This window comes from Kocuria sp. CNJ-770 (assembly GCF_001942375.1).
Lineage (GTDB): Bacteria > Actinomycetota > Actinomycetes > Actinomycetales > Micrococcaceae > Kocuria > Kocuria oceani.
In genome coordinates this window covers 144,229-190,746 of the sequence record NZ_MKJW01000089.1, presented here as the reverse complement: position 1 = coordinate 190,746, position 46,518 = coordinate 144,229, and the positions used below count along the sequence as shown (strand labels likewise).

At 72.4% G+C, this 46,518-nt stretch carries 47 protein-coding genes and 4 pseudogenes; 35 read left to right on the top strand and 16 right to left on the bottom strand.

The genetic code is table 11. The features are described 5' to 3' along the window. Positions 1–129 precede the first annotated feature (129 nt). Together BJF77_RS08750 and BJF77_RS08745 are read right to left on the bottom strand one after the other, a co-directional pair. The gene (locus tag BJF77_RS08750; protein WP_047805071.1) at positions 130–519 is read right to left on the bottom strand and encodes a universal stress protein; all 390 of its coding nucleotides are present in this window, start codon (positions 517–519) and stop codon (positions 130–132) included. Positions 520–560: 41 nt separating this feature from the next. Beyond that, the gene (locus BJF77_RS08745; RefSeq protein ID WP_075871891.1) at positions 561–2,024 is read right to left on the bottom strand and encodes an APC family permease; all 1,464 of its coding nucleotides are present in this window, start codon (positions 2,022–2,024) and stop codon (positions 561–563) included. A 127-nt stretch (positions 2,025–2,151) separates the two neighbouring features. On the opposite strand from BJF77_RS08745, the gene BJF77_RS08740 reads away from it, so the two are divergent. Beyond that, positions 2,152–3,219 (top strand): nitronate monooxygenase, encoded by a 1,068-nt coding sequence (locus tag BJF77_RS08740; protein WP_075871890.1) that lies wholly within the window; start codon positions 2,152–2,154, stop codon positions 3,217–3,219. Positions 3,220–3,323: 104 nt separating this feature from the next. On the opposite strand, the gene BJF77_RS08735 is transcribed toward BJF77_RS08740, so the two are convergent. After that, positions 3,324–4,850: a peptide MFS transporter gene (locus BJF77_RS08735; RefSeq protein WP_075871904.1), complete on the bottom strand. Its 1,527-nt coding sequence runs from the start codon at positions 4,848–4,850 to the stop codon at positions 3,324–3,326. Between the two features lie 159 nt (positions 4,851–5,009). Between BJF77_RS08735 and BJF77_RS08730 the strand changes: the two genes are divergently transcribed. Next, complete coding sequence (locus tag BJF77_RS08730; protein WP_222844983.1) at positions 5,010–5,621, top strand: dihydrofolate reductase family protein; 612 nt, start codon at positions 5,010–5,012, stop codon at positions 5,619–5,621. Positions 5,622–5,675: 54 nt separating this feature from the next. Here the strand turns inward: BJF77_RS08730 and BJF77_RS08725 are convergent. Together BJF77_RS08725 and BJF77_RS08720 are read right to left on the bottom strand one after the other, a co-directional pair. Further along, a pseudogene (locus tag BJF77_RS08725) lies at positions 5,676–6,502 on the bottom strand (aldo/keto reductase). A gap of 279 nt (positions 6,503–6,781) precedes the next feature. After that, positions 6,782–7,555 carry an NAD-dependent deacylase gene (locus BJF77_RS08720; protein WP_075871889.1) on the bottom strand — a complete coding sequence of 258 codons (774 nt, stop codon included), beginning with the start codon at positions 7,553–7,555 and terminating at the stop codon, positions 6,782–6,784. Positions 7,556–7,687: 132 nt separating this feature from the next. Between BJF77_RS08720 and BJF77_RS08715 the strand changes: the two genes are divergently transcribed. The 10 genes from BJF77_RS08715 to BJF77_RS08675 all read left to right on the top strand — a co-directional run bounded on the left by BJF77_RS08715 (position 7,688) and on the right by BJF77_RS08675 (position 15,029). Continuing rightward, positions 7,688–8,098 carry a hypothetical protein gene (locus tag BJF77_RS08715; protein ID WP_075871888.1) on the top strand — a complete coding sequence of 137 codons (411 nt, stop codon included), beginning with the start codon at positions 7,688–7,690 and terminating at the stop codon, positions 8,096–8,098. A 37-nt stretch (positions 8,099–8,135) separates the two neighbouring features. Next, on the top strand, positions 8,136–8,288 hold the full coding sequence (locus tag BJF77_RS20515) for a hypothetical protein (protein WP_158041214.1): 153 nt from the start codon (positions 8,136–8,138) through the stop codon (positions 8,286–8,288). Positions 8,289–8,379: 91 nt separating this feature from the next. Further along, complete coding sequence (locus BJF77_RS08710; RefSeq protein ID WP_075871887.1) at positions 8,380–10,305, top strand: proton-conducting transporter membrane subunit; 1,926 nt, start codon at positions 8,380–8,382, stop codon at positions 10,303–10,305. Further along, a complete protein-coding gene (gene mbhE / locus BJF77_RS21585) occupies positions 10,260–11,342 on the top strand; it encodes a hydrogen gas-evolving membrane-bound hydrogenase subunit E (protein ID WP_075871886.1) in 1,083 nt (360 codons plus the stop codon). Before BJF77_RS08710 ends, mbhE begins: the two co-directional genes overlap by 46 nt. Further along, positions 11,342–11,788: a sodium:proton antiporter gene (locus BJF77_RS08700; RefSeq protein ID WP_075871885.1), complete on the top strand. Its 447-nt coding sequence runs from the start codon at positions 11,342–11,344 to the stop codon at positions 11,786–11,788. The genes mbhE and BJF77_RS08700 overlap by 1 nt, the downstream gene beginning before the upstream one ends. Beyond that, positions 11,785–13,290 (top strand): monovalent cation/H+ antiporter subunit D family protein, encoded by a 1,506-nt coding sequence (locus tag BJF77_RS08695; RefSeq protein WP_075871884.1) that lies wholly within the window; start codon positions 11,785–11,787, stop codon positions 13,288–13,290. Before BJF77_RS08700 ends, BJF77_RS08695 begins: the two co-directional genes overlap by 4 nt. Continuing rightward, positions 13,287–13,688: a Na+/H+ antiporter subunit E gene (locus tag BJF77_RS08690; protein ID WP_075871883.1), complete on the top strand. Its 402-nt coding sequence runs from the start codon at positions 13,287–13,289 to the stop codon at positions 13,686–13,688. Before BJF77_RS08695 ends, BJF77_RS08690 begins: the two co-directional genes overlap by 4 nt. Then, positions 13,685–13,942: a monovalent cation/H+ antiporter complex subunit F gene (locus BJF77_RS08685; protein WP_047805062.1), complete on the top strand. Its 258-nt coding sequence runs from the start codon at positions 13,685–13,687 to the stop codon at positions 13,940–13,942. The genes BJF77_RS08690 and BJF77_RS08685 overlap by 4 nt, the downstream gene beginning before the upstream one ends. Further along, positions 13,939–14,340 (top strand): monovalent cation/H(+) antiporter subunit G, encoded by a 402-nt coding sequence (locus BJF77_RS08680; RefSeq protein ID WP_053005195.1) that lies wholly within the window; start codon positions 13,939–13,941, stop codon positions 14,338–14,340. The genes BJF77_RS08685 and BJF77_RS08680 overlap by 4 nt, the downstream gene beginning before the upstream one ends. Next, positions 14,337–15,029 (top strand): MOSC domain-containing protein, encoded by a 693-nt coding sequence (locus BJF77_RS08675; RefSeq protein ID WP_075871882.1) that lies wholly within the window; start codon positions 14,337–14,339, stop codon positions 15,027–15,029. Before BJF77_RS08680 ends, BJF77_RS08675 begins: the two co-directional genes overlap by 4 nt. On the opposite strand, the gene BJF77_RS08670 is transcribed toward BJF77_RS08675, so the two are convergent. Next, on the bottom strand, positions 15,022–15,678 hold the full coding sequence (locus tag BJF77_RS08670; RefSeq protein ID WP_083665038.1) for a hypothetical protein: 657 nt from the start codon (positions 15,676–15,678) through the stop codon (positions 15,022–15,024). The genes BJF77_RS08675 and BJF77_RS08670 overlap by 8 nt on opposite strands. 67 nt (positions 15,679–15,745) lie before the next feature. Between BJF77_RS08670 and BJF77_RS08665 the strand changes: the two genes are divergently transcribed. The 4 genes from BJF77_RS08665 to BJF77_RS08650 all read left to right on the top strand — a co-directional run bounded on the left by BJF77_RS08665 (position 15,746) and on the right by BJF77_RS08650 (position 19,472). Beyond that, a complete protein-coding gene (locus BJF77_RS08665) occupies positions 15,746–16,234 on the top strand; it encodes a MarR family winged helix-turn-helix transcriptional regulator (protein ID WP_047805059.1) in 489 nt (162 codons plus the stop codon). Positions 16,235–16,294: 60 nt separating this feature from the next. After that, on the top strand, positions 16,295–16,783 hold the full coding sequence (locus tag BJF77_RS08660) for a DoxX family protein (protein WP_083665037.1): 489 nt from the start codon (positions 16,295–16,297) through the stop codon (positions 16,781–16,783). A 217-nt stretch (positions 16,784–17,000) separates the two neighbouring features. Further along, positions 17,001–18,872: an ABC transporter ATP-binding protein gene (locus BJF77_RS08655; RefSeq protein WP_075871880.1), complete on the top strand. Its 1,872-nt coding sequence runs from the start codon at positions 17,001–17,003 to the stop codon at positions 18,870–18,872. Positions 18,873–18,875: 3 nt separating this feature from the next. Next, the gene (locus BJF77_RS08650) at positions 18,876–19,472 is read left to right on the top strand and encodes a DUF421 domain-containing protein (protein ID WP_047805057.1); all 597 of its coding nucleotides are present in this window, start codon (positions 18,876–18,878) and stop codon (positions 19,470–19,472) included. Here BJF77_RS08650 and BJF77_RS08645 read toward each other — a convergent pair. Together BJF77_RS08645 and BJF77_RS08640 are read right to left on the bottom strand one after the other, a co-directional pair. Then, the gene (locus BJF77_RS08645) at positions 19,429–20,001 is read right to left on the bottom strand and encodes a DUF664 domain-containing protein (RefSeq protein ID WP_047805056.1); all 573 of its coding nucleotides are present in this window, start codon (positions 19,999–20,001) and stop codon (positions 19,429–19,431) included. The genes BJF77_RS08650 and BJF77_RS08645 overlap by 44 nt on opposite strands. A 29-nt stretch (positions 20,002–20,030) precedes the next feature. Then, complete coding sequence (locus tag BJF77_RS08640; RefSeq protein ID WP_047805055.1) at positions 20,031–20,594, bottom strand: DinB family protein; 564 nt, start codon at positions 20,592–20,594, stop codon at positions 20,031–20,033. A 105-nt stretch (positions 20,595–20,699) separates the two neighbouring features. Between BJF77_RS08640 and BJF77_RS08635 the strand changes: the two genes are divergently transcribed. Continuing rightward, a complete protein-coding gene (locus tag BJF77_RS08635; protein ID WP_047805054.1) occupies positions 20,700–21,656 on the top strand; it encodes a YafY family protein in 957 nt (318 codons plus the stop codon). A gap of 12 nt (positions 21,657–21,668) precedes the next feature. Here the strand turns inward: BJF77_RS08635 and BJF77_RS08630 are convergent, their stop codons facing one another. Together BJF77_RS08630 and BJF77_RS08625 are read right to left on the bottom strand one after the other, a co-directional pair. After that, a complete protein-coding gene (locus BJF77_RS08630; protein ID WP_047805053.1) occupies positions 21,669–21,905 on the bottom strand; it encodes a hypothetical protein in 237 nt (78 codons plus the stop codon). A 98-nt stretch (positions 21,906–22,003) separates the two neighbouring features. After that, entirely contained in the window at positions 22,004–22,531 is a 528-nt protein-coding gene (locus tag BJF77_RS08625) for a 2'-5' RNA ligase family protein (RefSeq protein WP_047805052.1), read from the bottom strand. A 105-nt stretch (positions 22,532–22,636) separates the two neighbouring features. Here BJF77_RS08625 and BJF77_RS08620 point away from each other — a divergent pair, with 105 nt between their 5' ends. The 11 genes and pseudogenes from BJF77_RS08620 (at position 22,637) to BJF77_RS08570 (ending at position 33,161) form a co-directional block, all read left to right on the top strand. Then, positions 22,637–23,746, top strand: a complete 1,110-nt coding sequence (locus BJF77_RS08620; RefSeq protein ID WP_075871879.1) for an ABC transporter ATP-binding protein — start codon at positions 22,637–22,639, stop codon at positions 23,744–23,746. Next, positions 23,743–24,423 (top strand): ABC transporter permease, encoded by a 681-nt coding sequence (locus BJF77_RS08615; RefSeq protein WP_047805050.1) that lies wholly within the window; start codon positions 23,743–23,745, stop codon positions 24,421–24,423. Before BJF77_RS08620 ends, BJF77_RS08615 begins: the two co-directional genes overlap by 4 nt. Continuing rightward, the gene (locus tag BJF77_RS08610) at positions 24,420–25,091 is read left to right on the top strand and encodes an ABC transporter permease (protein ID WP_047805049.1); all 672 of its coding nucleotides are present in this window, start codon (positions 24,420–24,422) and stop codon (positions 25,089–25,091) included. The genes BJF77_RS08615 and BJF77_RS08610 overlap by 4 nt, the downstream gene beginning before the upstream one ends. A 282-nt stretch (positions 25,092–25,373) precedes the next feature. Then, on the top strand, positions 25,374–26,132 hold the full coding sequence (locus BJF77_RS08605; protein ID WP_369821380.1) for an ABC transporter substrate-binding protein: 759 nt from the start codon (positions 25,374–25,376) through the stop codon (positions 26,130–26,132). Positions 26,133–26,689: 557 nt separating this feature from the next. Beyond that, positions 26,690–28,560 (top strand): annotated as a pseudogene (locus BJF77_RS08600) (amylosucrase). A gap of 3 nt (positions 28,561–28,563) precedes the next feature. Beyond that, positions 28,564–28,881 carry a multidrug efflux SMR transporter gene (locus BJF77_RS08595; protein ID WP_047802355.1) on the top strand — a complete coding sequence of 106 codons (318 nt, stop codon included), beginning with the start codon at positions 28,564–28,566 and terminating at the stop codon, positions 28,879–28,881. Between the two features lie 97 nt (positions 28,882–28,978). Further along, on the top strand, positions 28,979–29,305 hold the full coding sequence (locus tag BJF77_RS08590; protein ID WP_047802379.1) for a multidrug efflux SMR transporter: 327 nt from the start codon (positions 28,979–28,981) through the stop codon (positions 29,303–29,305). Continuing rightward, positions 29,302–30,576, top strand: coding sequence for an MFS transporter (locus tag BJF77_RS08585; RefSeq protein WP_075871878.1), 1,275 nt, complete (start codon positions 29,302–29,304; stop codon positions 30,574–30,576). The genes BJF77_RS08590 and BJF77_RS08585 overlap by 4 nt, the downstream gene beginning before the upstream one ends. Positions 30,577–31,159: 583 nt before the next feature. Further along, positions 31,160–31,564, top strand: a complete 405-nt coding sequence (locus tag BJF77_RS08580; protein WP_075871877.1) for an SRPBCC family protein — start codon at positions 31,160–31,162, stop codon at positions 31,562–31,564. Between the two features lie 114 nt (positions 31,565–31,678). Beyond that, a complete protein-coding gene (locus BJF77_RS08575; protein ID WP_047802353.1) occupies positions 31,679–32,299 on the top strand; it encodes a superoxide dismutase in 621 nt (206 codons plus the stop codon). Positions 32,300–32,615: 316 nt separating this feature from the next. Next, a complete protein-coding gene (locus BJF77_RS08570; protein WP_075871857.1) occupies positions 32,616–33,161 on the top strand; it encodes a hypothetical protein in 546 nt (181 codons plus the stop codon). Here the strand turns inward: BJF77_RS08570 and BJF77_RS08565 are convergent. The 5 genes and pseudogenes from BJF77_RS08565 to BJF77_RS08545 form a co-directional block, all read right to left on the bottom strand. Beyond that, positions 33,147–34,316, bottom strand: a complete 1,170-nt coding sequence (locus BJF77_RS08565; protein ID WP_075871856.1) for a cysteine desulfurase family protein — start codon at positions 34,314–34,316, stop codon at positions 33,147–33,149. The two genes, BJF77_RS08570 and BJF77_RS08565, sit on opposite strands and share 15 nt — an antisense overlap. A 2-nt stretch (positions 34,317–34,318) precedes the next feature. Beyond that, positions 34,319–35,229, bottom strand: a pseudogene (nadC, locus tag BJF77_RS08560) (carboxylating nicotinate-nucleotide diphosphorylase). After that, positions 35,223–37,034: an L-aspartate oxidase gene (locus BJF77_RS08555; RefSeq protein WP_075871855.1), complete on the bottom strand. Its 1,812-nt coding sequence runs from the start codon at positions 37,032–37,034 to the stop codon at positions 35,223–35,225. Before BJF77_RS08555 ends, nadC begins: the two are co-directional and overlap by 7 nt. Continuing rightward, positions 37,031–38,326, bottom strand: a complete 1,296-nt coding sequence (gene nadA, locus BJF77_RS08550; RefSeq protein WP_075871854.1) for a quinolinate synthase NadA — start codon at positions 38,324–38,326, stop codon at positions 37,031–37,033. The genes BJF77_RS08555 and nadA overlap by 4 nt, the downstream gene beginning before the upstream one ends. Further along, the gene (locus BJF77_RS08545; RefSeq protein ID WP_158041212.1) at positions 38,323–39,030 is read right to left on the bottom strand and encodes an NUDIX domain-containing protein; all 708 of its coding nucleotides are present in this window, start codon (positions 39,028–39,030) and stop codon (positions 38,323–38,325) included. The genes nadA and BJF77_RS08545 overlap by 4 nt, the downstream gene beginning before the upstream one ends. A gap of 266 nt (positions 39,031–39,296) precedes the next feature. Here BJF77_RS08545 and BJF77_RS19990 point away from each other — a divergent pair, with 266 nt between their 5' ends. Together BJF77_RS19990 and BJF77_RS19425 are read left to right on the top strand one after the other, a co-directional pair. Beyond that, positions 39,297–39,941, top strand: coding sequence for a DUF6318 family protein (locus BJF77_RS19990; protein WP_139318487.1), 645 nt, complete (start codon positions 39,297–39,299; stop codon positions 39,939–39,941). Between the two features lie 187 nt (positions 39,942–40,128). After that, positions 40,129–41,025: a PKD domain-containing protein gene (locus BJF77_RS19425; protein WP_255396187.1), complete on the top strand. Its 897-nt coding sequence runs from the start codon at positions 40,129–40,131 to the stop codon at positions 41,023–41,025. A gap of 63 nt (positions 41,026–41,088) precedes the next feature. Here BJF77_RS19425 and BJF77_RS08535 read toward each other — a convergent pair whose 3' ends face one another. Continuing rightward, complete coding sequence (locus tag BJF77_RS08535; protein WP_075871853.1) at positions 41,089–41,844, bottom strand: FadR/GntR family transcriptional regulator; 756 nt, start codon at positions 41,842–41,844, stop codon at positions 41,089–41,091. 107 nt (positions 41,845–41,951) lie between these two features. On the opposite strand from BJF77_RS08535, the gene BJF77_RS08530 reads away from it, so the two are divergent. The 5 genes and pseudogenes from BJF77_RS08530 to BJF77_RS08515 all read left to right on the top strand — a co-directional run. Beyond that, positions 41,952–42,863, top strand: coding sequence for a proline iminopeptidase-family hydrolase (locus BJF77_RS08530; RefSeq protein WP_075871852.1), 912 nt, complete (start codon positions 41,952–41,954; stop codon positions 42,861–42,863). 81 nt (positions 42,864–42,944) lie between these two features. Continuing rightward, entirely contained in the window at positions 42,945–44,357 is a 1,413-nt protein-coding gene (locus BJF77_RS08525) for an APC family permease (protein ID WP_082157237.1), read from the top strand. A 41-nt stretch (positions 44,358–44,398) separates the two neighbouring features. Beyond that, complete coding sequence (locus tag BJF77_RS08520; RefSeq protein WP_075871851.1) at positions 44,399–45,319, top strand: acetamidase/formamidase family protein; 921 nt, start codon at positions 44,399–44,401, stop codon at positions 45,317–45,319. 237 nt (positions 45,320–45,556) lie between these two features. Then, a complete protein-coding gene (locus BJF77_RS20510) occupies positions 45,557–45,937 on the top strand; it encodes a hypothetical protein (protein ID WP_075871850.1) in 381 nt (126 codons plus the stop codon). Between the two features lie 26 nt (positions 45,938–45,963). Beyond that, positions 45,964–46,518 (top strand): annotated as a pseudogene (locus BJF77_RS08515) (peptidase M4 family protein); the annotation flags it as partial.

Sequence of the window (46,518 nt, the reverse complement as noted above, 5' to 3'; positions counted from 1 at the left end):
GGGTCCGGCACCAGCCTAATATTTCGAAAACAGAAATAACACGTGGTGCTCAGGGGCCCGGTCCGGCGGCCGCCGGACCCGGGTCCGGCACCAGCCTAATATTTCGAAAACAGAAATAACACGTGGTGCTCAGTCGTAGACGGCCTTCACGCTCAGCACCGGGCAGGGGCTCTCGAGCAGGACGCGCTGGGCGGTGCTGGCCATGATGATCTTGCCCACGGGGGAGCGGCGGCGGATGCCGAGCACGATCAGCTCGGCCTCCCGCTCCCGGGCGGTGTCGAGGATGACGTCCGCGGGGTCGCTGTCGTGCTCGGGCTCCCGCAGCTCGTAGCGCAGCCCCGAGCGGGTGAGCTTCTCCCGCTCCACGTCGATGTCGGCTCCCACCTCCGGGGTCTGGTGGCGCTTCGGCCGCGGCTGGACCACCACGAGGTCGGTGCCCCGGCGCTCGGCCTCACGGATCGCGGCGTCCAGCGCCGCGTGTCCGGGGGCGGTGGGCATGTATCCGACGACGACGGTCACGGTCTCTCCTCGCGTAGGGCCGCCAGGAACGGCGGACCGGGTCACAGGGTGCGGTGCGGGTCCCCGCCCTCGGGCTCGTCCTCCAGCCGGGCGAGGTCCTCGGGGTTCTCGAACCGTACCTTGCGGCCGAGGAACAGGCGGTCGTAGAGGAAGTTGACGATCCACAGGCCCAGGCCGATCAGCAGCAGGACCACCGCGATCTGGTACTCGATGAGATCCTGCGCCCACGGCCCCACCAGGTAGGCGCAGGTGATCGCGCCCAGGTACGGCAGGACCCGCGGGGCGTGGAAGTAGTCGTGGGTGGGTCCGTGGTCCTTGCGCAGGATGATCGCCGCGATGTTCACGATGGTGAACACCCCGAGGAGCAGGAGCGCGGTGGTGCCGCCGAGGGCGCTCGCCGTCCCGCTGCCGAGGAGGTTGTTGATCACCACGATCAGGCCCATGGCGAGCAGCGTGGTGAACACGATCGCGGACCACGGGGTCCGGCGGCCGTGCAGCACGTGTCCCAGGAAGTCCGGCAGCACCCCCTGCCGCGCCATGCCGTAGAGCAGGCGGGAGGCCATGAGCATGTTGATCAGCGCGGTGTTGGCCACGGCGAAGATCGTCAGGAACGGGTAGATGGTGTCGATCGGGATGTTCGGGGCCCCGATCCGGACCATGTCCAGCAGCGGCGTGGTCGACTCCCCGAGCACGCCGATGGGCACGACCGCCACGGTGAAGATCGAGACCAGGATGTAGACCACGCCCGTGAGGCCCAGGCCGAAGAGCATCACGCGCGGGAAGTCGCGGCTGGGGTGCTTGGTCTCCTCGACCATGTTGACGGAGTCCTCGAAGCCCACGAAGGAGAAGAACGCCAGCGAGGTCACGGCGGTCAGCGCCAGGAAGATGCCCTTGTCCTCGGAGGTCTCGAAGACCACGGTCTGGCTGAAGTCGGCGTTGCCCTGGAACGCCGCCCAGAACCCGACGAGGATCACGATGAGCAGTCCGGTGAGCTCGATCGAGGTGAGGACCACGTTGAAGGCCAGCCCCTCGGTCACGCCGCGGATGTTGATCGCGGCCAGGATCGCGATGAAGCTCACGGCGATCACCGTGATCCCGGTGGTGCCCACGTCCAGGCCGAAGCCCCGGGCGAAGTTCGAGGCCACGGCGGAGGCCGCGGTGGACGCGGAGGTCAGCCCCGAGCTCAGCACGGCGAAGGTCACCAGGAACGTGACGAAGTGGATGCCGAACGCCTTGTGCGTGTACAGGGCCGCGCCCGAGGCCCCGGGGTACTTGGTCACCAGTTCCAGGTAGGAGAACGCGGTGATGGTCGCCACGACGAAGGCCACGAGGATCGGGGCCCAGGCGGCGCCGCCGATCTCCCCGGCGATGCTGCCGGTCAGGGCGTACACGCCGGTGCCGAGGATGTCCCCCACGATGAAGAGCAGGAGCAGCCCCGGGCCCATCACGCGTTTGAGCTCCGGCTGCGGGCGGGACCGGGTCTTGGAGTCTGCTGACTGAGCCATCGGATGCCTCGAATCGGTCGTGCCCGGCCCACGCCCGGGCGGACGGTGATCTGGGCACAGCCTATGCCACGGCCGGGGCGCGGTGCAGGGGATGACGCGGACCGTGCGTGTTCCTAGCCTGGGTGTCATGACCAGCATCGCGCCCCGCTTCCGGCTGTCCGATCTCTCCGTGCCGTTCGTGGGCGCCCCGATGGCGGGAGGACCGTCGACGCCCGCGCTGGCGGCGGCGGTCAGCGCCGCCGGCGGCCTGGGGTTCCTCGCCGCCGGGAACCGCCGGGCCGAGGGGGTCCGCGCGGACGTCGAGGAGGTCCGGGCGCTGACGGGCGGTCCGTTCGGGGTGAACGTGTTCGTGCCGCAGGCTGCGAACACCGCCGCGCCGGGCCCCGCCGTGGACCCGGCCGTGCACTTGTCGCTCGCCGCCTACCGGGAGGCGCTGCAGGAGACCGCGCGGGACCACGGGGTCGAGCTGCCCGCCACGGACCCGGCCGACGACGACGGCTGGGCGGCCAAGCTCGAGCTCCTCGAACGGCTGCGGGTGCCGGTGGTCTCGTTCACCTTCGGCCTGCCGGCGGCGTCCGTCCTGGAGCGGCTGGCGGCGGTGGGCAGCACGACGTCCGTCACGGTGACCTCGGTCCCGGAGGCGGAGGCGGCGGCCCGGGCCGGTGCCGGCCTGCTGACCGTGCAGGGCCCGGCCGCCGGCGGCCACCGGGGCACGCACCGCACCGAGGACGTGGCGGGCGAGGAGCCCCTGGCCGAGCTCGTCGCCGCGGTCCGCGCCGCGGTCGACCTCCCGCTCGTGGCGGCCGGGGGCATCGCCTCGCGCGCGGACGCGGAGGCCGCCCGGGCCGCCGGGGCGGACGCGGTCCAGGTCGGCACGCTGCTGCTGCGCACCCACGAGGCCGGGACCTCCGCCGCGTACCGGGAGGCCCTCGGCTCGGGCCGCTACCGGGAGACGGTCGTGACCCGGGCGTTCTCCGGCCGCCTGGCCCGCGGCCTGCGGAACGGGTTCGTCGACCGCTACTCGAATATTGCTCCAGCGGCATATCCGGAGGTCAACCAGTTGACGAAGCCGCTGCGGGCGGCAGCGGCGGCCGCCGGGGACCCCGAGACCATCTCGCTGTGGGCGGGTCCGGCCTTCGCCGCGGCACGGGAGTGCCCCGCGGCGGACGTGGTGGCGCAGATCGTCGGCACCTGAGCGGCAGCCCGTCCTCCGGCGCCGGAGCGCCGGAGGACGGGAGCGGGCGACCGCCCGCAGTGACGCGGGGCCCGGCCGGCGCCGCCCCGCGGATCCAGCTCCGGTCAGCGCACCCCGCGCATCCGGCGGCGGATCCAGGGGGAGAGCACCAGCAGGCCCGCGCCGATGACGATCGTCACCGCGCCGAGGACGCCGAAGTAGGCGGCCTCCGACTGCTCGCTGTAGTACCCGGCCAGGGACCCGGACAGGGCCGTGCCCAGGGCCACGGAGAGGTAGAACAGGGAGACCATCAGCACCGGGTAGGCCCGGGGGGCCAGCCGGGTGGACAGGGACAGCCCGACCGGGGAGACCAGCAGCTCGCCGAGGGTGGCCACGAGCAGGATCAGCGCCGCCCACAGCACCGGCACGGAGGACACCCCGACCATGGGCAGGAAGATCAGGAACGCCGACCCCATCAGGACGATGCCGAGACCGAACTTGGCGGGAGTCGACGGCTGCCGCTCGCCCAGCCGCGTCCACAGCACCGCGAACACCGGGGCGAGCAGGATGATGAAGAAGGGGTTGAAGGACTGCACCCAGGAGATCGGCATGGTCCAGTCGCCCAGGGTCCGGTCCAGCCGGGTGTCGGAGTAGATGGTGATCACGGTGAACTGCTGCTGGAAGAGCGCCCAGAACGCGGCCGAGCCGATGAACATCGGGATGAACGACCGCACGCGGGAGCGCTCGTCGTCGTCGACCTTCGCGCTGGTGAGCAGGAGCACGAACAGGGCCACGGCCGCCAGCACGGTCACGACCACCACGACGTCCGCCAGGTTGGCCGCGTTGAGCACGCCCGTGAGCACCGCGGCGGCGACCACGGCGAGCGCGGCGAGCGCGACGCCGATCCACCGGCCGTACGCGCTGCGGGGCAGGGGGTTGGGCACGTGGTGGACCTCGCCGGGCAGCCGGCGCCGGCCCAGTGCGTACTGGGTGAGCCCGAACGCCATGCCGATCGCGGCGAGGCCGAAGCCGAGGTGGAAGCCCCAGGTCTGCTGGGCGAGGCCGGTCAGCAGCGGGCCGGTCAGGCCGCCGATGTTGACGCCCATGTAGAAGATCGAGAACCCGGCGTCCCGGCGCGGGTCGCGGCGCTCGTAGAGGGAGCCCACGAGGTTGGTGATCGTGGCCTTGAGCCCGCCCGAGCCGACGGCGATGAGGATCAGCCCGATCGCCAGGCCGGCGACCGCGGGGAGGAGGGCCAAGGAGATGTGCCCGGCCATGATGAGCACGCCGCTGACGAACATGGTGCGCTCGGAGCCCAGCAGCCGGTCGGCCACCCACCCGCCGAGGATGGCGAACAGGTAGACGGCGCCGCCGTAGGCGCCCACGATGCCGGCGGCGGTCGACTGTTCGATGCCCAGCCCGCCCTCGGTCGTGGCGAAGTACATGTAGAGCAGGACGATGCCCTGCATGCCGTAGAAGGAGAAGCGCTCCCACAGCTCCACGCTGAACAGGTTCGCCAGCATGCGGGGCTGTCCGAAGAAGGTCTTCCCTTCGGGGCGGGGCAGGTCCGCGCCCGGGACGTTGTCGGGGTTGCCGTGCGGGGCGGCGGCGCTGGTGGTGCCGTCGCCCGCCCGGGAAGTGTTGTGTTTCATGACCACCATGGTTCACCCGTCGGCCGGTCCCGCACCAATCGGCGAGCGGGACGGGCGGGCCCCGCCCTGCAACGGTTCTGTCACGGGGCGTTCCGCGGCTCCGCCCCCGGGCTGGCGTGGGGAGCGGTCGGACGAGGGGCCGGAACGAGGAGGCGGGACGTGGGGACGGAGCGCGACGAGGACACCGGACGGGGCAGGTCCGGCTGGGCCGGGCACGTGTACATCGGGATGAGCGTGGACGGGTACATCGCCCGCCCGGACGGGGACCTGGCCTGGCTCGAGAGCCGCGGGGCCGCCGCCGCGGAGGCGGGGGCCGGGGACCTGGGCTACGAGGCGTTCCTGGCCGGGATCGACGCCGTGGTCCTCGGCCGCGTCACCTACGAGCAGGTCCTGGGCTTCGGCGACTGGCCCTACGGCGAGCGTCCCGTGGTGGTGCTGGGCTCCGGAGGCCCGGGCCCGGGAACGGCTCCTCCGGTGCAGTGGGCGCCGTCCGTGCCCCGGGCGGTCGAGCTGCTCGACGCCGTGGGTGCCCGCCACGTCTACGTGGACGGCGGCGCCACGATCCGCTCCTTCCTCGACGCCGGCCGGATCGACGATCTCGTGCTGACGCGCGTGCCGGTGCTGCTGCGGGAGGGCATCTCCCCGTTCGCCGGGGCGGGCACGGACGTCCCGCTGGAGCTGGTGGACGTGCGGTCCTTCCCGGGCGGGCTGGTCCAGGAGGCCTACCGCGTGGCCGATCCGCACCGCGCAGGAGACCGCCCGCACCGGTGAGCACCGGTGCGGGCGGTCGTCAGGGGCGGGGGACCGTCCCCGGACGCCGAGGACTCAGTTGAAGTCCTTCGGGTCCGAGCCGATGCGCCCGCCGTTGTCGAGGCCGCTGATCGCCTCGACGTCCTCGGCGTCGAGCTGCACGTCGAGGGCCGCGAAGTTCTCGCGGATCCGCTCGGGGGTGACGGTCTTGGGGAAGACCACGTTCCCGATCGCCAGGTGCCAAGCGATGATGACCTGGCCGGGGGTCGCGCCGTGCTTGCGGGCGATCGAGGCGATGGCCGGGTCCTTCAGCAGGTCGCCGCCCTGGCCCAGGGGGGACCACGCCTCGGTGAGGATGCCGTGGGAGGCGTTGAAGTCCCGCAGCGCGGCCTGGTTGAAGTAGGGGTGCAGCTCCACCTGGTTGACCACCGGGACCACGCCGGTCTCGTCGATGATCTCCTGCAGCTCCTCCTGCGGGAAGTTGGAGACGCCGATCGAGCGGGCCTTGCCGCTGTCGCGGATCTCCCGGAAGGCCTTCCAGGTGTCCAGGTACTTCCCGCGCTTCGGCGTGGGCCAGTGGATGAGGTACAGGTCCACGTACTCCAGGCCGAGGCGCTCCAGGGAGGCGTCGATCGCCTCGAGGGCGGAGTCGTAGCCTGGTCCTCGTTCCACAGCTTGGTGGTCACGAAGATCTCGTCGCGCGGGATGCCGCTGTTGGCGATGGCCCGGCCGACGCCCTCCTCGTTGCCGTAGATCATGGCGGTGTCGATGTGCCGGTACCCGGCCGCCAGGGCCTGGCCCACCACGTCCTCGGCGATGTCGGCGTCGACCTGCCAGACACCGTAGCCGAGCTGCGGGATGGTCCTGCCGTCGTGCAGGGGCAGGGTGGGGGACTGCGTCATGGACTGGGTCATGGACCGTGCCTTTCGTGGGGAACCAGCCGGTGGCTGGAAGGGGTGGGCTCCGGAACGGGGCCCCGGAGCTGGTGTCCGTCGTTCAGTCTGTGGCCGCCGGGGGCCCGTGACAAGAAGGACAGGCTGCTTTCTGCTCTCAGCTATCGGCGTCCGACGGCCGGCGCCCGGCCCCCGGTGCTCCGCCGGGGGCGCTCACCGGGACGGCGCGGGACGGTTCCCGTCGGGCCCGAGTCCGGGCCGGAGTCCGGGCCGGAGTCCGGGCTGACGTCAGGGCAGGAGGCGGGGCAGCGCCTCGGCGGAGCGGGCCCGCACGGCCCAGTCCGCGTGCGGGGTGAGGGCCGTGTCCTCGGGATTGACCTCCACGACCGGGATCCCGCGGCCGGCGGCGATGAGCGGGAGGGAGGCCGCGGGCTGCACCAGCCCCGAGGTGCCCACCACGAGCACGAGGTCGGCCTCCGCCACGGCGTCGGCGCCGCGCTCCAGGGCACCCTCGGGCAGCAGCTCCCCGAACCAGACGACGGAGGGGCGGACGGCCCCGCCGCACACCGGGCACATCGGCGGTCGCTCGCGGGTCGGCTCCTCCGGGTCCACCGGCTCCTCCGGGTCCACCGGGGACAGGCCGGGGACGAGCGCCCCGGGGAAGGGCGCGCCGCAGGCCGAGCAGCGGAAGGCGAACAGGCTGCCGTGCAGATGGGCGAGGACCTCCGACCCGGCCCGCTCGTGCAGGTCGTCCACGTTCTGGGTCACCACCTGCACCCGGGCCCGCCCGGCCCACCGGGCGAGCGCCCGGTGCCCGGCGTTGGGGCGCAGCCGGCGCAGCTGCCGCGCCCGCCACAGGTACCAGGACCACACGAGCTCCGGATCGGCTTCCCAGGCCTCGGGCGTGGCCAGTTCCTCCGGGGACCACCGGGCCCACAGTCCGGTCCCGGCGTCGCGGAACGTGGGCACCCCGCTCTCCGCCGACATCCCGGCGCCGGTGAGCACGGTGACCGTGCGGGCGGACCGGGCGAGGGCGAGCAGCTCGGGATCCAGGTCGTCCATGCCGCCCACGGTATACGCGGAGGGCCGCCGGGGCCACGCTTCGCCGCGCGGCCGGGCGCGAGCCTGGGTGCGGGCCGGGAATCGCGCGGGTGCGTTGGTCGATCCACGCGCGCGCGTGGTGGAATGGAACCCATGAAGTTCAACGTCCAGCGCGTTCTCACTCCGGCCTACCTGACCTCCATCGCTCTCATCGTGATCGGAGTGCTCCTCGGCCTGGCGTGGTACCCCGTCGCGGCGTGGGTGTTCGTGCTCCTCGGTCTCGCGCTCAACGCGATGGCCGTGTCCGTCACCGAGATCCACGACGCCCCGCGCGCGGGCGGTCGGCGCCCCACCCTGCCCGCACGGGTGTCCCGCACCCGGCGCCCCGCCGACGAGCGCGGGGACGGCCCGGAGGCCGACCCGGACACCGATCCGCTCGGAGGGATCTCCGCGGAGCCGTCCCGGGAGGGGCTGCGCCGGGCGACCGTCGAGCCGGAGGCCGAGACGGCCGCGACCCCCACGGTGCCCCACACCGGTTCCCGGGCCCACGGGCCGCGGCGCTGAGCGCTGACACCCGGTCGCCCGTGCTAGATTCGGGCTGATGAGTCCAGCCGTACGGGTCCCCGCGCACCGAGGCCACGATGTGCCCTCGACCTGCGTGCTGCTCCCGGGCGGGCGGAACCTGCCCGTCGGCACCAACGGCTACACCACGTCCTGGGGTCCGTCGCTCTCCGGATACCCCTCCGAACTCTGACACCTCCTGACCGGCCCCGGCTCTCGCAGAGGGATCGGTCCGTCGGCACCCCACCGGACCCTCCTCACCACGACCGGACGGTAATTCAGGCGTGTCCCTCCTTCTCATTCTGGTTCTCACCAACCTCCTGGCCCCGCTGGCCGGGCTGCTCGGCCGCCGTGCGGGCCGGGACGCGGGCTGGCCGATCGCCGCGGTCCTGCTGGCGCTCGCCGCGGGCCTCGTCTCGGCCTGGAACGGCCGCACCGACCCGGCAGGGGTGAGCGAGGCGGTCCCGTGGATGCCCACGCTCGGGATCTCCTTCCACCTCCGGCTCGACGGCCTGGGTCTGTTCTTCGGCCTGCTGGTGCTGGTCATCGGCGCGGTGGTCATCGCCTACTCCGCCCGCTACCTCGGCCGGGGCCGCCACGCGGCGTTCTACAGCCTGATGACGTTCTTCGCGGCCGCGATGCTCGGGCTCGTCCTGGCCGACGACGTGGTCCTCCTGTTCGTCATGTGGGAGTTCACCACGCTGTGCTCCTTCCTGCTCATCGCCCGCTCGGGACCGCACGCCCGGGACCCGGCCATCCGGACGTTCCTGGTCACCTTCGCCGGCGGGCTGTGCCTGCTCGCCGCGGCGGTCGCGATGTGGGTGGCGACCGGGACGACGCGCCTCAGCGAGATCCTCGTCGACGACGTGTGGTCCACGTCCCCGGGCCTCGCGGCGTTCGTGGCGGTGCTGATCGCACTGGCGGCCTTCACCAAGTCCGCGCAGTTCCCCTTCCACGCGTGGCTGCCCGATGCCATGGTCGCCATCACTCCCGTGAGCGCCTACCTGCACGCCGCCGCCATGGTGAAGGCGGGCATCTACCTGATGCTGCGCTTCTCCACCGCCCTCAGCGAGGTGCCGGTGTGGAACGTCCTGCTCGTCTCGGTGGGCCTGTTCACCGCCCTGATGGGCGCGGTGTTCGCCCTGCAGCGCCATGACCTCAAGGAGCTGCTCGCCTACTCCACGGTGAGCCAGCTGGGGTTCCTGACCGCGACCATCGGCATCGGCACCTCCTACGCCGTGGTGGGGGCCGTGGTGCACGTGGCCGCCCACGCGCTGTTCAAGTCCGCGCTGTTCATGTCCCTGGGCGTGATCGACCACCAGGCCGGCAGCCGGGACATCCGCAGGCTCTCCGGACTGGCCCGGACGATGCCCGTCACCGCCGTCGTGATGACCCTCGCCGCGGTCTCCATGGCGGGGCTCCCCCCGCTGTTCGGCTTCGTTTCCAAGGAGGCCATGTTCAAGGCCATGGCGGAGAACCCTGGGCCACCGGCCGCCGTGTGGCTCGTGGGCGCCGTGGCGGTCCTGGCCGCATCCTTCACGTTCGCCTACTCGGCCCGGATGGTCGTCACGATCTTCCCCGGACGCCCGGCCGAGGACCCGCCGAAGGAGGCCTCCGCCGCTTTCCTGGCCCCGGTGGCGCTGGTCTCCGTGGCCGGTCTGGCACTGGGGCTGGCCGGCGTGCTGGCGGAGCCGCTGCTCGGGGCCGCCTCCGCCGCCGTCGCCGGGCCCGACGCCGAGCCCCACCTGGGCCTGTGGCACGGCTTCGCCCCCGAGCTGTACATGTCCCTGGCGGTGTTCGCCCTCGGCGGCGCACTCGTGCTGGCGCGGAGGAGGATGGACCTCCTCCTGGACCGGGAGCTGTCGCCCGTCACCGGGGTGGGCGCGGTCGAGGCGTTCCGGAACGGCTCCGTCGCCCTGGGCGAGCGGGTCGGGGACCTCACCCGCACCGACGCCCCCTATCGGCACCTGGTCCCGCCCGTGGTCGTGCTGGTGCTGCTGACCGTCGTGGGAGTGGCCACGGTCGACGTCCCGCCGCTGCACGGCGACGTGACGGAGCCGCTGGACTGGATCCTGCTCGGCGTGGTCCTGGTGGGGGTGCTGCTGGCGCTGGGCGTGCGCAGCCGGATCGCCCTCGTGACCATCATCGGGGTGGTGGCTTCGCCGTGGCGCTGTGGTTCTTCGAGCTCGGCGCGGCCGACGTGGCGCTGACCCAGCTGCTCGTCGAGATCCTGACCGTGGTGGTGATCGTGCTGCTGCTCAACCGCCTGCCGTCCACCTTCCACCGCACGGGCAGACGGCGGACGACCCTCGCGGCCGTCGTCGCGGTCCTCGCGGGCGCCGCCGCCGCCGTGGCCGTGTGGTCGCTCACCGGCCGCCGCGGGCTCTCCGACGCGGGGCAGTACTTCCTCACGGAGGGCGAGGCGGAGACCGGCGGCACGAACGTGGTGAACACGATCCTCGTCGACTTCCGCGCCCTGGACACCCTGGGCGAGCTCACCGTGCTGGGCGTGGCCGGCATCGCGATCGTCGTGGCCCTGGAGTCGCGGGGCCTGCTGCCCAAGCTGCACAGCCCCGTCACGGAGCCGGCGGGCTCCCCGATCAGCGACGCCGAGGACAACACCATGATCCTGCGGGTCGCGGACCGTCTGCTGGGACCGGTGATCGTCGTCCTGTCCCTCTACTTCCTGCTCCGCGGGCACACCCAGCCCGGCGGCGGGTTCATCGCCGCGCTCATCGGCGCGGCCGGCATCGCCCTCGTCTACCTCGCCGCCCAGGACGACCGCGTCAGCCGCCTCGAGCTGCCCTACCTGAAGCTCATCGGCGCGGGGGTCGTCGTCGCGGTGGGCGTGGGCCTCCTCGGCCTGGCCGAGGGCTCGTTCCTCCGCCCGCTGCACTTCTACGTGCTCGACGTCCACATCACCACGGCGCTGATCTTCGACGTCGGCGTGTACCTGGCGGTGGTCGGCGTGATCCTCGCGGCGATCAGCCGCCTGGGGGTGGAGGAGAAGGAGCCGCCGCCCCTCCGGCGGGTGGGCTCCACCGCGGTGCCGGTGCCGGGTCCCCGCCCGACCAGCACCACGGCCGAGCCGCACCACCCCAGCACGGCGCCTCTGGACCGCAGCAGGGTCCGGGTCCTCGAGCGGCAGTCCGGACGCGCGACGGAAACCGCCACAGGGACCGCCGCGGGGACGCCCTCCGGGACCTCCGCCGAGGGCACCGACCGACACCGAGGAGACGATTCCTGATGGCACTCGCACTGACGGTGGGCGTGCTCATCGGGGGCGGCGTGTTCATGATGCTGCGGCGCGGCATGGTCCGGCTGATCATCGGGTTCGCCCTGCTCAGCCACGGCGTGAACCTGCTGATCATGGCGGCCGGCGGCGTGGACCGGCGGGGCGAGCCCCTGGGGGCCTCCCCGGACCCGGCGACCACGGCGGACCCGCTGCCCCAGGCGTTCGTGCTGACGGCGATCGTCATCGCCTTCGCGATCACCATGTACATGCTCGTGCTCGCCGTGACCGGCGACGACGACGACGACACCGACCTCGAGCTCACCGGCCGGGAGATGGAGACCCCTGACCTGATGGACGACCCCGCTGACAGCACCGGGACGCACCGCGACGCACCCGCGGGAACGGGCCCGCTGGGCGTCCGCCGCGAGCGGGGACCGGGGCGGAGTGGTCGCGCATGACCGCGGACCTGATCCCGTTCTTCGTCATCGTCCCCCTGCTGGCCGCCGGCGTGCTGGTGCTGGCCGGGAACTCCCAGCGGATCGGCAAGGCGGGGCTGCTGGCCGTCCTGGGCGCCGACGTCGTGTGGGCGGTGTGGCTGCTGACCACCCTCCTGGACGGCGACACCGTGCTGGCCCACCGCATCGGCCTCTGGCCCACCGGCGTCGCCATCCCGTTCGCCGCCGACCTCTTCACCGCGCTGATGCTCACCGTGACCGGCTTCGTGACCCTGATCACCTGCTGGTTCGGGGTGGTCTCGGGGCAGGCGGAGAAGCGCTACTTCGGCCCGCTGGTGCTCGTGCTCACCGCAGGCTTCAACGGGGCCCTGCTCACGGCGGACCTGTTCAACCTCTTCGTGTTCATCGAGGTCATGCTCCTGCCGTCCTACGCGCTGATCATCCTCGCCCACCGCGGGCGGGGACGACTGATGCAGGTCACGTCCTCGCGGATCTACGTGAGCGTCAACCTGCTCGCCTCCACGATCTTCCTCGCCGGCGTGGGGCTGGTCTACGGCACGGCGGGCACCGTGAACGTGGGCGAGCTGGCCGGCCGGGCGGCGGAGTCCACCGCCGTGGCGGTGTCGGTCGCGGTGGTCCTCTCCGCCCTGGCGGTCAAGGCGGCCGTGGTGCCCGTGCACGGCTGGCTGGCACGCACCTACCCCTTCATGTCGCCCACCGTCACCGCGCTCTTCTCGGGGCTGCACACGAAGGTCGCGGTCTACGCGATCTACCGGATCTACGCCGTGATCTTCGACGGCATGGCGCAGTACCTGTGGATCGGGGTCGTGGTGTTCTCCGCGAGCATGGTGATCGGCGTCCTCGGCGCCGTGGGGGAGCGGGACGCGCGCGCTGTCCTCGCCCACTCCACGGTGAGCCAGATCGGCTACATCCTGCTGGGCGTCGCCCTGTTCGGAGCCGTGGGCCTCACCGCGGGCATCTTCTACCTGCTGCACCACACGGTGGTGAAGGTGTCCCTGTTCCTGTCCACCGGCGCGGTGGAGATCGCCTACGGGCGCCAACCGCTGGGCGAGGTCACGGGACTGCTCCGGCGGGAACCGCTCACCGCGGTGGTGTTCTTCGCCGCGGCCATGTCCCTGACCGGGATCCCGCCGTTCTCGGGGTTCGTGGCCAAGCTCGCGCTGATCCTGGCGGCGTTCGAGGAGCAGCAGGTCGCGGTCGCCCTCGTGGCGGTCGCGGTCAGCCTCTTCACCCTCCTGTACTCGCTCAAGATCTGGGGCCGGATGTTCCTGGGGGAGCCGGAGGACTCGTCGAGCGAGGTGGTCACCGCCGTGGGCACGAAGGAGCGCCGCATCCCGGTGGGCCTCATCGCCCCCGCTCTCGTCCTGGCGGTCGTCACCCTCGCCCTCGGGGTGGGCGGTGAGCTGCTGCTCGGCGTCTCGGCCACGGCCGCGGAGGGACTCGTGGACACCAGCGCGTTCGTGGAGGCGGTGACCTCCTCGTGAAGTGGTTGACCTGGCCGTTCCGGCTGCTCGGCTTCCTGCTCTGGTACGCGTGGGCGCTGGTCCTCTCCAATGTGGCGGTGACCCAGGACGTGTTCACGCCCGGCCACCGGTCCTCGCCCATCGTGGTGCGCTACCGCACCCGGTGCCGCAGCGAGTTCGAGACCGTCCTGCTCAGCGTGCTCATCTCGCTGACGCCGGGCACCCTGACCCTGGCCACCGTGGCCCGGTCCCGTGACGGCGCGGACGGTACGGACGGCGGGGGAGAGGGCCGCACCCAGGAGTACGACCTCTTCGTGCACGCCATGTACTCGGACGGACCGCAGGACGCACGGTCGAGCCTGCAGGAGATGGAGACGCACATGCTGAACGGCATCCGAGTGGACGGGGCGCCCCGATGATCGGCATCCTCTTCGGCGTGCTGGTGCTCGCCGGCTCCGTCCTCGTCGCCGGGGTGCGGATGTTCCGCGGCCCCAACGACGCGAACCGGGCCATCGCCGCCGACCTGCTGTTCTTCGCCGTGGTGGGGCTCATCGCGCTGTTCGGCGTCCTGGCGATGAGCCCGCCGGTCTTCGACCTGGTGCTCGTCGCCACCCTCGTGGGCTTCCTGGCGACCCTGTCGCTCGCCCGTGCGCTGACCAAGGGGAGGCGATGAGTGTGGAGTTCGACCTGATCATGCACGACACCCTGTGGATGAGCATCGTGGGGCAGGCGTTCATCGTCCTGGGCGCCCTGGTCTTCCTCACCGCCACGGTGGGCATCATCACGCTCCCCGACCTCTACACCCGGTCCTCGGCGATCGCCACCGCCGCGGGCATCGGCGTCTCGTTCGTCCTCACCGGGGCGTTCTTCTTCCTGCCCGGCGTGGAGAACGCCGTGAAGCTGCTCGCCGCGGTGGTCCTGCAGCTGCTGACGTCGGCCGTGGGCAGCATGGCGCTGGCCCGCTCCGGGTACCTCATCGGCTCCGCGGTGTACTCCCCGACCCACCACAACGAACTGGACGGGTCCGACGGGGGAGCGAGCGACCACCCGGGGAAGGACGTCCGTCGGTGACCGCCCGCGTCCGCAGCGTCAACGTCGGCCGGGCCGAGGAGAACCCCGCCCGGTCCTCCCTGCCCACGGGCATCCGCAAGCGCCCGGTGGCGGGTCCCGTGGCGATCCGCGACCCCGGACCGCGCAGGGGCGGTCTCGGCTCCGGCGTGGCGGGGGACTTCATCGGCAACAGCACCCACCACGGCGGCACGGACCAGGCGGTCTACGCGTTCGCGCGCGAGGAGCTGGACTTCTGGGCGCACGAGCTGGGCCGGGAGCTGCCCGACGGCTCCTTCGGGGAGAACCTCACGCTCGCCGGCTTCGACGTCGACGACGCCCGGCTGGGCGACGTCTGGCGGATCGGGGACGTGCTGCTGCAGGTGACCGACGCGCGCATCCCCTGCGGCACGTTCCGCGGGGTCATGGAGGTGCGCGGATGGCTGCGGAGGTTCACCGAGCGCGGCCGCTCGGGCGCCTACCTCAAGGTGCTCTCCCCGGGCGCGGTGCGGGCCGGGCAGGCGGTCGACCTGGTCCGCCGGGCCGAGCACGGGGTGGGCGTGACGGACGCCTTCCGCGCGCAGACCACCGAGCGGGACCGCCTGCCGGAGCTGCTGCGGGCGGGGGAGGACCTGTGCGAGCAGCTGCGCCGGCGGATCGAGAAGGAGCGCCGCGCGGAGGCCCGCCGGGCGCAGCGGCGGGGCGTCAATTGAGGGCGGCGCCCCGGTAGACCTGCTCGACCTGCGCCTCGGAGAGCCGGGTGTCGATCACCGCGGTGCCTTCGGGGTCGTCGCGCAGGAAGCGCACCGGCCCGTGCGAGCCGACCTCCAGGAGCAGGGCCGCGTCGGCGTCGTAGACCGCCTCCACCACCGTGCGGAACCGGGAGCCGCGGACCGGGTTGACGGACAGCTCGAGGCGGGCGCGCACCCGCCCACCGTCCTCGGGCGCCTCCGCCGGGGTGCCGTCCTGCGCCGTGAGGGGCTCCAGGGTCAGCTCCCGGACCACGCCCACCCCGTGGTCGACCACGTGGGCCAGGCGGGTGCCGAGCCGGCCCTGGGCCGCGGTGAAGGCCCGGCGGAGCCGGGCCGTCCACCACAGTGCGGTGGCCACGAGGATCACGGCGATCAGCGCGAGCGGCCACGCGGCCCCGGAGCGGGACCACTGCTGCCACAGCAGGACCACGGCCAGTGCCGTGAGCAGCGGGACCACGAGCAGCATCGAGGTGCCCAGCCGCTCGCCCCACGACGGGCGGTCGGGGGCGCCGTCCGCGCCGTGCGCGGTGCTCAGGCGCTTCATCACCTGGACGTCGAAGTCGCGATCGTCCGCGGGAACGGGCCGGGGCCAGGTGCCGAGGGAGTCCATGGCTTCCATTATGGGGCGCGGGCGGTGCGGGATCGGCGGCAGGGTGCCGGCTCGTAGAATCGTGCCCATGACCGAGACCCGATGGCTGTCCCCCGAGGAGCGCGAGGCCTGGTTGGCGCTCGTGTCCATCATGTTCACCCTGCCCGGCAGCATCGAGTCCCAGCTGCAGGCCGAGGCCGACCTCAGCCTCGCCGAGTACCTCGTCCTGGCGATGCTGTCCGAGGCCCCGGACCGGCGGCGGCGGATGTCGGACCTGGCTACGGCCACCAACACCTCGCAGTCCCGGCTGTCGCGGATCGTGGCGCGCCTCGAGCGCGACGACCTCGTGGTGCGCACGGGCGACGAGAAGGACAAGCGCGTGGTGCTCGCGGAGATCACCGACCGCGGCATGGAGAAGGTCGAGCAGGTGGCGCCGGGCCACGTCGCCCACGTCCGCCGCACGGTGATCGACCGGCTGACACCCGTCCAGGTCCAGCAGCTCGCCCTGATCGGGCGCCTGGTCGAGGACGACGCCCAGGGCCCCACCGCCCGCGGGATGGCCGCCGACCAGCTGTGACCCCGTAAGCATGCGTCAACAAATGTTGTAAGGGAAAGTATATTGGGCTACGGTCGTGCCATGTCCACGACGCCCGCGCCCGAGCGCGCCACCGCCTCCCGTCCCTCCGTTCCCGCCACGGCCGCCACGAGCGCCGGCCCCACCCTCGGCCTGACCGTGCTGCGGGCCGTCCTCGGCCTCACGTTCCTGCTCCACGGCTGGCAGAAGGTCGGCGAGTGGACCCTCGCCGGCACCCAGGCCTCGTTCGCTCAGATGGGCGTGCCGCTGGCCGAGGTCGCCGCGCCGGCCGTCGCCGTGCTCGAGCTCGTCGGCGGCGCGCTGCTGGTCGTCGGTCTGGGCACCCGCGTGGTCGCCGCGCTCCTGGCCCTCACCATGCTCGGAGCCCTCGTCCTGGTGCACCTGCCCGCCGGGTTCTTCGCGGCCGACGGCGGGTTCGAGCTCGTCCTGCTGCTCGCCGCGGGCACGCTGTTCCTCGCTCTGGCCGGTGCCGGCCGCTGGTCCGTGGACCACGTGCTCGCCGGCAGGCGCCGGGCCGCCGCCCGCGCCTGATCCCACGGCGCCCGCCCCGCTCCCCGTCCGGACGGAGCCACGGCCCCCGTGCTGCTGCGTGCCGCGGCACGGGGCCGTCCTCGGCCGTCCGCCGCGCCCCCGGCCCTCCACCGCCGGTGTCGGCACGGGGGCGTAAAATCGGTCCGGCGCGGCGCGCACCACCACGGCGCCGGGCCGGTTCCAGCGCGGGCGACCCCCGCAGATCGGGGGCTCACCCATGAGCATGCAGAACTCGCCGTACATGGTCCTGTGGCGGACCGTCCAGGGCCAGGAGGTCAAGAACCGCCGCATCGACCGGGCGACGCTGCGGCGGATCGTGGTCTTCGCCCGGCCGCACCGCAAGCAGCTCACCGTGTTCCTGGTGATCTCGGTGCTCACGGCCCTGCTGGGCGTGGTCACGCCCGTCCTGGCCGGTGACGTGGTCAACGCCATCACCGGGGGAGACGACGTCTCCGTGGTGGTCTGGCTGGCCGTGGCCATCGCCGTCGTCGCGGTGCTCGACGCCGCGCTGGGCATCGTCAACCGGTGGCTGTCCTCCCAGATCGGGGAGGGGCTGATCGTGGACCTGCGCACGGCCGTCTACGAGCACGTGCAGCGGATGCCGATCGCCTTCTTCACCCGCACCCGCACCGGGGCCCTCGTCTCCCGGCTCAACAACGACGTGATCGGCGCGCAGCGGGCGTTCTCCAACACCCTCTCGGGCGTGGTCAGCAACATCGTCTCGCTGCTGCTCACCGTCGTCGTCATGGTCACGATCTCGTGGCAGGTCACGGCCCTGTCCATGCTGCTGCTGCCGATCTTCCTGGTCCCGGCCCGCGCCATGGGCGGGCGCCTGGCCCGGCTCCAGCGGGAGGCGGCCCAGCACAACGCGTCCATGTCCACGCAGATGACCGAGCGGTTCTCCGCCGGCGGCGCCACCCTCGTCAAGCTCTTCGGCCGGCCCGAGACCGAGTCGGCCGAGTTCGCCCGCCGGGCCGGCCGCGTGCGGGACATCGGCGTGCGGGTGGCGATGCTGCAGACCGTCTTCGTCACCGCGCTCACCCTGGTCTCCGCGCTGGCCCTCGCGCTGGTCTACGGGCTGGGCGGCGCGCAGGCGATCCTCGGGAACCTGGACGCCGGCGACGTCGTGACCCTCGCCCTGCTCCTCACCCGGCTCTACACTCCGCTGACCATGCTCGCCAACGCCCGGATGGACATCATGAGCGCCGTGGTCAGCTTCGAGCGCGTCTTCGAGATCCTGGACCTCGTGCCCCTGATCCAGGAGCGGCCCGGAGCCCGGGCCCTGCCCCCCGGCCCGGCGTCGGTGGAGTTCGACGACGTCCGCTTCGCCTACCCCTCCGCCGAGGAGGTCTCCCTGGCCTCGCTCGAGGACGTCGCGGTGCTCGACACCCGGGGCGGCGAGGAGGTGCTGCACGGGGTGAGCTTCACGGTGCTGCCCGGGCAGACCGTCGCCCTCGTGGGCTCCTCCGGCGCGGGCAAGTCCACCATCGCCCAGCTCGTGGCCCGGCTCTACGACGTCACCTCCGGGGCCGTGCGGATCGGCGGCACGGACGTGCGGGAGGCGACCTTCGCCTCGCTGCGGGAGACCATCGGGATGGTCACCCAGGACGGGCACCTGTTCCACGAGTCGATCCGGGAGAACCTCGCCCTCGTGCGCCCCGAGGCCACGGACGAGCAGCTGTGGGACGCCCTGGCCCGGGCCCGGATGGAGCACGTGATCCGGGCCCTGCCGGACGGGCTGGACACCGTGGTCGGCGAGCGCGGCTACCGGCTCTCCGGCGGTGAGCGCCAGCGGCTGACGATCGCCCGCCTGCTGCTGGCCGCCCCGCGCGTGGTCATCCTCGACGAGGCGACCTCCGCGCTGGACTCCACCAACGAGGCTTACGTCCAGGCCGCGCTGGGCGAGGCGATGGAGGGGCGCACCGCCCTGGTGATCGCCCACCGGCTCTCGACCATCCGCTCCGCCGACCAGATCCTGGTGGTGGAGGGCGGCCGGATCGTGGAGCGCGGCCGGCACGCGGAGCTGCTGGCCTCCGGCGGGCGCTACGCCGAGCTGTACGAGACCCAGTTCGCCGACCAGGAGGTCTGACCCGTGCTCGACGACGTCCTGGCGCGCCTCGGAGTGGATGCCGCGGGCGCGCTCGCGGTGGTGCTCTCGGCGGTGGGCATCTATCTGGCGTTCCTGCTCATGGTGCGCCTGCTCGGGCAGCGCGTGCTCTCCCGGCTGTCCACCTTCGACGCCGTCGTGGCGGTGATGCTCGGGGCCGTGGCCGGGCGCGCGGTGCTCGGGGACACGCCCACCCTCGCCGCCGGTGTGCTCGGGCTCGGCACGCTCTTCGCCCTGGAGGCCGCGTTCGGCCGGCTCCGCTCCGGGATCCGGGTGTCCGCGCTGATGAACAACCGGGCCGTGCTGCTGATGGCCGGCGACCGGGTGCTGGAGGCCAACCTGCGCCGGGTGCACGTGGTGGAGGCCGAGCTCCACGGAGCCCTGCGGAAGGCGGGGGTGCGCAACCTCGGGGAGATCGCCTGCGTGGTCTTCGAGGCCTCGGGCACGATCAGCGTGCTCCGGCGCGGCACGCCGGTGGACCCGCGGCTGCTGGCGGGCGTGCGGGACGGGGACCTGGTGCCGCGGGAGCTGCTGACGGTCACTCCTCCGGACTCCACTCCTCCCCGTCCGCCAGGGCGTTGAGCTCGTAGGCGGTCCTGCCGTCGATGCTCTCGCGCAGGATGTCCGCGTGCCCGGCGTGCCGGGCGTTCTCCTCGACCATGTGCAGCGCCACCCACCGGGCGGGCCAGGTCTCCAGGTCGGGCGGGAACCAGGGCGCCTCCGGGACGGGGATCCGCATCTCGGGATCCGCGGTGCGCAGAGCGGCCTCGACCCGGTCGGCCAGCGCGAGCAGGGCCGCGCGCAGGGACTCTGCGGTGTCCGCCGGGCGCACGGCCTCGGGCAGGACCGCGCCGGCCGCCCAGTCCGTGCCGTCCTGCGGCTGCTCCGGCGTCCGGCCGGGATCCAGCAGCTCGGCGAACGCGCCGTGCTCGCCGATGAACAGGACGTGGCGGGCCAGCGCGCCCAGGCTCATGGCGCTGGCAGAGGGCGTCGCGCGCAGCTGCTGGGCGTCGAGCCCCTGGAGCGTGGCTGCGATCTGCCGGATCTGCTGGGCGGCGAAGGCCGCGAGGGCGTCGCGCTCGTCGGTGACGGTGCGGGTGAGGAACGGCATGGTCGTCTCCTGGTGTCCGGGGAGGTGGGTCAGCGGGTGTGGGCGTACAGGTCGCGCAGCAGGGCGAGCTCCGCGCCGTGGTGGATCAGCTCGCGGTTGATGTGCAGCACCAGCGCGAGCATCGGCAGCTCCGCGTAGGGGCCCTCCACCGGTCCGCACGGGCGCGCCAGGTCCGATTCCGACAGGGAGCGCACCCCGGCCGTCCAGCGTGCGTACTCGCGGTCCAGCTGGTCCAGGGCCTCGTCGGCGGTGCCGGCGTAGGCCCAGTCCTGGTAGGAGGCCTCCGGGCCGCCGAAGTGCCCGTGGCTGCGCACCGCGAGGATCCCGACGACGACGTGGGCCATCCGCCAGGCGATGGTCGTGAACGGCGCGGGCACCGGCTCGGGGAAGGCGAAGTCCACCACGAACTCCCCGCCGCCCGCCTGCATCGGCGTGCGCTGCTCGCCCCGGGGATGGACTGTCCACGCGGACCCGCCCGTGGGGTCGAAGTGGTACTCCTCATCGGTCAGGCCCGCGAGGCGGGGCCGCAGCTGATGGGTCCAGTGCCACTCGATCTGGTCGGTGGCGCAGGCGGCGACGTCGAGGTCGGGCATGGCGGTTCCCTCCTGTTCGGGGCCCTGGGCGGGTGCGGGGCCGTGCAGCCAGTGTCCGCGCAGGAGCGGACAGATCCTGTCCGCTGGTGCGAGGACACTGGTGCCATGACCGATCCGACCCGTCGCGTCCTGCGCCTGCTCTCCCTGCTGCAGTCCCGCCCGGTGTGGACCGGGCCCGAGCTGGCCGCGGAGCTGGGCGTCACGGTCCGCTCCGTGCGCCGGGACGTCGACCGGCTGCGGGAGCTGGGCTATCCCGTGCCGGCGGACCGGGGGCACGGCGGCGGCTACCGCCTGGGGCGGGGCCGCCGGCTGCCGCCCCTGCTGCTCCAGCCGGAGGAGGCGGTGGCCGCGGCCGTGGGACTGCGGCTGGCGGCGGCCTCCGGGATCGACGGGCTGGGCGAGGCCGCGCTGCGGACGCTGACGACCCTGGACCAGCTGATGCCGCCGGGTCTGCGCGAGGAGGTCTCGGCCGTGGCCGGAGCGGTCGACGTCGTCGTCCCGCCCGGGCCGAGCGTGGACGCGGACGTCCTGGTCCTGCTGGCCCGGGCCGTGCGGACCCGGGTGCTGGTGCGGCTGGACTACGAGACCCGGGACGGCCGGCGCGCCGAGCGGCGGATCGAGCCGTACCGGGTGCTGTCCCTGGGCCGGCGCTGGTACCTGTTCGCCTGGGACGCGGACCGGGACGACTGGCGCACGTTCCGGCTGGACCGGATCCACGGCGCGCGCACCACCACGTTCCGGTTCGTCCCGCGCCCGGTGCCAGACGTGGAGGAGCACGTGCGCCGGTCGGTCACCACCTGGGCCTACGCGCACACCGTGCGGGTGCGCCTGCTCGTGCCGCTGGAGCGCGCCGGGGAGGTCGTCCCGCCGCAGGCGGGACGGCTCACGGCCGACGGCCCGGGCGCGTGCGTGCTCGAGGCGGGCGGGGACGACCTGGCCGGGATCGCCCTCCACCTGGTGCGGACCGGCTTCGAGCTGGAGGTCCTGGACCCTCCGGAGCTCACCGCGGTCCTGCAGGAGATGGGGCGGCGGATGCTACGGGCGGTCCCGGGACCCGGGTGAGGGCCCCGGGGGTCAGCCCTTGACGGACCAGAAGCGGCGGTCCCGGTCCCACTGCACCGTGCCGCCGTGGGCCTTGCGGAACTCCGCGAGGACCTCCTTGCTGATCGCGGTGTGCCCGTTCTCCAGGGTGCGGACCCACTCGGGCCCGAAGGTCTCCGGGATCTCCTGCACGGCCTGCTCCTGGGACAGCCGTCCCTCGGTGCGGATCCGGTCGACCATCCAGCCGGCGATGTCCTGTGCGCTCGTCATGCCTCGAGCCTACGCGGCTCCGGCGCCCCAGCCGCACCGGGGCTGCAGCGGATCCGGGGCCGCAGCAGCTCCGGGCCGCAGGACCCGGCCAGGGCCGGTCAGGCCAGCCGGACCACCGTGCGGGCGTCCGAGTCCCAGCGGCGCAGGGAGACCGCCCGCAGCGGCGCGGGGTGCGGCTCGAGGACGCCGAGGGCCACGGCCACCTGGTCCGGGCGCATCCGGCGGGCCAGGGTGATGTGCGGGGTCCAGGCCCCGGGGAAGGAGGTGCGGGCCTGCCCGGGCACGGTGCCGACGGCGTCGCAGACCCGCCGGTGGAGCTCGAGCAGCTCCGGGGTGGTCACCACCTGGCGGACCACCACGTAGCCGCCCCGCCCGGGACCGAACAGCAGCACCCCGGCGCTGGCCAGCGGCAGGTCGACGAACCCGGCGGCGGCGGCGACCCGCTCGTCGATCCCCGGGACCGTCTCCGGGGCCAGCGAGGGCGCGGCCACCACGGTGATGTGCGGGCGGTTGGACGGGGAGCGGTGCCGGCCGGAGCTGGGCAGGCCCGCCTCGATCAGCCGGTCCCAGTCGGCGCGCACGGACGCCTCGGCGTCCTCGCCGAGCAGCAGTTCCAGGCTGTGCACCGCCCACCTCCTCCGGGCGCGGACGGCCCGCTCCGGTGGACGCGAGTCTAGTCCGGTGCCGCAGCTCCCTGCCTATACTGGCGGCACGGCAACGGGAGGATCTCCATGACCGACATCGCCATCCGTTTCGAGGGTGCCGGCAAGACCTACCCGGACGGGACGACCGCCGTCGAGGCCCTCGACCTCGAGATCCCGCGGGGGTCGCTGACCGTCTTCGTGGGGCCGTCCGGCTGCGGGAAGACCACGTCCCTGCGGATGATCAACCGCATGGTGGAGCCCACTTCCGGCACCGTCACCGTGGAGGGCCGCGACATCACCTCCGTGCCGGCCCACGAGCTGCGCCGCTCCATGGGCTACGTCATGCAGCAGTCGGGCCTGATGCCGCACCGCACCGTGGTCGACAACATCGCGACCGTCCCCCGGCTCAACGGTGTGCCGAGGAAGCAGGCGCGCGAGCGGGCCCGGGAGCTGCTGACCACGGTCGGCCTCGACGCGGGGCTGGGCTCCCGCTATCCGTCCCAGCTCTCCGGCGGGCAGCAGCAGCGGGTGGGCGTCGCCCGGGCGCTCGCCGCCGATCCGCCGATCCTGCTCATGGACGAGCCGTTCTCCGCCGTGGACCCCGTGGTGCGCCAGGACCTGCAGCGGGAGCTGCTCGACCTCCAGCGCCGGCTGCACCGCACGGTCGTGTTCGTCACCCACGACATCGACGAGGCGGTCCTGCTCGGCAACAAGGTGGCCGTCTTCGCCACGGGCGGGCGCCTGGCCCAGTACGCCACCCCGGAGGAGCTGCTGCGGGCGCCGGCCGACGACTTCGTGGCCGACTTCGTGGGCCGCGACCGCGGCTTCCGCTCCCTCACCTTCGACTCGGCCCACGACATCCCGGTCCGCTCCGTGGCGGTCCTCCGCCCGGACGGCACCCCGGGCGTCGTCGGACCCGGCGACGGTCCTTTCCCCGGGGGGTGGACCCTGCGGGTCGACGACCACGGCGCCCCGCGCGGCTGGGTGCGCACCGGGGCCGAGGCCGACCCCGTGGTCGGGGGCACCCTGCACCGGCCCGGCGGCTCCCTGCGCAGCGCCCTGGACGCCGCCCTGTCCTCGCCCTCGGGGCTGGCCGTGGTGGTCGACGACGACGGGCGGGCGATCGGGGTCATGGAGCCCGGCGAGATCGTCGCCGCCGTCCAGGACGCCCGGCTCGGCGGGAGGACCCCGCGGTGAACTGGACGGCCCGGAACTGGCCCTACGTCCTGGAGCTCACGGGCGCGCACCTCGTCCAGTCGGTGCTCCCGCTGCTCCTCGGCGCCCTGATCGCGATCCCGGTGGCCCGGCTGGCCGCCCGCAACCGCACGCTGCGCCCGGTCTTCGTCACGGGCTCGTCCCTGCTCTACACGATCCCGTCCCTGACCCTGTTCGTGGTCCTGCCCCTGCTGCTGGGCACGCAGATCACCTCGGTGACGAACGTGATCGTGGCCCTGACGGTCTACGTGGTGGCCATCCTCGTCCGCTCCTCCGTGGACGCCTTCGAGTCCGTGGACCGGGACGTCCTGCAGGCCTCCACCGCCATGGGCTACCGCCCGCTGCGCCGGTTCTTCGCGGTGGAGCTGCCGCTCGCGGTGCCCGTCCTGATCGCCGGGCTGCGGGTCGCCTCCGTCAGCAACATCTCCATGGTCAGCGTGGGCGCGGTGATCGGCGTGCAGTCCCTCGGCACCCTGTTCACCGACGGGCTACGCCGCTCCATCCTCGAGGAGATCGTGGTCGGCATCGCCCTCACCGTGCTCCTGGCCGTGCTCCTCGACCTGGTGCTGCGCGGGACCGGGCACGCCCTGACCCGGTGGCAGCGGGCGGGCCGGGCCCGCACGCGCGTGCCGCGCGTGCGGAGAGGAGCCGTCGCATGAGCCTCTTCGGCACCGCCCTGTCCTGGCTGACGGACCCCGAGAACTGGTCCGGGGCCGCCGGCATCCCGGCCCGGTTGCTCGAGCACCTCGCCTACAGCGGCATCACCCTGGCCGTGGCCCTGGCCGTGGCGGTGCCGCTCGGTCTGTGGGTGGGCCACACCGGACGCGGCTCGGGCCTGGTCGTGGGTCTGACCGGTGCCCTGCGCGCCCTGCCCACCCTCGGGCTGCTGACCCTGTTCACCCTGCTGCTGGGCCTCGGGCTCGTGCCGCCGATCATCGCGCTGGTGCTGCTGGCGATCCCTCCGATCCTGTCGGGCACCTACGCCGGCATCGCGAACGTCTCCCCGGCCCTCAAGGACGCCGGGACGGCCATGGGCATGACCGGGGGGCAGGTGCTGACCCGCGTGGAGCTGCCCAACGCGCTGCCGGTGATCCTGGGCGGGATCCGCAACGCCGCCCTGCAGGTCGTGGCGACGGTGACCGTGGTCGCCTACATCAACCTCGGCGGGCTCGGCCGCTACCTCATCGACGGGCTCGCGGTGCGCGACTACTCGCGGATGCTGGGGTCCGTGGTGCTCGTGGCGGTCCTCGCGCTCGCCGTGGACGCCGCGCTCGCCGCGGCCCAGCGGCTGTCCACCTCACCGGGCCTTCGCCTGGCCTCTCCCTGACCGCCCGCCGTCCTCCGCCCGCACCGCCTGCACCGACCGTCCGACGACCGGCGGCATCCACCGCCTGCACCGACCACCTGCACCGACCGACAGGAGAACCACCATGACCACTGCTCCCGCTTCCCTCCGCCGCGCCGCCGGGCCGGCCCTGGGCGCCGCCCTGCTGCTGGGTCTGACGGCCTGCGGCTCCGGCGGCGATCCGCTCGCCGGGGGCGAGGAGACCTCCGCGGGGTCCTCGGAGACCGTGACCGTGGCTCCGCCGACTTCCCGGAGAGCGAGATCGTGGCCGAGCTCTACGCCGGCGCCCTCGAGTCCGCCGGGGTCCAGACGGAGACGTCCCTGGGGATCGGGGCCCGCGAGGCGTACGTCGGGGCCGTCCAGGACGGGTCCGTGGACGTCGTCCCGGACTACTCGGGCAACCTCCTGCTCTTCGCCGACCCCGAGGCCACCGCGAGCTCCGCCGAGGAGATCATGGACGCCCTGCCGGGCGCCCTCCCCGAGGGGCTCACCGTGCTGGAGCCCTCCGAGGCGCAGAACAAGGACGCGATGGTCGTCACGCCCGAGACCGCGGAGCAGTACGGCCTCACGAGCATCGCCGACATGGCGCAGGTGTGCGGTCAGCTGGTGATCGCCGGTCCGCCCGAGTTCGCCGAGCGCGCCTACGGCCTGGACGGCCTCGAGGAGAAGTACGGCTGCGTGCCGCAGTCGTTCGAGCCGATCAACGACGGCGGAGGGCCCCTCACCGTCGAGGCCCTGCTCAACGGTGACGTGGACGTCGCCGACATCTTCACGACCACACCGGCGATCGCCGACAACGACCTCGTGGTGCTGGAGGACCCGGAGAACAACTTCATCGCCCAGCAGGTCCTTCCGCTGGCTGCGGCCGACCGGCTGCCCCAGGAGGCCGTGGACGCCCTGAACGAGCTCTCCGGCAAGCTCACCACGGAGGACCTCATCGACCTGAACCGCAAGGTCAGCGGCGACCAGCCGATCAGCCCGGCGGACGCGGCACAGGAGTGGCTCTCCGCCAACGGCTACTGAGCCCGGCCGCGGCGGAACCACGTCTCCGCACAGCGGTGCGGGTGCCCGGTGGACACGCCGGTGCCCGGGGGTGGACCGCCCGGCACCGGCGTGTCCACCGCCGTGATCCCGGTGCCGGCGAGGGCGGGTGCCGCCGCACCGCCACCCGCCCTGCACAGGGTTCTCCACATGCGCGTCCCCCGGCCCGGCACCGCCGGATCCGCCGTCCGCCAGGGCGGACACGGCGGCAGCGGCCGGTTTTCCCCGCTGTCCCCAGAGTCCGTCCACACCTGTGGACAACTCTGTGCACAGGGATGTGGAGGGGTGTGCCGGTCATCCGCTGAAAACCCGGGAGCGCATCAGTATGCTGAGGTGCGGGCCGCCCCCTGCCGACGCGCGCGGGATGTGCCCGTGACCATCCGAGGGCTCGTCGTCAAGGAGGATCTCGAGTTCGGAGACCGCCCCGCCCAGGAGTGGACGACCGAAGGAGCAGTGTGCCGAACACCAGTCCGCCCGGGATCCCGGGTCTCTCGCACGAGAACCAGGCCCGTGTGATCACCGAGTGCGTGCGCCAGCAGGTGCGCGAACGCCGTCCGGCCGAACTGCCGGAGACCGGCTGGAAGGACTTCGACCGACGGTTCGACGAGCACTTCCCCCGGCTGACGCTGCTCTTCGCCGAGGTCTACGGCCACCGCGAGGACTTCCTGGAGCAGCTCACCGAGCTCGGCCTGCAGCTGGCGTGCTCCTGGGCCGAGCGCCCCGACGACCTCAAGGCCCTGGACGCACGCCGGGAGCAGGACCCGGCGTGGTTCGGCTCGCGGCAGATGCTCGGCGGCGTCTGCTACGTCGACCGGTACGCCGGGAACCTGCGGGGGATCCGCGAGCAGATCCCGTACTTCCAGGAACTGGGCCTGACCTACCTCCACCTGATGCCCCTGTTCGAGGCCCCGGAGGGCAACTCGGACGGCGGCTACGCGGTGTCGTCCTACCGCCGTGTGGACCCTCGCCTGGGGACCATGGAGGAGCTCGCCGAGCTGAGCCGGGAACTGCGCCGCCACGGCATCAGCCTGGTCCTCGACTTCGTCTTCAACCACACCTCCGACGAGCACGAGTGGGCCCGCCGGGCCGCGGCGGGGGAGACGGAGTACGAGGACTACTACTGGATCTTCCCGGACCGCACCGTCCCGGAGCAGTTCGAGCGCACCACCCGTGAGATCTTCCCGGACGACCATCCCGGCTCCTTCACCCGGGTCCGCGCCACCGAGGAGGACCCCCGGTGGGTGTGGAGCACGTTCTACTCCTTCCAGTGGGACCTCAACTACACCAACCCCGCGGTGTTCCGCGCCATGGCCGCGGAGATGCTCTTCCTCGCCGCCCAGGGCGTGGAGGTGCTGCGGATGGACGCGGTGGCGTTCATCTGGAAGCAGCTGGGCACCGCGTGCGAGTCCCTGCCGCAGGCCCACGTGCTGCTGCGCGCCTACAACGCGCTGTGCCGCATCGCCGCGCCGTCGGTGCTGTTCAAGTCCGAGGCGATCGTCCACCCGGACGAGGTGATCCGGTACGTCGAGCCCGGCCAGTGCCAGCTCTCCTACAACCCCCTGCAGATGGCACTGACCTGGGAGGCGATGGCCACCCGCGAGCCCAAGCTGCTGGCCCAGGCCCTCGCGGAGCGCCACGCCCTGCCGCCGGGCACCGCGTGGGTGGACTACGTGCGGGGCCACGACGACATCGGGTGGACGTTCTCCGACGAGGACGCGGCCCGGCTCGGTGTCGACGGCCACGACCACCGCCGGTTCCTCAACGCCTTCTACACCGGCCGGCACCCCGGCAGCTTCGCCGACGGAGTGCCGTTCCAGGAGAATCCGCGCACCGGCGACTGCCGCGTGTGCGGGACCACCGCGTCCCTGCTCGGTCTCGCGGAGGACCCCGGTGCCGCGGTGGACCGGATCCTGCTCGCGCACTCCGTCGCGATGAGCACCGGCGGCGTCCCGCTGCTGTACCTGGGCGACGAGGTCGGCCAGCTCAACGACCCCGCGTGGGCCGAGGACCCGGCCCACGCCGGTGACGCCCGATGGGTGCACCGGCCGCCGCGGCCCGTCCGGGACTACGAGCGGCGCCACGAGCTCTTCTCCGTGCAGGGCCGGATCTTCGGCGGCATCCGCCGGATGGTCGAGCTGCGCCGCGGCGCCCCGGAGTTCGACGGCAACGCCTCATCCCCTTCGACACGCGCAACCCGCACGTGCTGGGCTACCAGCGCCCGGGCGGCAACACGATGATCCTGTGCCTGGCCAACTTCTCCGACTGGTCCCAGTTCGTCACGGGCGAGACCCTCTCGGGATTCCTGCACCAGGCCGTGGAGCTGCACGGCAACACCGAGCTCGACCTGCGCCACGGCCTCCTGATCGACGCTCACGGGTTCCTCTGGATCCGTGTGGTCCCGAAGCGCTGACCCGTGGGGGCCTGGGTCGTGCTCGTCCTCTCGGGGGTCCTGGAGGCGGTGTGGGCCTCCGCGCTCGCCGCCTCGGACGGCTTCCGCCGCCCGGTCCCGGTCGCGGTGTTCGTGGTGACGGCGGCCCTGAGCCTGTTCGGTCTCGCCCACGCCATGACGAGCCTGCCCACGGGCACGGCCTACGCGGTGTGGGTGGGCATCGGAGGAGCCCTCACCGTGGCCTGGTCCATGCTCACCGGCCGGGAGGCCGCCACCGCCTTCAAGGTCCTGCTCGTGCTCGGGATCATCGGCTGCGTGATCGGACTGCGGCTTGTCGCCTGAACCTCCGCTGACCGGCCGCACGTCGTCGCCCGCCCCGTCCCCGCGCTCTCCCGCCGCGTCGCCGGACGCGGCGGCGCGGCGGTCCCGGGCGTGGGCGCTGCTGCTCCTGAGCGGGGTCCTGGAGGCCGTCTGGGCCACGGCCCTGGGCGCCGCGGAGGGACTCACCCGCCTCGGCCCCACCGTGCTCTTCGCGGTGGCGCTGGTGCTGAGCATGATCACCCTGGCCCGCGCCGCCCGGGTCGTGCCGATGGGCACCGCCTACGCGGTGTGGACCGGGATCGGTGCCGTGCTCACGGTCGCGTGGGCGGCCGGCACCGGGCAGGAGCAGATGTCCTGGCTCAAGGCCCTCTTCCTGGCCGGCATCGTCGCGTGCGTGGCCGGGCTGCACGCCGCCGACCGGCCACGCAGGGGGCGCGCCCGGTGACCCCGCCGGGGGAGCGGGCCCCGGGGCCGAACCTCATGCTCGTGCTCACGGCCACGATGGCGGTGGGCCCGCTGCTGACGCACAGCCTCTCCGCGATGAGCCCCCTGGTGATCCAGGACCTCCGGCTCACGGAGGCGCAGTTCGGGCTGCTCGCCACCGTGACCTTCTTCGTCGCCGCCGTCACCGCCGTGCGGACCGGCCGATGGGCGGACCGGCTGGGCGCGCGCACCCTGCTGGCCGTGATGTTCGGCGGGGCCGTCCTGGCCATGCTCCTCGCCGCCGTCGCACCGGACTACACCGTGCTGCTGCTGGCCATGGTGCTCTCCGGCCTCGGCCAGGTCATGGCCAATCCGGCCACCAACCGGCTCATCCGCCTGCACGTGCCCGCCCACCGGCGTGCGAGCTGGCTCGGCGTCAAGCAGGCCGGGGTGCAGGTCGCCCAGCTGGTGGCCGGGCTGACCTTTCCCGCGCTCGGACTGCTCCTGGGCTGGCGCACCGCCGTGGCCGTGGCCGCCGGAGCCGTCCTGCTCCTGCTCGTGCACGGGTGGTGCACCGTCCCGGAGAACCACGCCGGTGACAGACCGGCCCCGGTGTCCCGGCCAGAGCCGTCGTCCCCCCACCCGCCGGGACGGACCGGGGGCCGCCCGCCGATGCCCGGCGTCGTGCGCGCGTACGCGGCCGCGGCGGCGCTGACCGGCCTGGGGGCGCAGGCGGCCAACGTCTACCTGCCGCTCTACGCCCACCGGGAACTGGGCCTCGACGTCGTCGCGGCCGGGGCCACGGTCTCGGTCGCCGCGCTGGTGGGCATCGCCTCGCGCGTGCTGTGGGCGCGGGTGATGGACCGGCCGGGCGCCGACGGATTCGTCCTGCTCGCCGGCATGGCCCTGGGGGCGGCCGTGAGCGCGGGCCTGCTGGTGCTGGCTCCCCTGCATCCGGCACTGGCGTGGGCGGTGTGGCCGGCCGCGGTGCTGCACGGCGGGGCGGCACTCGCGGTCAGCGTGATCGTCATGTCCGGGGCGATGCGAGCCGTGCCGGCGGAACGGGTGGGTGCCTCCACCGGTGTGGTCACCATGGGTCTCTACGCCGGGTTCTGCTCCGGACCGCTGGTCATGGGCGTGCTGCTGCAGTTCACCGGCTCCTTCGCCGTGGGCTGGGCGCTGGTGCTCGTCTGCTACCTCGCCTGTGGACTGCTCTCCGTGCTCGTCCGCCGACGCTCCCGGTCGCGGGCCGGGTCGGCCGCCGGGACCCCGCGCCTGGGTCCCCGCCGCTGACCGCGGCTGCTCCCGCCGCTCCGCCCCGACGCCGGGACACCGGGACGCCGGGACGCCCGGATCCGGGAAGGAGGCCGGCGTCCCGGTCCGGGCAGACCGAAAAGACGCTGTACGACCCTCCATGACCTCCGGAGTCCGGGGTTCTCAACATCTTCTCCACAGGCGTTGTCCACAGCGTGGATAACTTCCACCGGTGGAATTACGCGTGGGGAGCGTCCCAGGGCCCTGCTCCGACGTGCATTTCCACTCCCGGACGAGGAGCAGGCGTACGCGTGTTCGAATTTTGCACACGCTCGTCCACACCTGTGGACAAGTTTCTCCACCGGGTGTGCACGAGAACTGGCCCCACTGTCCGACCCATCGCTAAAGTAAATGTCTGTGCATGGATAGAGGCTCCCACCCATGCCTCCGGGCCCGCACGGCGGCGTTCCGGGCCCTGGGACCGGCATGGAGGTTGGAATGGCACTCGGCCCGGCATCGTTCCGCGTGGACGCCCAGGCGGTGATCGGCGTCGACCCCTGTGTGGTGGAGCGCTTCCTGCTCGACAGCGGCTGCTTCCCTCTGTGGCACCGGGTGTGGCCGGGTGCCCACCATCAGCACACCGGTGCTGCAGACCGGGACCTCCGTGGAGTTCTTCGGCCGTGTCGGCCCGCTCCGCTTCCCCTACGTCACGATCGTCTCCGCACAGGAACCGGGGCGGAAGCTGGCGCTCCGGACCACCCGGGGGATCGTGGATCTCCTGGCGGTCACCACGTGGGCGGCGGTGGACGGGGGCACCGAGGTGCGGACCACCGTCGACGGCCGGCTCACCGCGGCGAGGGCCGGCCTCGCCGCGTGGGCCGAGCGGATCGTGCGCCGCAACCTGGGCGCCGAGCTCGGGGACCTCAAACGGCTGCTGGAGACGGGGCAGTTCGAGTTCACCGTGCCGTCCCAGCTCACGGCGCACCCGCCCCGCTGCACGCTCGAGACCCCACCCGACTTCTTCTGAGCCCCGGCACGGCGCGCCCGCGGGCACCGTACGCTGGTGGCGGAACCTCCTTGACCCCTGCGCGCGCGCGGGACGAGTGTGGAACCACACGACAGCTATCGAAAGGTTTCTCCTATGGCCGAGAAGTACACCCTTCCCGATCTCCCCTACGACTACGCGGCGCTCGAGCCCCACATCTCCGCGAAGATCATGGAGCTGCACCACGACAAGCACCACGCCACCTACGTGGCCGGTGCGAACACGGCCCTCGAGAAGATGGCCGAGGCCCGCGCCAACGACGACGGCGCCGGTGCGGCGAAGCTGTCCAAGGACCTCCAGTTCAACCTCGGCGGCCACGTCAACCACTCGATCTTCTGGAACAACCTCTCCCCGGAGGGCGGCGACAAGCCGACCGGTGAGCTGGCCGCGGCGATCGACGACCACTTCGGGTCCTTCGACGCCTTCCGCGCCCACTTCACCTCCGCGGCGACCACGATCCAGGGCTCCGGCTGGGCGATCCTCGCCTTCGAGCCCATCGGCGGCAACCTCGTCATCGAGCAGATGTACGACCAGCAGAACGGCGTGCCCGTCGCCACGATCCCGCTGCTGCAGCTGGACATGTGGGAGCACGCCTTCTACCTCGACTACCAGAACGTCAAGGCCGACTACGTCAAGGCCTTCTGGAACATCGTGAACTGGGCCGACGTCCAGCAGCGCTTCGAGAAGGCGCGCACCGGAGGCACGTCGATCGTCTGATCCCCACCCCGCTCGGTCGGCGCGGAGCGCGCCGCCCACCGCGAGCAGGACCCCCGGACCGCACGGTCCGGGGGTCCTGTGCTGTCTGCGCGGCCCCGGCCGGGCCCACGGACCCCGGCCGGGCTCCGCCTCTCCCGCCGGAGGCGCGCCCCGCGGCCGGTCGTCCCCGGGCGCGGCCGCACGGCCGGGCATGTCGTCCCATGTCATGGCGGGGTCACAGGTCGATCACGGAACTCGATCCACCCCCGCCCATCCATTAGCGTTCGGAAAGGCGCCGGGGGAGCGGCGCCGGGGACCAGGGGAGACGGGGCGGCACATGCAGAAGGTCATCGCGGTACTGGCGGCCCTGGCGGGGGTGGCCCTCGGGGCGGCGGCGCCGCCGTGGGCGGACGCGGGACTGCGCGAGGACGGCACGGGGTTCGTGACCGGGAACGCCGTCCGGGCCGCGCTGGGCTGGGACGACGCGACCCTGCGGGCCGAAGCCCCGTCGCTGGAGTTCGTCGCCGAGTCCGAGTCGGTCACCGGCATCTCCTGGTCGTGCGTCCACACCGGGACGGCGGAGGTCGTCCCGCAGCGGACGGACCTGGTCGTCACCGAGTCCCGGGCGGTCACGAGCCGGCCGCAGACCACGTGGTGGGGGGCGGTCACCGGCTTCCGGCTGCAGGGCTTCGACGGCCGCGGCGCCTCGAGTGCCGTGCCCGAGGGGCCGGCTCCCGGCTCCTGTCCCACGGGTCCGTGGTCACCGGTCGAGGGCAGCACGCGGACCGTGGAGACGACCGGCGAACCGGTGCTCATGGTGCGCCACGACGGGGCGCAGCACCCGGTGCCGGTGGGCTCAGCCGCGGGCTCAGCCGTGCGGTGAGCCCAGTCGTCGCACGACGTCCCGCGTGGCCGCGACGATCCCGTCCACCTGCTCCGGCGTGATGTCGGCGGAGAGGGTGAAGCGCACCGCGGTGGTGGCGACCTCCGGCGGGTAGCCCATCGCCGTGAGCACGTGCGAGGGCGCGGTGTCCCCGGCCGAGCAGGCCGACCCCGAGGAGACGAGCAGCCCCCGCGACTCCAGGTCCACCAGGACCGTCTCGCCGTTGACCCCGGGGAAGCAGAAGGACGCGTGCCCGGGCAACCGGGACTCCGGGTGCTCCCGCGGGTCGGGGCCGGTCAGGAGGGCCGTGGGCACCTCGGCCAGGACCCCGGTGATCAGCCGGTCCCGCAGCCCGGCCAGGCGCACCGCCTTCGCCGGCCGCTCCTCGGCGGACAGCCGCAGGGCCGTGGCGAGACCGACGGCGCCCGCCACGTCGGAGGTGCCCGAACGCCGGCCGCGCTCGTGCCCGCCTCCGCTCATCAGAGGGCGCAGGGGCGTGCCCCGGCGCACGTAGAGCGCTCCGACGCCCTTCGGCGCCCCGATCTTGTGCCCCGCGAGGCTCAGCGCCGCCACGTCGAGCGCTTGTACGTCCAGCTCCAGCGACCCGGCCGCCTGGACCGCATCCGTATGGAACGGGACTCCCCGAGCCCGAGCCACCGCAGCCAGCTCGGCGACCGCCTGGACCGCACCCGTCTCGTTGTTCGCATGCATCACGGATACCACCGCCGTGCCCGGACGAACAGCCCCGGCCAGGTCGGCGGGGTCGACGAGGCCCTCGGCCGAGACGCCCAGCTCGGTCACCTCGAAGCCGTCCCAGCGGGCCAGGTCGCGCCCGGAGTCCAGCACGGCGTGGTGCTCCACGGCGCTCGTCACCACGTGGGTCGTCGAGGCGTCCCGGTCCCGGCGGGCCAGGGCGATGCCCTTGACCGCCAGGTTGTCCGCCTCGGTCCCCCCTGAGGTGAAGACCACCTCCGCGGGCCGGCAGTTGAGCACCTCGGCCACGGCCTGCCGAGCCGCGTCCAGCCCGGCCCGTGCCCGGCGGCCCACCTCGTGGTGGCTGGAGGCGTTGCCGAACTCCTGGGTGAGGTAGGGCCACATGGCCTCCAGGACCTCACGCCGCACGGGAGTGGTCGCGGCCGCGTCGAGGTACAGCACGGTCAGCCCTCCCGGACGTCCAGGACGACGTCGAGTCCCAGGTCCAGATTGCGGGCCGAGTGGGTGAGCGCGCCCACCGAGATGACGTCGACCCCGGTGGCGGCGATCTCCCCGACGGTCTCCAGACTCACCCCGCCGGAGGCTCCACCGTCGCGCGGCCGTCGATGATCGCCACGCCGCTCACGAGGTCGTCCACCGAGAAGTTGTCCAGCAGCACGGTGTCCGCGCCTCCGGCCAGTACGGCCTCGATCTGGTCCAGCCGGTCGACCTCGACCTCGAGGTGCACCGTGTGGGGCAGACGACGGCGCAGCTGCCGCAGCGCGCCGGTCAGGTCGGTCCCGTCGGCGGTGAGCAGCGCCAGGTGGTTGTCCTTGGCCATCACGGCGTCGGAGAGCGAGTGCCGGTGGTTGTGCCCGCCGCCGCTGCGCACGGCGTGCTTCTCCAGCGCCCGGAGCCCCGGGGTGGTCTTGCGGGTGTCCGCCACCCGGGTCCGGGTGATCGTGCCGGGCGGGAGGTTCGCCGCCTGCTCGACGCGGGAGACGGTCTCCTCGACGGCGGCGACGTAGCGGGCCGTCAGCGTGGCGATCCCGCACATCCGCTGGGTGAGGTTCAGGGCCACGCGCTCGCCGGTCAGCACGGACCGGGCGGGGCCGGCCACCACGGCCAGCGTGTCCCCCGCGGCGAAGGAGTCCCCGTCGGCGGGGATCAGCTCCACGGCCACGGCAGGGTCCACGGCGGCGAACGCCGCGGCGAAGACCTGGCCGCCGGAGAAGACGCCGTCCTCGCGCGCGACGAGCTCGGCCCGCGCGAGGGCGGTGGCGGGAATGAGCAGCTCGGACGTGATGTCGCCCCAGGGCGCGTCCTCGGCGAGGCCCCGTTCCACGACCTCGGTGATGGCGGCTCGGGTCAGCATGCGGAGATCCTCTCGAACATGTCGTTGTGCGTATATGAACTCGGAGTGGTCAGATGGCCGTTGCGGGGTGCCGACCGCGCCCGGCGCCAGAAGGTGCGCCCGGCGCGGGCGGGCTCGGGAACCGGGCAGTCCTCCCGGAAGTGGGCGCCCCGGGACTCGGTGCGGTGCAGGGCCGCGGCGGCCACGGCGCGTCCCACGGTGAGCAGGTTCCGGTCCTCGACCGCGGGGCGGGAGAGCGCGCCCGGCGGCCGGAGCGCGGCCAGCCGGTGGACCAGCGCCTCGAGGCCGGAGCCGTCCCGCAGGACGCCGGCGCCGGCCCACATCGCGGCCTGGAAGGCCTGCCGGTCGAACGGCACGCCCGCCCCGGCGGGGTCCGGCAGGGTCAGCACGCCACCGGGCGCGAGCCGGGCGGGGTGCCGCCGGACACCGCGGGTCGGAGCGGGATGCGTCCGGTCGGTGCCGTCGGCCCGGAGGTCCGCGGTCGCCGCGGCGCCCGCCCGGGTCGGGCGCGGCCGGGTCCAGTGCGGCCGACGGACGTCGTCGGGCCGCAGGTCCCCGGCCAGGGCCTCGGCGGTGCGGGCACCGAACACGGCGCCCTCCAGCAGCGAGTTGGAGGCCAGCCGGTTGGCGCCGTGCACGCCCGTGGCCGCGCACTCGCCCACGGCGTACAGGCCCGGGACGCTCGTGCGGCCGCGGTCGTCGGTCGCGATCCCGCCCATCAGGTAGTGCGCCGCCGGGGTGACGGGCACCGGTTCCCGGGACCAGTCCAGGCCGTGCGCCCGCACGGCGGCGTCGATCGTGGGGAAGCGGCGCGCCAGGTGCTCGGCGGTGTCCGGCTCCGCGTGCCCGGCGCCGGCCGGAGCGGTCATGGCGGTGCAGTCGAGCAGCACCGGCAGGCCTCCCTGGGCGAGCGACCGGCGGACGATCTCCCGGGCCACCACGTCCCGCGGGGCGAGCTCGGCGAGCGGGTGCGCGCCCTCCAGGAAGCGCCGTCCGGTGGCGTCCCGCAGCACCGCCCCTTCACCGCGCACGGCCTCGGAGACCAGGAAGCAACCGGGAGCGGCGAGGGCGGTGGGGTGGAACTGCACGAACTCGAGGTCCGCGACGACGGCTCCCGCGCGCAGGGCCGCGGCGATGCCGTCGCCCGTGGCCACCGCGGGATTGGTGGTGTGGGGATAGAGCTGCCCGGCACCGCCGGTGGCCAGCACCACGGCGTCCGCCCGCAGCTCGCGCAGCCGGTCGCCGTCGAGGACGAGCGCCCCCCGTACGCTCCCGTGGTGGTCCGCGACCAGGTCCACGAGCATCGTGTGCCGGAGGACGTCCAGGCGCCCGGAGGCCTCGGCGTCCAGCGTCGCCGCCACGAGGGCGCGCTGGATCTCCCGCCCGGTCGCGTCCCCGCCGGCGTGCAGGATGCGGGGCACGGAGTGGGCACCCTCGAGGCCCTCGACCCACGGGGAGTCCGGGCCGTCAGCGCGGTCGAACGCGACGCCGTGCTGCACCAGGGCGGTGACGGCGGCGGCCGAGTCCTGCACGAGCACGCGCACGGCGTCGTCGTCGCAGGTGCCGGCCCCGGCTCCGAGGGTGTCCCGGACGTGCAGGGCCACGGAGTCCCGGACCTGCCCGCCTGGCAGGTCCGCCGTCATGGCGGCGATGCCGCCCTGGGCTCGGACGGTGTTCGTCTCGTCCAGGACGTCCTTGCTCAGCAGCACCACGTCGAGCCCGCGGCCGGCGGCCGCGAGGGCGGTGGTGAGCCCGGCGATGCCGCTGCCCACCACGAGCACGCGCGGGAACGGGGGCGTGCTCACCGCGGAAGCGCCGCCAGCATGCGCTCGAGCGCCACCTCGGCGTCCCGAGCGGTCGCGGCGTCCACCGCGATCCGGTTGATCACCCGGCCGGCCACGAGCTCCTCGAGCACCCAGGCGAGATAGCCGGGGTGGATCCGGTACATCGTGGAGCACGGGCAGATCACCGGGTCCAGGCAGAAGATGGTGTGCTCGGGGTGCTCGTCGGCGAGCCGGTTGACCAGGTTGATCTCGGTGCCGATCGCGAAGGTGCTGCCGGGCTCGGCGGCCTCGACCGCCTTGCGGATGTGGTCCGTGGAGCCGGACTCGTCCGCGGCGTCGACCACGGGCATGGGGCACTCCGGGTGCACGATCACCCGCACGTCCGGGTGCTCGGCGCGGGCCTGCTCGATCTGGGCCACGGTGAAGCGGCGGTGCACCGAGCAGAAGCCGTGCCACAGGATGACCTTGGCGTCGGCCAGCTGGTCCGCGGTGCTGCCGCCCAGGTCGTGGCGGGGGTTCCACATCGGCATCTGCTCCAGCGGGATCCCCATGGCCTTGGCGGTGTTGCGGCCCAGGTGCTGGTCCGGGAAGAAGAGCACCCGCCGGCCGCGCTGGAACGCCCACTCCAGCACGGTGGCGGCGTTGGAGGAGGTGCAGACGATGCCGCCGTGGCGGCCGCAGAACGCCTTGAGCGCCGCGGACGAGTTCATGTAGGTCACCGGGATCACGCTCTGCCGACCGTCGTCGTCGGTCTCCCCGAGCACGTCCATGAGCTGCTCCCAGGCCTCCTCGACGGAGTCCTCGTCGGCCATGTCCGCCATGGAGCAGCCGGCGGCGAGGTTGGGCAGGATCACGGACTGGTGGTCGCCGGAGAGGATGTCGGCGGTCTCGGCCATGAAGTGCACGCCGCAGAAGACGATGGCCTCCGCCTCGGGGCGGCTGCGCGCGGCGCGGGCCAGCTGGAAGGAGTCGCCGAGGAAGTCGGCGTGCTTGACCACCTCGTCGCGCTGGTAGAAGTGGCCGAGCACCACCACGCGGTCGCCGAGGGTGGCCTTGGCGGCGGCGATGCGGCGGTCGAGCTCCTCCGCGGACGCCTGCTGGTACTCGGCGGGGATGACCGGCTGGGCGGGCGAGCCGGCGGGCACGGCGTCGTCCTGGGACGCGCCGGGGCCGTAGCCGGCCGAGACGGTGGGGGCGAAGTCCCACGGGCTCGTCCCGAGGGCGGTGCTGCACGTGCTCGGGGCCGGGGTGGCGCCGGGCAGGTTCGCGGGCTTCTCGGTCAGCAGGTCGATGCGGGTGGCGACGGAGGTCATGTCTGCTCCTGGGTGCTGCGGCCGGCCGGGGTGCGGTCGGCGAGGTCGAGGTCGGAGTCGTGGCGGTAGAGCCGGGGCGGGCGGTGCCGGGTGCCCTCCAGGCGGGTGCCGGTGTCGAGGACGGCGCCGGAGGCCAGCACCTGGCGCCGGAAGTTGGCGGGGTCCAGGACGGTGCCGAGGATGGCCTCGTGCACCTCCCGGAGCTCGGCGAGGGTGAACGTCTCGCCGAGGAACGAGTGGGCCACGCGGCTGTAGGTGATCTTGTTGCGCAGCCGGTAGATCGCGTAGTCCACGATGTCGCTGTGGTCGAAGGCCAGCGGCGGCAGGTCCGCCACGCGCATCCACGTGACGTTGAGGTCGACGTGCAGGTCGGCGGCCTGGTCGGCGCGGATCGAGGCCCAGTAGACGATCGAGACCACCCGTTCCTCGGCGCTGGCCGAGCGGGTGAGCCCGCCGAAGGCGTAGAGCTGCTCGAGGTAGCCCGGTTGCAGGCCGGTGGTGAGCTGCAGGGAGCGGGCGGCGGAGGCCTCGAGGTCCTCGTGCTCCTGGAGCGGTCCGCCGGGCAGGGCCCACATGCCCCGGAAGGGGTCACGGATGCGGCGGACCAGGGGCAGCCAGAGCTCCTTGCGGCCGTCGGGTCCGGTGTCCCGGGCGGCGAAGATGACGGTCGACACGGCCAGGGCCACGTTCTGCGCGGTCAACATCACCTCCAAGCACCTCGAACCTTCAGGTTGCAGTGACTATAACACCGTTCTGGTCAGTCTGACGTTAACGGAGCTGTGACCATATCGCTCCTGACCAGGCCGCATGCAAACGCGTCTTGATTGCCTCCACAGGGGTTGCTCGAGCACAGCGCGCGCGGTCTAGCATCTGACCCATCCGACCGGGGCGTCCGGCCACGGCACAGCGAAGCGGGGAATCCATGGTGCGGTCCTGTCCACTCCCGGCGGCAGCCGGCGGAGCCCTCCTCGTGGCCCTCGTCCTCACCGGCTGCGTCCCCGACGACGACGGCGCCGCGGCGTCGCCTTCCAGCCCGGCATCGGCAGGTGTCGCCGCGGAGGAGACGGGCGGTGGTTCGCCGCCACCGTCGTCCACGTCCGGCCCCGCCGACGCGTCCGCCGAGTACGTGCCCGCCTCGCTGGACGGGCCGGCGCAGAACGTGCCGAAACCGGTCATGCCCGAGCTCGCGCGGGAGGAGTCCCGGGAGGGGGCGCAGGCATTCCTCGACTACTGGTCCGACGCGATGTGGTACGCGAATCAAACCGGCGATACAACGTATGTGCGTGCCATAGTGAGTGAATCGTGTGAAGTGTGTATCGACCAGTTCAATGTAGTCGAAGATGTTTATGAGCAAGGGGCGTGGTTTGTCGGAGGCAGGGAAAGCATATTATTGCAGGAATCGGTTATCACACCAACGAGTGACGGAGTTTACAAGCCTATTGCTTTGTCTGATTCCGAAGGCATAAAGCTGGTTGAACAGGGGCGGGTGACTTATGAGGCTCAGCCGCGAACGGGGAAGGGAGATCCATTTCCGATCTACCTTGACTTCGACCAGGATGCTTGGATCTACATCACTGCGGCAAATATGCCCGGAGTAGGCGTGTCAGATGAATAGACCTTTTCATGTCTGGGTTCTCTTGATGGGCCTCATGTGTATTCCTGTCGATTTAGCCTCGGCGAACTCTGCACCTCCGTCAGAACTGGCAGATCGAGTATCTCGGGCAGGGAGCGGTCATTCCGTTCCCAGTCAGCGCGGCGTAGACCTGTCGAGGGAGACGACGGCTGTTGCGGACGGAAATAAGATGAAATTGGAAGTCAGAATCGAGGAGGGGCCCCCGGTTGTCGCCGACAGCAGCGAAGAGGCCGTAGTCGCAGTGGGAGCCGGCCCGGTCGCCTATGACCCCGACGAAGATCCTGCCTTCCAGAAAGCGCTCCGCCAGTACCTGAGCGACCAAGGGATCGACCGGCCGTTCAACCCGGACACGATCGCGCAGTCGAAGTCGCAGACGTTCGGCCTGCAGAACCCGTGCACCAACCGGAGGGGCGCGGTCCTCGACGACTGCCTCGCCGAGCGGGTCTGCACCACGGACGGGGGTGGCGAAGGCGTCTACATGAACGTCGTCGTGCGCCAGGGGGAGGGCCCCAGCACACCGTGGGGAGAGCCCATGTGCGTGGCGGCCGCCGAGGCGGAGGGCGACGAGGAGATCGTGGAGCTGCCGACCTTCACCCTGCAGGATTTCAGGACGCTCGCCGTCGCGCCTGCGGCCAGCGCGGTCCAGCCGGCGCCGGACACCTTGAAGGGCATGCACACCAATGTCTACGCGGAGGCCCAGGGCCAGCAGTTCGCGACCGAACTGGGTGGTTTCCCCGTGCAGGTGCGTGCCGTCCCGGTGCAGTACGCCTGGGACTACGGGGACGGGGGCGCGCTCGGGCCCACCGAGCTGAGCGGCGCCCCGCTCGAAGAGGGGGCGTGGGACGTCGAGACCGACACGAGCCACGTCTACACCGAGACCGGGGACTACGCGGTCACGCTGACCACCTGGTTCTACGGCGAGTACTCCGTGGCGGGTGGGCCGTGGTTGCCCGTGGCCGGGTTGAACGACGTCGCGAGCGCCCCCGTCCCGATCAGCGTCTGGCGCTCCACGGTGCGCAACTACGCGGACGACTGCCTGCAGAACCCGCAGGGCGCCGGCTGCTGATTCCAGATCCGAGACGGGTCGCCGCCCCACGGCCGGATCACCGCGGCCGTGGGGCGTCCGCTGCTAGGCCCGCGCGCGGAAGCGCTCGAGCAGGTCGAGGTCGATGCCCGCGTGCCGCCGCGCCAGGTGCCCGGCGGCATCGGCGTCACGGGCGGTGATCAGTGCCACCAGCTGTTCGTGGTCCTGCAGGGCGCGCTCTTCCATGTCGGCCTGGTCCTGAGGATCGCCCCACAGGTGCACCGGCGCCGAGAGGGCGAGCTGCTGCTCGGCCCGGAAGAGGATGTCGGCCAGCACCGGGTTGCCGGCGGCCTCTGCGATCGCGAGGTGGAGAGCGGCGTCGGCGGCCTGCTTGGCGCGCCCGGACGGTGCGGCGCGGAACTCCTCGAGCCGCTCGTGCAGCAGGTGCACGTGCTCCTCGGTGCGGTTCTCGGCAGCGGCGCGCACGATCGTGTCCTGGAGGCGGCACATCGCATCGGAGGCGTGCACCAGGTCCTGCCAGGACGTGCCCAGGACACGGACCGCGACGTCGCGGAACTGCTCGTGGGAGTTGCCGGTCTCGGCCACGAAGGAGCCACCCGTCCTGCCGAGACGCTTGATGAGCACGCCGGTCTCCTCGAGCTGGGCCATGGCCTCGCGGAGGGTGGCCCGGCTGACTCCGAGGGTCTGCGCCAGGTCACGCTCGGGGGGCAGCTTGGTGCCAGGAAGGTACTGGCCGACCGCGATGGCAGTGATCAGGCGCTCGCGGACCGCGTCCGCTTTGCACTGCGGGGCCAGTGGCCTGTCCAGGGGGCCGGGGGCGCCCGGGCTGGATCCGGTCATGCCACCTCTTTCAGGGCTCGATGCTCGACGGAACACAGATTTAACAAAAAGGTCTACTTTTCAGACCTTTTGGTGGCTACGATGACCGCAACGAAAGGAGGGACGCTGTGTCTGTTGTCACCTCACTGGACGTTCCGTTCACCGACGGGTCCACCTGGGTCCAGGTTACGACCCCGGATGCTCCCCGACCGGGGGCCCTCCCACTGGTCGTCCTGCATGGAGGGCCAGGCTTCTGTCACGACTACCTGCGCAGCCTCTCCGCGCTCGCGGACGAGACCGGCCGGACGGTTGTCCTGTACGACCAGTTCGGGTGCGGCCGATCCTCCCACCGCCCGGAAGCTTCCCCGGACTTCTGGACTCCCCAGCTGTTCGTGGACGAGTTCTTCACGGTGATCGATCATCTCGGTCTGGAGGCCTACCACGTGCTCGGGCAGTCCTGGGGCGGGATGCTCGGGGCCGAGATCGCCGTGCGTCGTCCCCAGGGCCTGGCAGGTCTCGCAATCTGCAACTCTCCGGCCTCCATGGAGCTGTGGGCGCAGGCGGCTGAGCGCCTGCGGGCCGACCTGCCCGACGACGTCCGCACTGCGCTGGAGTCCCACGAGGCGACCGGGGCCTTCGACCACCCTGACTATGTCACGGCCACCAAGGAGTACGACCGCCGCCACGTGCATCGGACGGCGGAGGTGCCCGAGGACTATCTGGACTCGGAGCGCCTCGTGGAGCAGGACCCGACCGTCTACCACACCATGAACGGCCCCAACGAGTTCCATGTCATCGGGACCCTGCGGAACTGGTCGATCATCGACCGTCTTGCTTCCGTCGACGCGCCCACTCTCGTGGTCGCCGGGGAGTTCGACGAGGCAGCTCCCGAGACGTGGGCACCGTTCGTCGAGCGCATCCCAGATGTTCGTTCGCACGTGTTCGCCGGGGCGAGCCACTGCACGCACCTCGAGCAACCACAGGAGTTCCGGGCGCTGATCGCCGAGTTCCTGAAGGAGCACGACGCGCCCCCGGAGTGATCCTCCGCCCGTTGCTCAGCGGTTCTCCGCACACCTCTTCCTGTTCTTCCTCGTACTCCTCCTCTGTTCTAGGAGCCTGCCGTGTCCGAACCCGTCATCTCCACCGCGCTCTCCTCGCAGCAGCAGCTCGAGCGCCTCGGCTACAAGCAGGAGCTCAGCCGCTCCGTCACCACCTTCGACCTCCTCGTCTACGGCCTGATCTTCATGGTTCCGATCGCTCCTTGGGCGATCTTCGGCACCGTCTACAACGAGGCCCAGGGCATGGTGCCGCTGGTCTACCTCGTCGGACTGGTCGCCATGATCTTCACGGCGCTGTCCTACGCCCAGATGGCCAAGGCCATCCCGCTCGCCGGATCCGTCTTCTCGTACGTCGGCAAGGGGATCCACCCCAACCTGGGCTTCTTCGCCGGCTGGCTCATGCTCCTGGACTACCTCCTGGTGCCCACGCTGCTGTACGTCTTCGCCGCGGAATCCATGATCGGCATCTTTCCCGGCAGCGAGCGCTGGATGTGGGCGCTGCTCTTCGTGGCCGTCAACGTGGTGATCAACATGTCGGGAGTCAGCTCACTGAAGTGGATGAACCGGGTCTTCCTCGTCATGGAGCTCGCCTTCATCGTGGCCTTCTTCGTGATCGGCATCCGTGCCCTGACCGACGGGGCGACTCCGGGCTCCTCGTTCAGCATCACGCCGCTGTGGGATCCCGCGACCGTCAGCGCACCGCTGCTGGCCACGGCCCTGTCGATCGCCGTGCTCAGTTTTCTCGGCTTCGACGGGATCTCCACCATGGCGGAGGAGTCCACCGGTGGACGCGGCTCCGCCGGCCGCGCCATGGTCCTCGCCCTGGTCATCGTCGCGACCCTGTTCATCACCCAGACCTGGCTGGCCAGCCTGCTCGCCGGGCCGTACCAGCCCATCCCCGAGGACCGGGTCGGCAACGCCTTCTTCGACATCATCGGCACCATCGCCTCCACCCCGGTGATGAACGCGTTCTTCGTCTGCAACGTCCTGGCGGTCGGCATCGCCAACGCCATGGCCGCCCAGGCCGCCACGAGCCGTCTGCTGTACTCGATGAGCCGCGACGGCCAGCTGCCGAAGTTCCTGCGGCACATCAACACCCGCAAGGTCCCCAGCTACGCGATCCTCTTCGTCGGCGGTCTCTCTGCCGTGCTCGTGCTGTTCTTCGTGGGCCAGATCAGCCTGATCTCCTCCATGGTGAACTTCGGCGCGCTCACCGGATTCCTGCTGCTCCACCTGTCCGTGGTCGTCTTCTGGATCGGCCGGCGGAAGTCCCGGAACTACCTCGTCCACCTGGCCTTCCCGGTGATCGGGTTCGCCATCATCGGCTACGTCCTGCTCAACGCGGAGACCCAGGCCAAGATCGCGGGGCTCGTGTGGATCGGGGTGGGCGCGCTCGTCTTCGCCTACTACCGCAGGACCGGGCGCAGCACCGAGCTCGCCGAGGACCACGAGGACATCACCGTGTCCAGCCACTGACGCCCACGACGACGACCCCTCAGCACGAAAGGCACCCTCTCATGGACCACTTCCTCAGCAAGGCGCACGGCCGAACCTCCTTCTCCGCCGAGCACGAACCGGTGCTGCGGGTCCGTCCGGGCACGGGCGAGGTGATCGGGTTCGAGACCAATGACGCCGAGTACGAGGAGATGGACCGGTTCAAGGACCTCGACAAGGTCACCACTCCGTTCAATCCCGTCACGGGCCCGGTCCACGTCGAAGGCGCGCAGCCCGGTGACGCGCTCGCCGTCACGGTGCACGGCATCGACTTCAAGGAGTACGGCTGGTCGGTGTCCATCCCGGGTTCCGGGGCGCTGACGGACGTGATGGGCGAGGAGATCTTCACCCGGAAGATCCCCATCGACGAGGCCGGTGCTCACCTGACGGACACGCACGTGGTTCCACTGGCTCCCATGATCGGCTGCATCGGCACCGCTCCCGCCACCGGGGGCAACGACACCGTGATGCCGTCCTACGCGGAGGGCGGGAACATCGACATCACGGACGTCGGGCCGGGATCGACCGTCTACCTGCCCGTGCGGGTGGAGGGGGCGTACCTGTTCGTCGGAGACCTCCACGCCGTGATGGCCCAGGGGGAGTCGACCTTCGTGGCCATCGAGACCGAGGGGGTGGCCAAGGTCAGCGTCGACGTGGTGAAGGACCTGCCGCTGCGCGCACCGCGGATCGAGACGGCGACCGAATGGATCTTCGTGGGCATCGGAGACACGGTGCAGGAGAGCATCAAGCGCGGTTACGAGGACGCGTTCTGCTTCCTCACACAGGAGCACGGCTTCAGCAAGGAGGACACGTACGTGCTCATGAGCGCCACTGTGCACTCCCAACTCGGTGGGCCCACGGGATCGCAGGACCCGGACCCGCTGCACCCCTTCCAGGCGATCGGCAGCGTGACCATCCACCGGGTGCCCAAGAGCATCCTCTGAGTTCCCACGGCGGGGCAGGGCGCCGGCTGCTGACCCACGCGGCGGCTGTTGGGCCGTCCGACCCGAGTGGCACGATCGGTGCACAGCGGTTCCCGGCCCCGCCGACGAACCGGTGATCGGCCCCCGGGCGGACGCCCGGGGGCCGCCACGGCGACGCAGTGGTGCCACGGGTGGCGAGGTCCAGTGACCGGCAGCCGCTCCAGCACTCCTGTGCCACAGGAGGAAAGGGGTGGGACGGTGGCGATCTCCGGTACCTGGGTGCTCCACTACAGCTGGGGCTGCACCGGGAACTACGGGCGGACGAGCCTGGACTTCCGAACCGAGGGCACCTTCTCGGGCGGCGGCTGCTCGGGTTCCTGGCGGCAGCTGGACGGGATCCTGCTGCTCCGCTTCACCGACGGGCCGGCCCAGTACGGCGGGACGGTCACCGGCCGTGTGGGCACGGGCGCCATGTCCACCCTCGACGGTTCGCTGAACGGCTGCTGGTACCTGATCGAGCAGGGCGCGGCGGAGCCGTCGGACCGCGGCGCCGAGCAGCCCGCCGACGTCGCCGGCCGGAGGGCCGAGCCCGGCGAGGCCGCACCCGGCGAGCTGGACGCCGCGGGGAACCGGATCTGATGCGCGAGCGTCGGGAGGAGAGCGCGATGCAGCACGCACACGGAGCCCTCTGCGGTGTCATTCCGCCGTTCGTGCACGAGCACATGGCCGAGCACGGTGACGAGCAGACCCGCAGGAACGCCTTGTCCGCCCTGTCCGTGGACACGACCGTCCGGGCCGAGCGGCTGATCACCGATCTGACCGCGGGCGGTGTCGTGGCGCGGGTGGCGGCCCACACGGGGCGCACGGTCCACACGGCCCGCAACACCGGGGAACTGCCGGGCACCCCGGTGCGCTCCGAGGGGGAGCCGCCCACCGGGGACCTCGCCGTCGACGAGGCGTACGACGGGCTGGGTGCCACGGTCGACCTGCTGCGCGAGGTCTTCGGGCGCCACTCGCTCGACGACGCCGGCATGCCGCTGCTCGCCACGGTCCACTACCGGGAGAGGTACAACAACGCGGCCTGGGACGGTCGGCAGATGATCTTCGGCGACGGGGACGGCCAGTACTTCAACCGCTTCACGGCCGCTGTGGACGTCATCGGCCACGAGCTGGGCCACGGTGTCACCACGCACGAGTCCGACCTCCTGTACATGCACCAG

What these genes read in the sequence shown, in the direction of transcription:
- BJF77_RS08695 (WP_075871884.1), top strand. Translation starts at nt 11,785, where the DNA reads ATGACCGCGGACCTGATCCCGTTCTTCGTCATCGTCCCCCTGCTGGCC.
- BJF77_RS08640 (WP_047805055.1), bottom strand. Translation starts at nt 20,594, where the DNA reads ATGCCCGACCTCGACGTCGCCGCCTGCGCCACCGACCAGATCGAGTGG.
- BJF77_RS08660 (WP_083665037.1), top strand. Translation starts at nt 16,295, where the DNA reads ATGTCCACGACGCCCGCGCCCGAGCGCGCCACCGCCTCCCGTCCCTCC.
- BJF77_RS08680 (WP_053005195.1), top strand. Translation starts at nt 13,939, where the DNA reads ATGAGTGTGGAGTTCGACCTGATCATGCACGACACCCTGTGGATGAGC.
- BJF77_RS08630 (WP_047805053.1), bottom strand. Translation starts at nt 21,905, where the DNA reads ATGACGAGCGCACAGGACATCGCCGGCTGGATGGTCGACCGGATCCGC.
- BJF77_RS08735 (WP_075871904.1), bottom strand. Translation starts at nt 4,850, where the DNA reads ATGAAACACAACACTTCCCGGGCGGGCGACGGCACCACCAGCGCCGCC.
- BJF77_RS08645 (WP_047805056.1), bottom strand. Translation starts at nt 20,001, where the DNA reads ATGCCGTTCCTCACCCGCACCGTCACCGACGAGCGCGACGCCCTCGCG.
- BJF77_RS08635 (WP_047805054.1), top strand. Translation starts at nt 20,700, where the DNA reads ATGACCGATCCGACCCGTCGCGTCCTGCGCCTGCTCTCCCTGCTGCAG.
- BJF77_RS08520 (WP_075871851.1), top strand. Translation starts at nt 44,399, where the DNA reads ATGGACCACTTCCTCAGCAAGGCGCACGGCCGAACCTCCTTCTCCGCC.
- BJF77_RS08700 (WP_075871885.1), top strand. Translation starts at nt 11,342, where the DNA reads ATGGCACTCGCACTGACGGTGGGCGTGCTCATCGGGGGCGGCGTGTTC.
- nadA (WP_075871854.1), bottom strand. Translation starts at nt 38,326, where the DNA reads ATGACCTCCGTCGCCACCCGCATCGACCTGCTGACCGAGAAGCCCGCG.
- BJF77_RS08720 (WP_075871889.1), bottom strand. Translation starts at nt 7,555, where the DNA reads ATGGACGACCTGGATCCCGAGCTGCTCGCCCTCGCCCGGTCCGCCCGC.
- BJF77_RS08715 (WP_075871888.1), top strand. Translation starts at nt 7,688, where the DNA reads ATGAAGTTCAACGTCCAGCGCGTTCTCACTCCGGCCTACCTGACCTCC.
- BJF77_RS08670 (WP_083665038.1), bottom strand. Translation starts at nt 15,678, where the DNA reads ATGGACTCCCTCGGCACCTGGCCCCGGCCCGTTCCCGCGGACGATCGC.
- BJF77_RS08575 (WP_047802353.1), top strand. Translation starts at nt 31,679, where the DNA reads ATGGCCGAGAAGTACACCCTTCCCGATCTCCCCTACGACTACGCGGCG.
- BJF77_RS08740 (WP_075871890.1), top strand. Translation starts at nt 2,152, where the DNA reads ATGACCAGCATCGCGCCCCGCTTCCGGCTGTCCGATCTCTCCGTGCCG.
- BJF77_RS08655 (WP_075871880.1), top strand. Translation starts at nt 17,001, where the DNA reads ATGAGCATGCAGAACTCGCCGTACATGGTCCTGTGGCGGACCGTCCAG.
- BJF77_RS08620 (WP_075871879.1), top strand. Translation starts at nt 22,637, where the DNA reads ATGACCGACATCGCCATCCGTTTCGAGGGTGCCGGCAAGACCTACCCG.
- BJF77_RS08545 (WP_158041212.1), bottom strand. Translation starts at nt 39,030, where the DNA reads ATGTTGACCGCGCAGAACGTGGCCCTGGCCGTGTCGACCGTCATCTTC.
- BJF77_RS19425 (WP_255396187.1), top strand. Translation starts at nt 40,129, where the DNA reads ATGAAATTGGAAGTCAGAATCGAGGAGGGGCCCCCGGTTGTCGCCGAC.
- BJF77_RS08665 (WP_047805059.1), top strand. Translation starts at nt 15,746, where the DNA reads ATGACCGAGACCCGATGGCTGTCCCCCGAGGAGCGCGAGGCCTGGTTG.
- BJF77_RS08745 (WP_075871891.1), bottom strand. Translation starts at nt 2,024, where the DNA reads ATGGCTCAGTCAGCAGACTCCAAGACCCGGTCCCGCCCGCAGCCGGAG.
- BJF77_RS08535 (WP_075871853.1), bottom strand. Translation starts at nt 41,844, where the DNA reads ATGACCGGATCCAGCCCGGGCGCCCCCGGCCCCCTGGACAGGCCACTG.
- BJF77_RS08610 (WP_047805049.1), top strand. Translation starts at nt 24,420, where the DNA reads ATGAGCCTCTTCGGCACCGCCCTGTCCTGGCTGACGGACCCCGAGAAC.
- BJF77_RS08570 (WP_075871857.1), top strand. Translation starts at nt 32,616, where the DNA reads ATGCAGAAGGTCATCGCGGTACTGGCGGCCCTGGCGGGGGTGGCCCTC.
- BJF77_RS20515 (WP_158041214.1), top strand. Translation starts at nt 8,136, where the DNA reads ATGAGTCCAGCCGTACGGGTCCCCGCGCACCGAGGCCACGATGTGCCC.
- BJF77_RS08685 (WP_047805062.1), top strand. Translation starts at nt 13,685, where the DNA reads ATGATCGGCATCCTCTTCGGCGTGCTGGTGCTCGCCGGCTCCGTCCTC.